Source organism: Pedobacter sp. (assembly GCF_031119335.1).
Classification (GTDB): domain Bacteria; phylum Bacteroidota; class Bacteroidia; order Sphingobacteriales; family Sphingobacteriaceae; genus Pedobacter.
Window position 1 is genome coordinate 1 of record NZ_JAVHXT010000024.1, and the last position, 42762, is coordinate 42762.

Annotated in this window: 35 protein-coding genes; 28 read left to right on the plus strand and 7 right to left on the minus strand. The window is 37.0% G+C overall.

What is annotated here, in order from left to right; all coding sequences use genetic code 11:
• Window positions 1-91: 91 nt before the first annotated feature.
• From rplO to rplQ, 10 genes are all read left to right on the plus strand, one after another.
• The gene (rplO, locus tag REI64_RS17815) at window positions 92-538 is read left to right on the plus strand and encodes a 50S ribosomal protein L15 (protein ID WP_097132833.1); all 447 of its coding nucleotides are present in this window, start codon (window positions 92-94) and stop codon (window positions 536-538) included.
• Window position 539: 1 nt separating this feature from the next.
• A complete protein-coding gene (gene secY, locus REI64_RS17820; RefSeq protein WP_308851508.1) occupies window positions 540-1880 on the plus strand; it encodes a preprotein translocase subunit SecY in 1341 nt (446 codons plus the stop codon).
• Window positions 1881-1979: 99 nt separating this feature from the next.
• On the plus strand, window positions 1980-2768 hold the full coding sequence (map, locus tag REI64_RS17825; RefSeq protein ID WP_308851509.1) for a type I methionyl aminopeptidase: 789 nt from the start codon (window positions 1980-1982) through the stop codon (window positions 2766-2768).
• A gap of 68 nt (window positions 2769-2836) precedes the next feature.
• A complete protein-coding gene (infA, locus tag REI64_RS17830; RefSeq protein WP_010599888.1) occupies window positions 2837-3055 on the plus strand; it encodes a translation initiation factor IF-1 in 219 nt (72 codons plus the stop codon).
• A gap of 81 nt (window positions 3056-3136) precedes the next feature.
• The gene (ykgO, locus tag REI64_RS17835; protein ID WP_008244551.1) at window positions 3137-3253 is read left to right on the plus strand and encodes a type B 50S ribosomal protein L36; all 117 of its coding nucleotides are present in this window, start codon (window positions 3137-3139) and stop codon (window positions 3251-3253) included.
• Window positions 3254-3327: 74 nt separating this feature from the next.
• Window positions 3328-3705, plus strand: coding sequence for a 30S ribosomal protein S13 (gene rpsM / locus REI64_RS17840; RefSeq protein WP_308851510.1), 378 nt, complete (start codon window positions 3328-3330; stop codon window positions 3703-3705).
• Between the two features lie 147 nt (window positions 3706-3852).
• Window positions 3853-4242: a 30S ribosomal protein S11 gene (gene rpsK, locus REI64_RS17845; RefSeq protein ID WP_138721993.1), complete on the plus strand. Its 390-nt coding sequence runs from the start codon at window positions 3853-3855 to the stop codon at window positions 4240-4242.
• 66 nt (window positions 4243-4308) lie between these two features.
• On the plus strand, window positions 4309-4917 hold the full coding sequence (rpsD, locus tag REI64_RS17850; RefSeq protein WP_308851511.1) for a 30S ribosomal protein S4: 609 nt from the start codon (window positions 4309-4311) through the stop codon (window positions 4915-4917).
• 77 nt (window positions 4918-4994) lie between these two features.
• The gene (locus REI64_RS17855) at window positions 4995-5987 is read left to right on the plus strand and encodes a DNA-directed RNA polymerase subunit alpha (RefSeq protein WP_308851512.1); all 993 of its coding nucleotides are present in this window, start codon (window positions 4995-4997) and stop codon (window positions 5985-5987) included.
• Between the two features lie 111 nt (window positions 5988-6098).
• The gene (rplQ, locus tag REI64_RS17860) at window positions 6099-6662 is read left to right on the plus strand and encodes a 50S ribosomal protein L17 (protein ID WP_308851513.1); all 564 of its coding nucleotides are present in this window, start codon (window positions 6099-6101) and stop codon (window positions 6660-6662) included.
• A 153-nt stretch (window positions 6663-6815) separates the two neighbouring features.
• Here the strand turns inward: rplQ and pepE are convergent, their stop codons facing one another.
• On the minus strand, window positions 6816-7508 hold the full coding sequence (gene pepE / locus REI64_RS17865; RefSeq protein WP_308851514.1) for a dipeptidase PepE: 693 nt from the start codon (window positions 7506-7508) through the stop codon (window positions 6816-6818).
• Between the two features lie 318 nt (window positions 7509-7826).
• Between pepE and REI64_RS17870 the strand changes: the two genes are divergently transcribed.
• On the plus strand, window positions 7827-9023 hold the full coding sequence (locus REI64_RS17870) for an SAM-dependent methyltransferase (RefSeq protein WP_308851515.1): 1197 nt from the start codon (window positions 7827-7829) through the stop codon (window positions 9021-9023).
• Here the strand turns inward: REI64_RS17870 and REI64_RS17875 are convergent.
• A complete protein-coding gene (locus tag REI64_RS17875) occupies window positions 9020-9583 on the minus strand; it encodes a murein L,D-transpeptidase catalytic domain-containing protein (RefSeq protein ID WP_308851516.1) in 564 nt (187 codons plus the stop codon). The two genes, REI64_RS17870 and REI64_RS17875, sit on opposite strands and share 4 nt — an antisense overlap.
• A 638-nt stretch (window positions 9584-10221) precedes the next feature.
• Between REI64_RS17875 and dnaK the strand changes: the two genes are divergently transcribed.
• Entirely contained in the window at window positions 10222-12129 is a 1908-nt protein-coding gene (dnaK, locus tag REI64_RS17880) for a molecular chaperone DnaK (RefSeq protein WP_308851517.1), read from the plus strand.
• Between the two features lie 518 nt (window positions 12130-12647).
• On the opposite strand, the gene REI64_RS17885 is transcribed toward dnaK, so the two are convergent.
• The 3 genes from REI64_RS17885 to REI64_RS17895 are packed head-to-tail and all read right to left on the minus strand — an operon-like array spanning window position 12648 to window position 16247.
• Window positions 12648-13730, minus strand: coding sequence for an aminoglycoside phosphotransferase family protein (locus REI64_RS17885; protein ID WP_308851518.1), 1083 nt, complete (start codon window positions 13728-13730; stop codon window positions 12648-12650).
• The gene (locus REI64_RS17890) at window positions 13721-14620 is read right to left on the minus strand and encodes a sugar phosphate nucleotidyltransferase (protein WP_308851519.1); all 900 of its coding nucleotides are present in this window, start codon (window positions 14618-14620) and stop codon (window positions 13721-13723) included. The genes REI64_RS17885 and REI64_RS17890 overlap by 10 nt, the downstream gene beginning before the upstream one ends.
• Before the next feature lie 49 nt (window positions 14621-14669).
• Window positions 14670-16247: a helicase HerA-like domain-containing protein gene (locus REI64_RS17895; RefSeq protein ID WP_308851520.1), complete on the minus strand. Its 1578-nt coding sequence runs from the start codon at window positions 16245-16247 to the stop codon at window positions 14670-14672.
• Between the two features lie 645 nt (window positions 16248-16892).
• Between REI64_RS17895 and REI64_RS17900 the strand changes: the two genes are divergently transcribed.
• The 14 genes from REI64_RS17900 to REI64_RS17965 all read left to right on the plus strand — a co-directional run bounded on the left by REI64_RS17900 (window position 16893) and on the right by REI64_RS17965 (window position 40220).
• The gene (locus REI64_RS17900) at window positions 16893-19910 is read left to right on the plus strand and encodes a SusC/RagA family TonB-linked outer membrane protein (RefSeq protein ID WP_308851521.1); all 3018 of its coding nucleotides are present in this window, start codon (window positions 16893-16895) and stop codon (window positions 19908-19910) included.
• A 14-nt stretch (window positions 19911-19924) separates the two neighbouring features.
• A complete protein-coding gene (locus tag REI64_RS17905; RefSeq protein WP_308851522.1) occupies window positions 19925-21490 on the plus strand; it encodes a RagB/SusD family nutrient uptake outer membrane protein in 1566 nt (521 codons plus the stop codon).
• Window positions 21491-21514: 24 nt separating this feature from the next.
• Window positions 21515-22186, plus strand: a complete 672-nt coding sequence (locus tag REI64_RS17910; RefSeq protein WP_308851523.1) for a fasciclin domain-containing protein — start codon at window positions 21515-21517, stop codon at window positions 22184-22186.
• A 12-nt stretch (window positions 22187-22198) separates the two neighbouring features.
• Window positions 22199-23227, plus strand: coding sequence for a DUF5007 domain-containing protein (locus REI64_RS17915; RefSeq protein WP_308851524.1), 1029 nt, complete (start codon window positions 22199-22201; stop codon window positions 23225-23227).
• A gap of 32 nt (window positions 23228-23259) precedes the next feature.
• Window positions 23260-26436, plus strand: coding sequence for a SusC/RagA family TonB-linked outer membrane protein (locus REI64_RS17920; RefSeq protein ID WP_308851525.1), 3177 nt, complete (start codon window positions 23260-23262; stop codon window positions 26434-26436).
• Between the two features lie 18 nt (window positions 26437-26454).
• Complete coding sequence (locus tag REI64_RS17925) at window positions 26455-27975, plus strand: RagB/SusD family nutrient uptake outer membrane protein (protein WP_308851526.1); 1521 nt, start codon at window positions 26455-26457, stop codon at window positions 27973-27975.
• 2 nt (window positions 27976-27977) lie between these two features.
• Window positions 27978-28775, plus strand: coding sequence for a fasciclin domain-containing protein (locus tag REI64_RS17930; protein WP_308851527.1), 798 nt, complete (start codon window positions 27978-27980; stop codon window positions 28773-28775).
• A gap of 17 nt (window positions 28776-28792) precedes the next feature.
• On the plus strand, window positions 28793-30502 hold the full coding sequence (locus REI64_RS17935) for a DUF5008 domain-containing protein (protein WP_308851528.1): 1710 nt from the start codon (window positions 28793-28795) through the stop codon (window positions 30500-30502).
• Between the two features lie 14 nt (window positions 30503-30516).
• The gene (locus REI64_RS17940; RefSeq protein ID WP_308851529.1) at window positions 30517-32271 is read left to right on the plus strand and encodes a LamG-like jellyroll fold domain-containing protein; all 1755 of its coding nucleotides are present in this window, start codon (window positions 30517-30519) and stop codon (window positions 32269-32271) included.
• 27 nt (window positions 32272-32298) lie between these two features.
• Window positions 32299-34230, plus strand: a complete 1932-nt coding sequence (locus REI64_RS17945; RefSeq protein WP_308851530.1) for a M60 family metallopeptidase — start codon at window positions 32299-32301, stop codon at window positions 34228-34230.
• Between the two features lie 13 nt (window positions 34231-34243).
• A complete protein-coding gene (locus REI64_RS17950; RefSeq protein ID WP_308851531.1) occupies window positions 34244-35920 on the plus strand; it encodes an alkaline phosphatase family protein in 1677 nt (558 codons plus the stop codon).
• A 102-nt stretch (window positions 35921-36022) separates the two neighbouring features.
• A complete protein-coding gene (locus REI64_RS17955) occupies window positions 36023-38965 on the plus strand; it encodes an FAD-linked oxidase C-terminal domain-containing protein (RefSeq protein ID WP_308851532.1) in 2943 nt (980 codons plus the stop codon).
• Window positions 38966-38968: 3 nt separating this feature from the next.
• Window positions 38969-39556, plus strand: coding sequence for a Crp/Fnr family transcriptional regulator (locus tag REI64_RS17960; RefSeq protein ID WP_308851533.1), 588 nt, complete (start codon window positions 38969-38971; stop codon window positions 39554-39556).
• 67 nt (window positions 39557-39623) lie between these two features.
• Complete coding sequence (locus tag REI64_RS17965; RefSeq protein WP_308851534.1) at window positions 39624-40220, plus strand: DinB family protein; 597 nt, start codon at window positions 39624-39626, stop codon at window positions 40218-40220.
• 214 nt (window positions 40221-40434) lie between these two features.
• On the opposite strand, the gene REI64_RS17970 is transcribed toward REI64_RS17965, so the two are convergent.
• Window positions 40435-40965, minus strand: coding sequence for a ferritin (locus tag REI64_RS17970; protein ID WP_308851535.1), 531 nt, complete (start codon window positions 40963-40965; stop codon window positions 40435-40437).
• 94 nt (window positions 40966-41059) lie between these two features.
• The gene (locus REI64_RS17975; protein WP_308851536.1) at window positions 41060-41431 is read right to left on the minus strand and encodes a hypothetical protein; all 372 of its coding nucleotides are present in this window, start codon (window positions 41429-41431) and stop codon (window positions 41060-41062) included.
• 287 nt (window positions 41432-41718) lie between these two features.
• On the opposite strand from REI64_RS17975, the gene REI64_RS17980 reads away from it, so the two are divergent.
• Both REI64_RS17980 and REI64_RS17985 read left to right on the plus strand, forming a co-directional pair.
• Window positions 41719-42075, plus strand: coding sequence for a DUF2200 domain-containing protein (locus REI64_RS17980; RefSeq protein ID WP_308851537.1), 357 nt, complete (start codon window positions 41719-41721; stop codon window positions 42073-42075).
• Window positions 42076-42264: 189 nt separating this feature from the next.
• Window positions 42265-42522, plus strand: coding sequence for a hypothetical protein (locus REI64_RS17985; RefSeq protein WP_308851538.1), 258 nt, complete (start codon window positions 42265-42267; stop codon window positions 42520-42522).
• Window positions 42523-42762 lie beyond the last annotated feature (240 nt).

Sequence of the window (42762 nt, forward strand, 5' to 3'; positions counted from 1 at the left end):
CTTAGGATTTATATATCTTAGGCAAATTTTTTTTGTTTAATCGTTGTTTCCTGAGTAGTGAAAGCGAAGGGGCAACATAATAAAGTTTATAATGAACTTAAGTAATTTAAAGCCTGCAAAAGGTGCTGTAAAAACAAGTAAGAGAATTGGTCGTGGTCAAGGTTCTGGTCGTGGTGGTACATCAACACGTGGACACAAAGGTGCTGGCTCACGTTCTGGTCACTCTACAAAAGTTGGTTTCGAAGGTGGTCAAATGCCTTTACAACGTCGTGTACCTAAAGTTGGTTTCAAACCAATTAACCGTACAGAGTACGTAGGCGTAAACTTAGACGTATTGCAAGGATTGGCTGAAAAATTTAGCTTAACTACTGTAAATTTTGCTACATTGCAAGAGCATGGTTTAGCTTCTAAAAACGACTTAGTGAAAATCTTAGGCCGTGGTGAAGTTAAAGCTAAATTAGAAGTTACAGCTCATGCTTTTTCTGCAAGTGCACAAAAAGCAATCGAAGCTGCTGGAGGCTCAATCGTAAAATTATAAAATGAAGAAGCTATTTACTACTTTAAGTAATATTTGGAAAATCCAAGAATTAAAAGAGCGTATATTATTTACGCTTATGATTCTTGTTATCTATAGACTTGTTTGTCAAGTGGTGTTGCCAGGTGTTGATCCTGCGCAATTATCAAATGCACAAAAATCAGGTCTTTTAGGTCTATTAGACATGTTTGCCGGTGGTGCCTTTTCTAAGGCTTCAATCGTTGCGTTAGGTGTAATGCCATACATTTCTGCCTCTATTGTGGTGCAGTTATTGGGTATTGCGGTGCCTACTTTCCAAAAGATGCAGAAAGAAGGTGAAAGCGGACGTAAAAAGTTAACGCAGTATACTCGTTACCTAACAGTTGCCATCACTATTGTACAAGCAATAGGGTATGTTAAAACGCAGGTTCCTCAAGAAGCAATTGTAATTAACCATACTTTGTTCTATTTCTTATCTGCAGTTATTTTAACGGCAGGTACGTTATTTGTAATGTGGTTAGGCGAAAAAATTACTGATAAAGGTATTGGTAACGGTACATCTTTAATCATTATGGTGGGTATTATTGCTCGCTTGCCAATTGCAGTAAGCCAAGAGATTAGCTCTGTTTTTGCGGGTAATGATGGTGGTTTAATTAGATTGGTGTTAGAGATTGTTGCGCTTTATGCAATTATCATGTTTACCATTTTAATTGTACAAGGTGTGCGTAAAGTGCCTGTGCAGTATGCTAAAAGAATTGTAGGTAACAAGCAAGTTGGTGGTGTTAGACAATACATTCCATTAAAAGTAAATGCGGCAGGTGTTATGCCTATCATCTTTGCTCAGGCATTAATGTTTGTGCCGAGTGCTTTAATTGGTTTGTTCCCTAACCTTCAAGAAAGCTGGTTGCACCAATATTCGGATATTACATCGTTAACTTATAGTTTAACATTTGCGTTCCTAATTATTGCATTTACATTTTTCTATACTGCAATTACCGTTAACCCAACTCAAATGTCTGATGACATGAAGAAAAACGGAGGTTTCATTCCAGGTATTAAACCAGGTTTGGCCACTTCTAGTTTTATCGATGATGTTGTTTCGAAGATTACTTTTCCGGGATCTTTGTTCCTAGCTGCTATCGCTATTCTTCCTTCATTAGCTGTTAAGGTTGGTATTCAACAAGAATTTGCCCAATTTTTTGGAGGTACATCTTTGTTGATCTTGGTAGGTGTAGTGTTAGATACTTTGCAACAAATTGAAAGTTATTTATTAATGCGCCATTACGATGGTTTGATGAAAACAGGTAGGGTAACCGGACGTTCTGGTATTCCAGCTGCTACATCAACTAGCGGAGCTGCATTATAAAGATGATTGAATTAATGAATGATAGTGTAGTTAAATTGTCGTTGGCAATTGATACTATGCTATCATTTTTTCATTTATTCAAACTCGAAATTAGATAGAATGTCTAAAATTCACTATAAGTCTCTTGAGGAGATAGAATTGATTAGAGAAAGCTCGTTACTGGTATCTAAAACTTTAGCAGAAGTAGCTAAAGTGATAGGGCCAGGCGTAACTACCAAAGCATTAGATAAGCTGGCTTACGAATTCATCAAGGATAACGGCGCAATACCTGCTTTTCTTAACTACGGAGGTTTTCCTTACTCACTTTGCATTTCTCCTAACGAACAAGTGGTACACGGGTTTCCAAGTGATCATATCATTAAGGAAGGAGATTTGATTTCGGTAGATTGTGGCGTAATCAAGAATAACTATTTTGGTGATTCGGCTTATACGTTTTCTATTGGAGAAACTTCAGATGAACAGAAGAAGTTGGTTAAGGTAACGCAAGAGTGTTTGAATTTTGCTATCGAAAAAGCTGTAGTTGGAATGCGTATTGGCGATATCGCTCATGCAGTTCAGTTTCATGCAGAATCTAACGGTTTTGGGGTAGTAAGAGAATTGGTGGGGCATGGTGTGGGTGTTAAACTGCACGAGAAGCCAGAAGTGCCAAACTATGGTAAACGTGGAAGTGGTATCAAATTGGAAGAGGGAATGGTTTTGGCCATCGAACCCATGATCAATGCTGGTACTGCCGCGGTTAAATTTTGGTCTGATGGATGGACAGTTACAACAAAAGACAATAAACCATCAGCACATTTTGAACATACTGTAGCTATAAAAAAGGGCAAAGCAGACGTTTTGAGTACTTTTTCATTAATCGAAGAAGTTTTATCGGAAAAATTTAAATAATTGGAAAATAATATTTAATTTTGCAACCCTATTTAATACGCAGCTAAATAAGTAAAAATCAATAGAATATGGCTAAACAAGCCTCAATTGAACAAGACGGAGTAATAAGAGAAGCATTATCTAATGCCATGTTTAGGGTAGAACTTGAAAATGGACATGAGATTATTGCACACATTTCTGGTAAAATGAGGATGCACTACATCAAAATTTTGCCTGGAGATAAAGTAAAATTAGAGATGTCTCCTTACGATTTAACGAAAGGTAGAATCACTTACAGATACAAATAAAATGAAAGCGTCACGAGCAACCGTCTTCAGATTGAAATAGCTTGTGGAACTTCATTACCATAGAGAGAAATAAATAAAGCAATGAAAGTTAGATCATCAATCAAAAAACGTAGCGCTGATTGTAAGGTTATTCGTCGTAAAGGTAAGCTTTACGTAATCAACAAGAAGAACCCTAAATTTAAGCAACGTCAGGGATAATTAAAAACATTAGAACGAAACCCGCACAACGGTGGCCCGCCGTTCGGACGTTCACTTAAAAGCAAATTACAAATATGGCAAGGATTTCAGGTATTGATTTACCAAGAAACAAAAGAGGAGAGATAGGACTTACCTATATCTATGGAATAGGAAAGACTACTGCGCAACGTATCTTGAATACAGCAGGTATCGACCTTAACAAAAAAGTACAAGATTGGTCTGATGATGAATTATCAGCAATCCGTACCATGATTAACGATGAGATTAAAGTAGAAGGTGCTTTACGTTCTGAGGTTCAATTAAACATTAAACGTTTAATGGATATCGGTTGCTACAGAGGTCTTCGTCACAGAAAAGGTTTACCCGTTCGTGGCCAACGTACTAAAAACAACTCTCGTACTCGTAAAGGAAAGAGAAAAACAGTTGCTAACAAGAAAAAAGCATCTAAATAGTAGATAGATTTGAGGTAGAAGATTTGAGATGTGAGAAGCGTTTCGAAAATCTATCTAAATCTGGAATAGAAGATGAAAAATAAGGTAGGAGTGCCGGGGTATTAAAATCTCATATCTCAATTCTCATATCTAAATATCTAAAAGAAAATGGCTAAAAGTAAAAAAGTTACCAAAAAACGTCTTGTTGTGATTGAGCCTGTAGGCCAAGCTCACATCAATGCTACGTTCAACAATATCATTGTTACCTTAACAAACACTAACGGACAAACTATTTCATGGTCGTCTGCAGGTAAAATGGGTTTCAAAGGTTCTAAGAAAAACACTCCATACGCTGCAGGTCAAGCTGCTTCAGATTGTGGTAAAGTTGCTTTCGATTTAGGTTTACGTAAAGTAGACGTATTCGTTAAAGGTCCTGGTTCAGGTCGTGAGTCGGCTATCAGAACTTTACAAGTAGCAGGTATCGAAGTTTTGTCTATCAAAGACATCACTCCGCTTCCACACAACGGATGTCGTCCTCCTAAGAAAAGAAGAGTTTAATCAATTAATTTTTAAAGCTAAGAGTCTCCCGATGCGTCGGGATGATACTTTAAAATCACAAACAAAATGGCAAGATACACCGGACCTAAGTCCAAAATCGCCCGTAAGTTCAGAGAGCCAATTTTCGGCCCTGATAAAGTACTAGACAGAAAAAACTATCCTCCTGGCCAACATGGCGCTTCTAAAAGAAGAGGAAAGCAATCTGAGTACGCAGTACAGTTAATGGAAAAACAAAAAGTAAAATACACTTATGGTGTGTTAGAAAAACAATTCCGTAACTTATTTACAAAAGCTTCTTCACGTCAAGGTATCACTGGTGATAACTTATTACAATTGTTAGAAGCACGTTTAGATAATACAGTATACAGATTAGGTATTGCTCCAACACGTTCAGGTGCTCGTCAATTAGTTAGCCACAAGCACATTACTGTAAACGGTGAGTTGGTAAATATTCCTTCATATCAATTAAGAGCTGGTGATGTAGTAGCAGTTAGAGAGAAATCAAAATCTCTTGAGGCTATCTCTAATTCAGTAGCTGGTAGATCAATCAACAAGTTTTCTTGGTTAGATTGGAATGCTAAAGAATTATCAGGTAAGTTTTTGTCATACCCTAATCGTGATGAGATTCCTGAAAACATTAAGGAAAACCTTATTGTCGAGTTATACTCTAAGTAATATAATGGTTAAAGCCCTTGTGGCTTTAACTTTTTTACGTTACACAACATTATTAAACGATCTAAAAACATTAATAAATGGCAATTTTAGCATTTCAGAAACCAGATAAGGTAATCATGCAGAAATCTACGGATTTCGATGGTCAATTTGAATTTCGTCCTTTAGAGCCCGGTTTCGGTGTAACAATTGGCAACGCCCTAAGAAGAATTTTACTTTCTTCTTTAGAAGGTTTTGCTATTACCAGCATTCGTTTTTCAGGCGTTTCTCACGAGTTTTCTACCATGAAAGGTGTGGTAGAAGATTTAACGGAAATCATCCTTAACTTAAAACAAGTAAGATTTAAGAAAGTAGGAGAGTCTGGTGATTCTGAGAAAATCTTTATCATCGTAAATGGTCAAGATCAATTCCAAGCAGGAGATATTACAAAATTCTCTAACAACTTCGAGGTTTTAAACCCTGAGTTGGTCATCTGCAACATGGAGAAATCAGTTACTTTGGAAGTTGAATTAACAGTGAACAAAGGACGTGGTTATGTACCTGCAGAAGAGAACAAAGTTTCTGATAGCGTAGTTGGAGTAATTGCAATCGATTCGATTTTTACCCCAATGAAAAACGTGAAATACACGATTGAAAACTATCGTGTTGAGCAAAAAACAGATTATGAGAAATTAATCTTAGATATTTCTACTGATGGTTCTATCCACCCAGAAGAAGCTTTGAAAGAAGCAGCTAAGATTTTGATCCAACACTTTATGTTATTCTCTGATGAGAACTTGGTATTGGAATCTCAAGCTAAAGAAGAAACTAAAGAAGTTGATGAGGAAATCTTACACATGCGTAAAATCCTTAAAACTGAATTGGTTGATTTAGATTTATCTGTACGTGCATTAAACTGCTTAAAAGCAGCTGATATCCGTACTTTAGCTGATCTAGTTTCTTATGATGTTGCTGATATGTTAAAATTCAGAAACTTCGGTAAGAAATCATTAACTGAAATCCAAGAATTGGTAAAATCTAAACAATTATCGTTTGGAATGAACCTTTCTAAATTCAAGTTAGACGAAGAATAAGCGCCTAGCGCTAAACGCTTAGCGATAAGCGTGGAATAGATTAAATATTCACTGTGTGTAATTCCCTCAGATTAAGTTCAAAGAGACGGTACACACTTTATAAACAAAAAAATGAGACACGGTAAAAAACACAACCACTTAGGAAGAACTACTTCGCACAGAAAAGCGATGTTGGCTAATATGGCTTCTTCTTTGATCACTCACAAGAGAATCACTACTACATTAGCGAAAGCAAAAGCTTTACGTGTTTATGTAGAGCCAATTATCACTAAATCTAAAAACGATACTACTCACTCGCGTCGTACAGTATTTGCTTACTTACAGAACAAAGAGGTAGTAACAGAGTTATTCCGTGATGTAGCTGCGAAAGTTGCAAACCGTCCAGGTGGTTACACTCGTATCATCAAATTAAACAATCGTTTAGGTGATAATGCTGAAATGGCATTAATCGAATTGGTAGATTATAACGAGGTATACGGAAAAGATGCAGCAGCTGCTGAAAAGAAAACTACTCGTAGAGGAAGAACAAAAGCTAAAAAAGCTGATGCTCCTGCTGCAGAAGTTAAAGAAGAAGCAGCTCCAGTTGCTGAAGCTAAAGAAGAAGTTGCAGAGGCACCTGTTGCTGAAGAAACTGCTCCAGAGGCACCAGCTGCTGATGCAGAAGAAAAAGCGTAATCTAACTAACTTATTATTATGCTTAGAACCCTTTAGGATTTTCCTAGAGGGTTTTTTTTAATTTCATATCGTCATTGCGAGGCACGAAGCAATCTTAAAACTTAAATATGGATTAATAGTTGCTATGTGATAGTACTAATATCAAAATCATTATTACAAATCACTTCCAGGCTCTATCTCGTAAGGTGCTTTGCCATTTTCAAATATCCGTGTTAATTGTGTACCTTCTACAGTTATTTGATCTCCAATTCTTCTTATCCAATTACCTTCTCTTAAACCAACTACTTTAATATCATTTTGCGTTAGAAATTCCTGTATTCTAGTTTCTCTAGTTTCCCCATTGTGCTTTATCTCTGGTATTGGGTCTAAATAATGCGGATTGATGTTGAACGGGACCAAAGCCATGCAATCGAAACTTGGTGGATAAACAATTGGCATATCGTTGGTGGTTTTCACGTTGATACCGCCAATGTTGCTACCTGCACTACAGCCTAAATAAGGTTTGCCTTTTTCTATGTTTTCTTTAAGGATGTCCATCAAGCCAAACTCATGAAGTGTTTTTACCAATAGAAAAGTATTTCCTCCGCCAGTAAAAAAGCCTTTTGCATTTGCTATGGCTAGCGATTTATCTTCAAATTCGTGAAGTCCTTTTACATTGATGTTGATGGTTGCGAAGAACTCAGCTGCTTTCTTAGTGTAATCGTAGTGAGATATTCCTCCCGGCCTTGCGAAAGGGATGAAGATAATTTCATCTACTCCTTTAAACAACTCTATGATTTCGGATTTAAGATAGGCAAGGTATTGTTCGCCAAATAGGGTAGATGTGGATGCTAGTATGATATTCATAATTGGTTATTGATATTCAAAGATAGTAGTGTTGAAGAAGAAATGATTGATATGCAAGCTATATTAGTCGATTGTTAAGTTGAATAAAAACCTTCAAACTGATGCTGACCTGTAGCGAAGCGGAAAGCTACGTAGTAAAATAAATTCAGCATGACGAAGTGCTGCCTTACCGTCACCTCCGATACTCGGAGCAGGCTCTGAATTTATTTCAGGGTCGGAGATATAGATAATATAGTCATATAAATAAGCAATATGGTAACCGAAGTAAGGTTATTAAGGTTTAGTATGTTACTTTTGTAAGCTGTAATTCGATATAAAATGAGTAATCAGAACGATATAATTTTTACGACACAAGTGATAGAGAGCTTGAACAACGAAACTTTTGTGAAGTTAGCCTTAGGCAATTATAAAGGTAATGAAGAAGGTTTGAAGCAACTTTACGTAAAACCAGTGGTGATTAAGAATACACAACTGTTGGCATTTAATTATCGTTACAAAACCAGAGATATCTTTAAAAACTATATTAAAGAGGAGGGTATTTTGCTCATTGAAGATTATATTTCCAAAAACTTCAACATCGCTACTTTGTTTACAACCAACGAAGAGCATATTTTAGAAAGAAATAACAAAGGTGTTTTCCGTTTAAGAACAAATGCCTTAGCCCAGAAAAAGGAAGTAAACTTAAACCACAATAAAGAAAAGAAACGTTTGATTTTGGCGAAGGACAACATTTACCTACAAGAACTAGGCTTGACAGGTGCAGATGGTGTGGTTTTCAAAAATGGTCAGGACAAGTACAAACAGATTAATCAATACATCGAAATTCTGAGCTCACTGATTAAAGAATTTCCGGTAGGAGCAATTAACAACGTGGTGGATATGGGTTCGGGCAAAGGTTACTTGACTTTTGCTTTGTACGATTATCTGCAAAGCCACTACCAAAAAGCAAATGTAGTTGGGATAGAGTTTAGAAAAGATATGGTTGATTTGTGCAATGCTATAGCTTCAAAAGCAAATTTTGACCAATTATCTTTTGTGGAAGGAACAATCGACAGCTATAATAGCGGTGATATTAATTTACTGATTGCTTTACATGCTTGCGATACTGCTACGGATGACGCGATTTATAAAGGCATAAAAGCCAATGCAGAACTCATTGTTGTTGCACCGTGCTGCCATAAGCAAATTCGCAGGGAAATTGAGAAAAATAAAGCGCAAAATGATTTGAACTTTTTGACTAAACACGGCATCTTCTTAGAGCGCCAAGCGGAGATGGTTACTGATGGTTTACGTGCTTTAATTTTAGAGTACTTTGGTTATAAAACCAAGGTTTTTGAATTTGTGTCTGATGTGCATACACCCAAAAACGTGTTGGTAGTGGGGATAAAACCCCTAAATCCCCTAAAGGGGACTTCTGAAGAAAATCGTAAAATGGAAATTCTTCAAAAAATAAAAGATACTAAAGCCTATTTTGGCATTGGTTATCACCATTTGGAGCGGTTGTTGGAGCTTTAGTTGTAGATCCAAAGTAATACAGCTTTTTTCTTTTTGATTAGTAATTTATCTATTTGCCTCATTTGATCATCGGCTATGACCGGGCAACCTGCACTTTGACCGAAAAGATTACCTGGATAAATTTCATAATTGGGAATAGGCGTGTAAGAATGTAGCACCACAATACGCTTAAAAGCATTGTTATTGCTTTCTTCTAATCCATACATTTTGTAATGGATGTTGATGCCCCAATTGCTGTAGGCCCTGTTTTTAACTTTGTATTTTCCTAAAGAGGTGCAATTGCTGCCTACTTTGTTACTGAACACTGGTTTTTGTGCGGTGCTTCCTCCGCCTACGCCATGGGCACACATGCCAGCAATGATAGTTTTCTTTTGTGTGAAATCGTACACAAATAATCTGTTTTTCCCTGATGGCAAGCTCATGTCTACCATAATGCAGATGGTAGTGTCTAGCTTGTTTTTCTTTGCAAAAGCTAAGGCTTCGGAGAGTTTATCGGTTTTTATGCTCGGTTCGGTTGACCAAAGAGGTAAGAGGAGCAGCAGTAATTTTAGGTTTAGCATAGTTAAAGATAAGGTTTTGGTAGATGATTTAACTTTGTCGATTTTAATGACTATTACGCAAGAAGATTGACAGAGGTTTTTTCTGCACCTAGCGCAGGTTCAATATCATTAAGTTAAGCGTTGGAGGAGACTCCAACGCTTAACTTAATGATATTGAGTGCAGGTTGTATTAGGCACTGACTTTTGTTAATTAAACCTGATGGCAGCGGATATATCCCGATAAAATCCTATCGTGTGGACACAAATATTGGAAAATGTTGTTTTCCTCCCCCTGCCCCCTCGGAGAGGGGGATATGCAAAATGCTTAGGCACAGTGTGTCCCCCTTTGGAGGGGGATTCAAGGGGGAGGAACGAGATGTGTCCACACGATAGGATTTTATCGGGAATATAAGCGTACAGCAGGACTGTATTAGCCAAGAACTACTGACATCCATTTTCAAATTATCTTAGCTATCTTTAGTCTTTTACCTTCAGCCTTCCTACCTTTTCCCTTAATTCTGCCAAGCTGTCAGCAGGTATTTAGGTTTTATTTTACATTTTAACAGTTTTTTTTGACAAAATTCTGCCAAAACCCTATTGGCATAAGGCTTGTTATTAACATGGAAACACAAAAAATAACAAAAGAAATATATAATAAAATGGGAAAAATAATTGGTATAGACTTAGGAACTACGAACTCTTGTGTGGCGGTAATGGAGGGTAACGAGCCTGTGGTTATTGCTAACAGCGAGGGTAAACGTACTACGCCATCTATTGTTGCTTTTACTGAAAACGGCGAGCGCAAAGTGGGCGAGCCTGCAAAACGTCAGGCAATCACAAACCCAACAAAAACAATCTACTCTATCAAACGCTTTATGGGAAGCAGCTTCGGCGAAGTTGATAAGGAAGTTGGACGTGTGCCTTATAAAGTGGTAAAAGGTGATAACAACACACCTCGTGTTGAAATTGATGACAGAAAATATACGCCACAGGAAATTTCGGCAATGGTTTTACAGAAAATGAAAAAAACCGCTGAAGATTTCTTAGGTCAAGAAGTAACTGAGGCTGTAATTACAGTGCCTGCTTACTTTAACGATGCACAACGTCAGGCTACTAAAGAAGCTGGTGAAATTGCCGGTTTACAAGTAAAACGTATCATTAACGAGCCTACTGCTGCTGCGTTAGCTTACGGTTTAGACAAAGCACACAAAGACATGAAAATTGTGGTGTTTGACTGTGGTGGTGGTACGCATGACGTTTCGGTTTTAGAGCTTGGTGATGGTGTATTTGAAGTAAAGTCTACTGACGGTGATACGCACTTAGGTGGTGATGATTTTGACCACGTATTAATTGAGTGGTTGGCAGATGAATTTAAAGCAGAGAACGGTATGGACTTGCACAAAGATCCAATGGCGTTACAACGTTTAAAAGAAGCTGCAGAAAAAGCTAAAATTGAACTTTCTAGCACTACTTCTACAGAAATTAACTTGCCATACATCACTGCAGATGCTAGCGGTCCTAAACACTTGGTACGCACTTTAAGCCGTGCTAAATTTGAGCAATTAGCTGCTGATTTGATTAAACGTACAATTGACCCTTGTAAATCTGCTTTGAAAAATGCCGGTTTATCAGTTGGTGATATTGATGAGATTATCTTAGTAGGTGGTTCAACTCGTATCCCTGCTATTCAGGATGCAGTGAAAGCTTTCTTTGGTAAAGAGCCTTCTAAAGGTGTAAACCCTGATGAGGTTGTAGCAATTGGTGCTGCTATTCAAGGTGGTGTTTTAACTGGTGAGGTTAAAGATGTATTATTGTTAGATGTTACGCCACTTTCTTTAGGTATAGAAACTATGGGCGGTGTAATGACTAAATTAATTGAGGCCAACACCACTATTCCTTCTAAGAAAACAGAAACTTTCTCTACTGCGGCTGATAACCAACCATCGGTAGAAATACACATCTTACAAGGTGAGCGTCCAATGGCTGCGCAAAACCGTACAATTGGCCGTTTCATGTTAGATGGAATTCCGCCAGCGCCACGTGGTGTACCTCAAATTGAAGTTGCTTTTGATATTGATGCCAACGGTATTTTACACGTAAGCGCTAAAGATAAAGCTACTGGTAAGGAGCAAAAAATCCGTATCGAGGCTTCATCTGGTTTAACTGATGCTGAAATCCAAAAAATGAAGCAAGAAGCTGAAGCTAATGCAGAAGCTGATGCTAAAGCAAAAGAAGAAGCTGATAAAATTAACAGTGCTGATGCATTGATTTTCTCAACCGAGAAACAATTGAAAGAGTTTGGCGATAAATTATCTGCCGATAAAAAAGCTCCAATTGAAGATGGTTTGAAAAAACTAAAAGATGCGCATGCTGCTCGTAACTTCGCTGATATCGAGGCTGCACAAACTGAGTTGCAAAATGCTTGGAATGCTGCTTCTGAAGAGATGTACAAAGCAGGTCAGGATGGCCAACCACAAGGTGATGCTGGACAAGCAGAACCACAACAAGGTGGTGATACCGTAACTGATGTTGATTACGAAGAAGTTAAAGACGACGAGAAGAAATAATCAATTCTCAGTTTTCAGTTTTCAGTTGACAGTTTTCAGTTGAATGAATATAAAAAAGCGTTGCTGATTAATTTCAGTGACGCTTTTTTAATTATAGCGATATTGCAAAACGTTAATATTTTGACCATATAAGAAATGTAAGAGCATGTAAGCTAACATGCTCTTACATTTCTTATATGGTTTTTGAAAACGAACGCCGCCATTTTATGGCAAATCCAGCCCCGCCATTCGCTACAATCTTTTTGTGACCTTTCCGCCGTCATTTCGAACGCATGTGAGAAATCTAAAACCTATGCTTTTCTAACTTACAGATTTCTCAGTCGTACCTCCTTCGAAATGACGCAACAAAAAGTATATCCGCTGCTGTCGGGTTTAATTAACTAAAACCTGTACAACTATCAACCAATACGGCTAAAGCCAAACCAAATTGCATAAAAAACGTCGGCTAAAGCCGACGGTAATGAAATAGCGATACCTAGAAGCAAATACTAAAGGAAACTTATCAGAATAGCTGTTTTTTAGAGTTGCTTCCTCACCAAATTAGCATCAACCAATTGCTGTAATTGTTGTTCATTCTTAATCAGTTCGTCCAGTAGTTTAAACTGGTTTCGTGCTCTGTCTAAATTTTGTGTAGTATAATTAATAGGATAATAAACACTTCCGTTTAAGAAATCGGTTAAGAAACGTAGTGCCTGCATATAAACAATGTACTGCCCACTAAATAAAATCATTTCTTTTTCAGTGTAAGTAAGAATATCACCCATTTCTGCGAGATAGCCTTCTATCATGGCCGAAAAATATTCAATACGAATTTCGATTTTCGACAAGTCAGTTTCATTCTCAGAAAATTCGCAAAGATAAGTGCGCATCATATCTCCCAAGTCGGAGATGAACTTGCCCGGCATCAACGTATCTAAATCTATTACGCATACGCCTTCAAAAGTATCTTTGTCTAGTAATACATTACTAATCTTGGTGTCGTGGTGCATTACCCTATCTGGAAAATCAGCTTTGCTATTAAATTCTCGATATTGGGTTAAAATATTTTTGTATTGTAGTGCCTTGTCAATTTCTGTTATAGCCTGTGCTTTTATTTTGGAGTTTGATAAGGCAGATTGAAATTGGTCGAAACGCAGTTCCAAATCATGAAAACCAACAATGGCAGGTTTTAGTCTAGTGCTATCAAAACCATCGAGCAAGCGACTAAGTTTACCGAACTGTTTTGCTGCTTCGTATGCCTGTTTTGGAGAAGTTAATGCATCTAGTGCAACAGTGTTTTCCATAAAAGGGGTGAGACGCCAATATTGATCGTTGTAAATAGCCATTTCTTCACCAGAAATAGTTTTTAGCGGTGCCGGAAAAAGATAATCTGGAAAATTAAGATTAAGATAACTAGCCACACGTTTAATGTTGTTGGCAATAGTTGTAGGCTCTGGGAAAATATTTGTATTGATGCTTTGCAGCACAAATTTTTCGCCATTTTGGAGGTTGGTTAACAAATAGGTTCTGTTAATATGGCCAGAACCTATTTGTTGTAGTTTGATGTTTTTGCTTGTTAAGCTGTATGCATTTAATACGTTCTCATCAATTGTTAATTCCATAATTTTTCTGGGTAATTACCTTTTTTTATAAGCTCATCAATACTTGCTTGAACCAATGGCTTATCTTCTTTGTAGGTAACACCAAACCACTGGTTGTCGGTTGGTACTACTTTAAAAGAAGCTTTTTTGGTATTAACCAGATGCTCTCCCACTAGTGGGATAAAAAACTCTGCTTTGGGTTTGTCTTTGTTTTCTGCCGCGAAGGTTCTAAACAAATCTTCGGTGATTTTAAACGCCGCTGGCGTAAATCCCCAAAAATTCATAGATACCGGAGTGTCGAAATCAAGAGCAGTTTCATTTCCATCTTTCTCGAACACAATGGTATCGTCTTTTTTATAAACCTTTGTTCTTTCAACAATTTCTGTCAAATTTCCCGCCTCGTCAGTTTTACAAACGCCTCTAGAAACGGCGCCAAAGTCTGATAAGGTTTTTCCAATTTTGTAACCGATAATTGAATAGTTATCATCGCGTACATCGTTAGTTAGGAAATCAGCCATTTTCTTGAAAGCATCGTAACCGTAAAAATCATCAGCGTTAATTACGCAGAAAGGCTCTTTTACTACCTTTCTTCCCGATAGGATGGCATGTGCCGTACCCCAAGGTTTTTCTCTGTAAATTTCTTCCTCAATGCCAAATTGTTTAAGGTCGAAATTTTGAAAAACGTAATCTACTTCAATTTGACCTTTTAACTTCTCATCAAAAATTGACTTAAAGTTATCGGCAAATTCTTCTTTGATGATAAATACAACTTTTCCAAATCCAGCTTTAATTGCATCGTATATAGAATAATCGATAATGGTTTCTCCATTAGGCCCAAAACCATCAATTTGTTTCATGCTACCATAGCGGCTTGCCATCCCGGCAGCCAAAATTAGTAAGGTTGGTTTCATTAACTATTTAGTTTTTAAATGAATATTTAGTTCGTTCCAAAGTTAAGTTTTAGAATCCAAAAAGACCGCCACCTTTTGATTTAGTTGTTCGACTTTTTTTTCCAGTAAGCATACCAAATATGCCACGTACAATTTCTTTACCTATTTGACGTGTAATTGTAGCTCCCATGATCTCTTCTACTAAACTCTTTTCGCCTGGTTTTGGTTTGCTTTCTTGTTCAATTCTTTTTTGTTCCTCTTCTTCGGCCTTCACTTTATTCTCTTCGGCCAGTTTCTCGTTTATTCTATCGGTTAATATCTCATAGGCACTTATTGGGTCTTTAGTTTCTTTATATTTTGTAAATAGTGGGCTAACCTGCATTAGTTTTTCGCAATCTATAGCTGCCATTGGGCCCATTATGGCTCTTGGTGGCGTTAATAGTGTCGCAGCAACTTCGGTAGGTATGCCTTTTTCATTTAATACGGTAATTAGTGCTTGTCCAGTTCCAAGTGAAGTAAGCACTTTATCTATTTCATAAAAATCAGATTTAGGGTAGGTATTCACCGTTTTTCTCAGCGCATCTACATCATTCGGTGTAAAAGCTCTAAGGGCGTGCTGTACTCTATTTCCTAATTGTGATAATACACTCTCTGGAACATCCATCGGAGATTGGGTACAGAAAAACACCCCAATACCTTTAGAGCGTATTAACCTTATAATGGTATTAATTTGCTCTAGGAATGCTTTTGGTGCATCTTTAAACAACAGGTGCGCTTCGTCGAAGAAGAAAACCAATTTCGGTTTGTCTAAATCTCCAGCTTCGGGCATGGTTTGGTAAATTTCTGCCAATAAACTCAACAAAAATGTAGAATAAAGCACTGGCTGACTTTGAACATCAGCAATATTCAATAGGCTGATTACGCCCTTTCCATCTACTCTGTTAAAGAGGTCTTGTATATCGTAAGAGGTTTCTCCAAAAATGCTACCCAAACCTTGTTGCTCTATGGCTACAATTTTTCTTAAAATAGCGCTCGATGTTGCTGTAGATATGGAACCATAGCTGCTTTTGATTTCAGCTGCTCCAGCTCCTTCAGATAAATAACCTAACAATTTTTTCAAATCATTGAGGTCAACCACTGGCATTTTATTATCGTCGGCGTATTTGAAAATTACCGCCAACACGCCAGCTTGAGTTTCGTTAAGCTCTAATATTTTCGATAAAAGCACCGGGCCGAACTCGGTAACCGTAGCCCTCATTGGAGCGCCTAGCTTACCCGTAAGCGAGTATAGCTCAATTGGAAAACCACTGGCGGTAAAAGGTTTGTTAAGCTGTATGGCTCGTTCTTCAATTTTTGAATTGCTTGCTCCTGGTTGGTTTAGTCCAGAGAGGTCGCCTTTTACATCTAACATAAATACAGGTACACCTGCATCCGATAGTTGTTCTGCTAATAATTGTAAGGTTCTGGTTTTTCCGGTTCCAGTTGCACCGGCAATTAGCCCGTGTCGGTTCATCATTCTCAGTGGAAGATTTACCTCGGCTTCACTTATTGTTTCTCCGTCTAAAATTCCCGCACCCAAATATATCGAGGCACCCGACGGAGAATAAGAAGCTCTTATTTTTTCAATGAAAGAAGTCTTATTACTCATAAAAGTACATTTTGAGTGGTTAAAATAATAAACAAATACTACATGTGAAACCTTAATTACGAGTTAGTTTCATACACTTTGTTAACTCACCGGTTTCGCAGAATAAATGCGTTTTAATCTTTATCTAAAATCTGCTTAAAATCTAGAATAAAGAAGCATTAGACAAACGTTTGCGTGTTGTTTTGCGGACTGTACAGTTTAAGATTGCTAAAGAATGCGTTTGTGCAACATTTAATTTTGTTAAAAACTGTTTGCTTAATTGCCAACTAACAAAAAAGTACATAGATTTTTATTTTGGTTATTAAAGTTAGGCGTTAGGGTACGGTATTGAATTATAAGGCTGCCTCAAATAGCGTTTTGTATCTAAACTGATAACAAACGTTTGCGTAAAGATTGATATTAATGGCTTGTTTTTAAATATATAACTTGCAAGTAACAAACTAATCACAAACAAAAAACTATTAGCAAAACTACTGTCGATATAATCTAGCATAATATAGGTACAGATGGATTTATGCTAATATATAAGCAACCAAAGAACAACTATGAAGAGCCTTAGCCACTAACCAAAATTCTAGGGTGTATATATGGTATACCCAACCCATACTTTTACAAAAAAATATCAAATTCACAAAAACAAATAAAATGGTTAAAAACAACAAAGTCATTTTTTATGCCTTGTTATGTTCCACGTTTGGTTTTTCTAATGTATACGCAGACATTAACTATAGCGGTTTAAACTCTCCGTTAAAAGTTAATCCTAGTGAAGGACTAAAAGAAAGATCTCATCGTGCCATATTAATTAAGAAGTTTGATCAGGATACACTTTCTAAAGATTCGTTAAAGAAAGCCCCTCAATCTAACTTTGTGCTAAAAGGAAAGCGAGATTCGCTTAATGTACTACAAGCTAAAAATGTTCCTAATCTTTCGTTGCAACAAATGCTCAAGGGTAATGTTGCGGGTTTATATGTTCAAGAAAGTACAGGAGAACCAGGTACAGAACAAAGTATGCTTATTCAAGGAGCATCGGCACCGATATTTACCAAGAGAGATGTTTACAGTTTACAGCCCGCCATATATGTAAATGGGGTTTTGTTGGTGCAGGATAATCCGTTTGCTTACGATGTACAGAAGTATGATTATAATAGGATAGGTCCAGCAACTAATCTGTTAGCTAATCTTGATATAGATAATATTCAATCTATAGAGGTAATAAAAGATCCTATTGCATTGGCTAAATTAGGACCTAATGCTGCTAATGGTGCTATTTGGATCGTAACTAAAGCCGCTAAGAGTGGGTTAAGGCAAATAAGTGTAAATACATATGCAGGTATTGTAGGGGCAGGTAATGCCCAAACTGTAAATGGTGTTTTCGAAAATAAGTTTCGTGCCCCATTTTATCAGAAGTATGCAACCGAGGCAAATTATGCAAATTATGCTAGCTTTCTGAGAGATTCTACTAATGCAGATTATTTTGGGAAATCGAATTGGAACGATTTATACTATAAAAATACAGCACTTTATGCAGCCAATTTAGGCTTAACTGGTGGTACCGATCGTGCTAATTTCCGTTTTTACGGAACAGGTATGAGAAATGCGAGCAGTGCAGATCAAACGGCATTGGATAAGTATAATGCTTTTTTTGCTATCAATATGTTGCCATTTAAATGGATGACAGTATCGAGCTACTTAAATGCCTCGAGAATGGATAGATATAGGAACAAAAGTTTAAGAGACAGATTTGCCGAAGTACGCTACCTGCCAGATTTTGCCAACCCTCTTTCCCCTAATAAAGCCAATTATCAGCTGTTTTTAGATGAATATGATAAGGTAGTTGATGATAACAGGAATAATCTACTAAACGGATCTTTATCATTAAACTTGAAATTTACTCCAAAATTTAATTTTAATACAGCAGTAGTATTCGATTATAATGAAGGTATTAGAGATGCATTTTACCCAAGCACTCTGATGGATGGTGTTAACTATGTTTCTGGTTTTTTTGGTTATAACCAGCGTTTCGGCTTAAATAACGTTTTGTCATACAGTTACGATTTGGATAAAAACCACTCTTTTGATTTTGATTTGGGGCAATCTATACAAGGTGATGCCTACAAGTATAATTATGCAAGGGGATATGATGGTAATAGTGATTTTATCAAGATTAACGTAGTAGAAGGAGACTCTAAAAAGTCAAACTATTTAAATGCCATCAATAATTTTTATTTGTTCCGTTATACAGATAAAATGAAGAGTAATTTAATGTCTTTTTATGCTTCTGTGAAATATAAGTACAAAGATTTATTAAACCTAAGTGCTGTAATTAGAAGAGATGGAACTTCTAATGGCCAACCAGATAATCGTTGGATGACAACACCTGCGTTAGCTGCAGAATGGGATTTGAAAAATCAATTATTTAGAGAAAGTAAGTTTTTTAATGAGTTTAGTCTAGGTGCATCTTGGTCTAGGTCAGCTAAAATTTTCTTAGACGACCGTTTTGCTGCTGGGCCTCAATATCGTACCGAATATGGTTGGTATGAGGAACCTACAATTCCAACTTTTGGTGGTTTTCAGGGTATTTCTAGACCATACAATTCTGGTTGGGTTGGGTACGACATTACATTGCCTTACGTAGATCGTTTAAATATTACCGCTTCATCATCCATGCTGAACAATAGATTAAGTGCGGCCATTACCTTTTATAGTAAAGATGATAAAAATCAGCTGCTCAATATCCCTTTGAGCGCAGAAAGTGGTTACACAAGTATCTATAAAAATGGTATGAACATTAATAATAAAGGAATAGATGTTAGTTTAGCTGCAAATGTATTGACCAACGAAAAAACACTCACTTGGACTACATCTGTAAATTTTTCTTACAATAAAAATGAAATTAAAGCACTGCCAGATGGTTTAAACAGTTTGGTAATAGGAGATAATAAATTACAGGTTGGACAATCTGTAGGTGCTTATTGGCTATATACAAATAATGGTATTTATAATAATGATACTGAAGTCCCAACGCACCCAACTACTGGTCAAAAGTTAGCCTTTAATGGCCTCACGTTAAAAGCGGGAGATCCGAAATGGGTAGATTACAATGGAGATTATAACATTACTGAAGCTGATAAACAGTTTGTAGGAGATAGGATACCTAGGTTAATCGGAGGTTGGAACAATAGTTTTAAATACAAAAACTTCGACCTAAATTTCCATATTTTCTTTGCCTTGGGCCAATCAGCAATTAATCAATTTGATGCTAGTAGATATGATTTTGTCAATAGGGAATCTGCTAAAGATATTAATTCAGTAAAAGAAATTACTTCATGGCAAACCACTGAAAATTTAAAAAGCTATCCTATCTATAACGTATGGAGCGATGTCGTGCCTTACCGTGTAGATCAAGATCTTTTCTTAGAAAAGGCATCTTATGTTAAGCTAAGGTCAGTTACGTTAGGTTATGATTTAGCGCAATCTAGATTTGCCAATAAAAACAAGTTGCCTTTTAGAAGAGCTTACATATATGCTACTGGAAGCAATTTGTTTACCATCAGTAATTTCTCGGGTACAGATCCAGAGCTAATCAATTATAATGGTATTTATGATGGTATGGGCTTACCTATCGCTAGGACATTTGTACTGGGATTAAAATTAGAATTATAGAGAGGTAATTAATTATGATATCACTAAAATATAAGAGCAGTAATTTGGGTAGATTTATAATCACATTATTAGTCATCTTTACTCTTTCTATTAGCTCATGTAAGGATACGCTCGATGTGCAATCAACTAGGTTAGTTGGCGAAGAAAACCTTTGGAAAAGCCAAGAGGATGCAAAAGGAGCAATTATTGGAATATATACTTTAATGCGGACTGCTATGGTTGCCGATAATACCCATTGGCTAATGGGCGATTTAAGACAAGGCGATTTTACTTCAACTAATAGATCCGATTTAAGGGCTATTATTAATGGGCAACTTAACGCATCTTACCCTATATTAAATAGAATTACCAACTGGAGAAGATTTTATTCTGTAGTTAATGCAGCTAGTCTGTTTATTGAGCGTTCCCGAGAAATTGTAGCTAACGATCCACGTTATACTTCTATCAATAACGAGGTAGACGTGGCTCAGGCTAGGGCATTAAGAGCTTTTGCTTATTTTTATATGGTACGAATTTGGGGTGATGTTCCTTTGTTGATAACCTCTCATGATGGTGATTTTAGCACACATCCTCGTACATCGAAAGAAAAAGTTTTGGCTTTTGCCACTAGTGAACTGTTGTTAGCGACGAAGGTTTTGCCTTTTAGGTACGGTGGTACAGACCCTATCTTGCCTGGCTTGTATTATGGCAGTGCTTGGACAACTTGGAACGGTGTATTATTCACCAAGTTATCTGCATATGCCATTTTAGCACATATAGCTGCTTGGGAAGGTAATTACTTAGATTGCGAGGCATATACCAAATATTTTGTAGACAATACTACAAACTTAAACGGTGATGGAAGTTTTGGGGTAAAATACATTACAACTGATGAGCTTACTGAAAATGTAAATGCTTATAGTCCCTTTGCTTTTAAACGTGCTGTACAAATTGTAGGCTTTGGTTTCGAGTATGGTAATGGAGAAGCGACTGCTAATGGCCATATTGAACAGTTAACTTTGGCAAAACCCTTGGTTCCTAAAGAATATCCTGAAATTTATGTGCCAAAAGATACCATCAGAAAAGCCTTTACTTCACCTACAGACAACAGATTCAGCATTGATCCATTAACAAACCTTTACAGAACCAATTACTTTACAAATTATAGTAGCGAACGCCCAATGTTCAGTAAAATAAAGGTAGTTGGACAGGCACAAACAAGCGGAAACTTTGCATTTTTTACTTCTGCTGTATTATTTACACGAATAGAAGAAGTTACCTTGTTAAGAGCTGAAGCGCTTGCCGCTTTAGGATTGAATGCTGACGCTGCTAACTCTTTAAATCAAGCTGCTGCTTTAAGAGGTAACCCAGCTTATACGTTAAGCTCAGGAGTGGATATTGTAGATGCAATTTTTGCGGAGAGAAGAAGAGAATTGATGGGAGAGGGCTGGAGATGGTACGACTTGGTTCGTTACAACAAGCTTAAAAAGAATAATCCAGCATTTAATGCTCTACTTACCAATGGTGGTATTTATTGGCCAGTATCTAATGATGTCTTAAATGCCAACGCTAAGATTAAACAAAATCCATATTGGAACTAACAACCGAAAAATCATTAAAAAATGATGGAAAAAAAGATAAAGACTTTAACAATTGGCGTAGTTGTTTTTTCATTACTAGCAGTTTTTACCTCTTGTAAGAAAAACTCGGAATATTATAACTACGAAACAACGGCCAACGAGTTCAAAGGAACAGCATTACAATATCTACAGGCGCAGACCAACACATTCGACTCTTTGCTTCTAGTATTGGATAGATTGCCAGACTTAAAAGATAGTTTGAATAATCAAAATGTAACTGTTTTCGCACCCACAAATACAAGCTTTCAGGCCGCGATTAAAAATTTAAATATAGAGCGTAAAGCACAGGGGAAATCGCCATTGTATTTAAGTGATTGTAATGTAGAACAGCTTGATACCTTAACCACTAGGTACATTCTAAGAGGCATTAAGAATACAAGTGATTATTCTTCTTATACGGAGGGTTTATTGCTTTCTTCATTGAAAAGCGGATATGTTATGCATGTACAGTATAATAAAATTAATGCATCAGGCTTTGTTGAGGGTGGTCCACAGTCTATTATTTACAGCGATCCTAAGAATAACATTTTTACCAAATATTGGCAAAGGTCAAATACCAATGCGGTAAATATCAAGGCAAAGAATGCAGTCATTAATATTCTAGCACCATTGCATGATTTTGGTTTTGATGAATTTATAAAGAGAGTTAATCTATAAGGTTTTAAGATAATGAATAGAAGAAATTATATTGCAATAGTTACTATAATTACACTAGGCTTATCAATTACGATAAGTGCCTGCAAAAAGAATATTCCAGACGAGCGACTTTCGTTAGGAGCCGATTCGCAATTTACAACCACGATTTACCAACCTGTTTTGGGGCGTAATACATTGTTTTCTGATAATTTTTTTATCGGAAGTTCTTCAGTGCCTTTGGAGTTTAAGATTGTGAACATGCGTAGATTTAATGGAGAACCAGCGCCAGAGCTTACCCAATATTTTCCGGTAACCGTATGGAAAAAAGCATATGATGGTACTGAGAAATCCTTACAAGAAATAGAAGCAAAACGCGCTACAGAAAATCATCAGCTTTTTGAAGTGAGAAAGAACTCAGGGCAATTTTTGATGTGGTCTAGGGCAAATTCCAATTTTGTTAAAGCACAAGCAGATTCTGGCTATGTTTTCGATATAGAAGTTTCTAATTCTGGCGGTCGTCGTTACTATAAAAATCTTAAACTACAACCTTTTAGAGAGCGTCCTTTCGAACCATCTAACCTTAATGCCATTACTGGGCAGGCAATAAACACAGGTGTCTTTCCATCATTTATGATGAATATTAAAGGTGAAAAAACAAATAGATACTTGAACCCTCTTGATATAGAAGTACAATTTAAGAAGAATAGTTCTTTGGGTAATTCCCTTTCGTTCAAATTCTTAGATACTTTGCAACAATTAATTCATCCTGATAAGTTTTCTAACACCAAATGGGAAACTTTGATACATGGTTTTAATATGGTTAAGAACTCTGATTCGGTAAAGTACGATGTAGCCTATCCAATTCCATTGGCCGCCTATCCTACAAGATATACAACACCCGGAGGCGAACAGGCTTTTGTTGCATTTGGATATAACCGAATGGGGTTTGGTAATAAGTTAGAAGAGGCATTGCTTGGACTAAACTTTAATATTTACGAACCTGGTAACTGGACCATTATCTTTTGGTTTAAAACCGAGCGACCAAAATTCGTGAATGATTAATTGATAACCTTGAACAAACTAATAGATATAAAATGAGATACATCTATATAATCATTTCGTGTTTTTTCTTGGTGGTTAGCCAAGACTTAAAAGCGCAGACTAAAAAAACAGTAACGGGAACTGTTTCTGATACACGGGGAGGAATACCGGCGGTAAATATTGTATATAACAATAGGGCCATTGGTGTTACTGATTCGGATGGAAAGTTTGTTGTTTCTGTGCCTGATAATGCCGTTTTGGAGTTTTCTTACATTGGCTATAAAACCGTTAAAAAAAGTGTTGCTGGGCTGAATAGATTGGAAATTCGCTTATTGGAGGACAATAATAACCTAAAGGAAGTAACTGTTACCGGCTATGTAAACCGAACAAAGGAAACAACTGTAGGTTCCAGTGTTAAAATATCAGGAAAAGACCTACAAGCCGTACCTGTAGCGAGTATAACAGATATGCTACAAGGAAAGGTAGCAGGTTTAAACATTCAACAAAATACAGGTTCGCCAGGTATGCGTGGTTCTATGGCTATCCGCGGTTTGTCTAGCACTAGTTTATCTGGTTCTGGTAACGATTTGTTTTTACAGCCCGCATCGCCTTTATTTGTGGTTGATGGTGTTCCAGTTGACGATAATCAGAATTTTACTTATGGTTTCCAGTCTCCGGGTCCAGGGGTAAGTCCAATTTCATTAATACCCCAGCAAGATGTAGAGAATATTGAAGTGTTGAAAGATGCTTCTGCAACTGCTCTTTATGGATCTAGGGGAGCTTATGGTGTAATTTTGATTACCACAAAAAGGGGTAACTCTAAAGTGCCGGTAATTACTTATAACGGCCAGTTTTTTGTAAGTGCAGTGCCGAAATTAAGATCTGTTATTGGCGGGTTAGATGAACGTAACCTGCGTATTGCCCAAATTAATGCAATGGGTATCAACTATGATATCCCATATAGTGCCTTGGGACTTGTTAACGGCACCGCCTTTTTAGCAGACAGTTTAAACGCATACTATAACAATTCTACCAACTGGCAGTCGTATTTTTATAGAACTACTTATAACCAAACACATAACCTTAATATTTCTGGAGGTGACCAAGCATTTAACTATAAAGTAAACTTTGGTTATTATGATCAAAAAGGTATTCAAGAAAATACTGGCTTTAATAGATCTAACCTTCGTATGAATATGCAGTATATGCCTAACCAAAAGTTTAAACTTTACGCCACCATTAACGGAGCATTGGGCAAACAACAAAAAGGCAGTGGAAATGGACTTACCAATACTGGGATAGCTACAGGCGGTGCCGCATCATCACTGTTGCCATCCCCATCGTTGTATTCTGCTGTAAACTCAGTTTTAGGCGCAGTTACAACAGATAACGATAATAAAACAGTTGATTTGAATAGTACCATAGAGCTTAAGTACGAATTTGTAAAAAACCTAAGCTTAACTTCTAACTTCAATTACGTATTTAATACAGGAACGGAAGATAATTTTTTGCCAGCATCAATTAACGGTGATAGAGCCTCATTGTTTGCTTACAATAGTGTTAGCAATACAATTTATAATCGTAATTTATTACAATACATCTATTCAATAAAAGATAAAAATAATGAAGATGCCCATAATTTCTTGGCTTATGTATTTAACGAAACTAGGTCTACAAATTTCAAGGCCGATGTAATTCAGAATAATAAAATAGTAAACGATTATTTAAGAGGACCAATTGTTGGTGTTGACGATTATCTGACTTCCTTGGGAGGTACGCTTGGCAATTTTAATCAAGATCGTTCAGCAGCATTTGCGGGAAGTTTTCAGTATAACTATAAGAGAAGGTATGTATTAGATGCAACTTACAGATTTGATGGTAGTTCTTCTAATGGGCCAAATGCCGGCTATTCGAAAAGTCCTTCTGTTGGTGTACGTTGGAATATTAATAATGAACCTTTTATGGCTAAAGCTACTGAAAAGTGGTTGGATTACGCTTCTATCCGTTTAAGTTATGGTACGGTATTACAACCAACAGGAAATGTTTATGATGTAAATGGCAAGTATGTGTCTGTAAATAATTACAACGGATCTCAGGCAATTACTATTCAGAATACACGTATGCCAAATCCTAATTTACGTCCTGTTGAAAATACCACCTATAACTTCGCTTTTGATTTTGGTATTTTGAAAAATAGATTGTTTGGTACTTTTGAAGCGTACTATAAGCAAACAGACTACCTTTTTGGCGAAAAAACGCTGGCTAATATTAATGGCTTTGCCAACATTGCTACGAATGAAGAAGCTGTAGTAAACATGGGTTATGAAGCAAGTTTAACCGTAAATCTATTACCGAACCAAAGTAAGGCAAAGTGGTCGTTAAATGTAAACGGTGCAATAAATAACGATTATTTGGCTGCTTTGCCAAATGGTGTGCGTCAGTTTATTTATCAAGATCAAGAAACAGGACAATATATCTTGAAACGTATCGGAACCAATGCATTGTCTAATTTTATTTACAACACCAAAGGTGTTTATGCCAACAATGGAGATGTTCCTGTAGATCCCCTAACTGGCTTAAGATATAGAGCTCGTAATGCCGATGGTACCTTAGGAGGTGTGCTCAATTATTTTAAAGCTGGAGATCCAAGATATGCCGATATCAATGGTGATTATATTTTAGATGCGATGGATTTGGTAGATGCCGGAAATTCGCAAATACGTTTTAGTGGTGGTATCTTTTCTGACTTTAGGTATAAAAACTTTACCTTCCAAATGCAAGGTACTCTTATAATGGGTAGGGACATACTCAACAATGCATTAGCTAGTCAGTTTCAAGCATTTAATAACCCTTTTGCATTGCAAGGTTTGGTCCCTTTAAGCGAGTATGATCTATGGACAAGTCCTGGCCAAGTGGCAACCTATCCAAACCCTTATGATTTCTTGCGTAGCAACATCATTAATCCTTATCGTTTCTCTCAAACTCTGTTTCAGGAAGACGGCTCTTACTTTAAGATGAATTTTATATCACTAGGTTATACCCTTAACCAAAAATTTACTAATCGTTTTGGTATGAACAGAGTTGTATTGGGTGCCACCTTTAATAATGTATTTATGATAAGTAATTATTCTGGACCAAATCCAGAAACTGTATCAAGCATAGGTAGGGATTCTTCTGGTGGATATCCAAATCCGCGAACTTATGTTTTTAACCTAAATATTGAGTTCTAACTTTTCAATTATCCGATAATGAGAAAATACATATATATAATTTTTATAGCGCTTACTTTTTCGAGTACAGGCTGTAAGAAATTCTTGAATATCGTACCAACCGATAATTTGTCTGGTAATAATTTTTGGCAAACCAAAAAAGATGTTGAAGGTTTCACCAATGGTTTGTATGCAAGTTTAAAGAACAAATTGAGTGGAGGATTTATCACACTAGCTGATATGCGATCCTCTCCGATAGCTACTACAGAGGGAACTTATGGAAATTTGTTGGCCACTAACTCTTTGAGAACCTTGCAAACTATTGCAGCTACCCCAACACAATGGAATGGCAGTGCGTATGTTTCGCAGTGGACTGTTGGGTGGAATTGGAGCAACATGACTAGATGGAAGCCTTTTTATGATATTATTTCTTCTGCCAATTTACTTTACGAACGCCTAGATGATGTGCCAACCGGTGTGCTAAGCAATGAGGAATTAAAGAGGTATAAGGCTGAAGCGGTGTTTGTGAGAAACTTGTGCTATTTGTTTTTGGTGCGTTTATATGGAGATGTGCCTTACTACACCAATGCTTTAAATACCTCACCTTTAGGTCGTACGCCAATGTTAGAGGTGTTAAATAAGTGCATTGCCGATGTTAATGCGGTTAAGGCAGATTTGCCATGGGTTTACATAGATCCATCTTTAATAGGAGTTAGAGCAATGCGTGGTGGTGCTATAGCTCTGTTAATGCATTTGAATATGTGGGCCGCTGGCTTTGACAGTGAGAACAATAAAGTAAGATATTATAATCAGGTTAAAGATTTAGGCATAGAGATAGACAACGCCAAAGACTATTCGTTGTTGCCCTATACCGTAGAGGACAATAAGAGAATTTTTAAAGGGAAAACAAGGGAAAGTTTGTTTGAGCTTTATCAGAGTTTTAACAATGGGGAGAAGTTCTCTGTTTATTCAAATGTGGGCTATGTTTTAAGTCATTATCCTTATCTGGGAGCACTAACTTTTACAACCAGTAGAGGCTACTATCAAAAAACATGGATGGATAAGCTTTATAACGATGCCCTGCCTGATGCAAGGAAAGACTTGTGGTTTGAAAACCGTACCGCAAATAATAATACCTTCCAGTTTAAAAAGTTTGCAAATGTTTATGTAAGCGGTACAACCGTACAAAATGATGATGATCTAATTATATTTCGATTATCTGATGCTTATTTGCTTGCAGCCGAAGCAAATGCAGAAATTGGCGACGACGTAGAGGCCAAGAGATTTTTGAATAAAGTAAGACAAAGAGCCGTTGCTACAGATATTGTTTCAACAGGAGTAGAGCTTAAGAAAGATATTTATCTAGAACGTGTTAGAGAATTGATGGGAGAAGGACATTATTACTACGACTTAGTGCGTACAAAAAAATTGTGCGATCCAGATTTTTGTCCTTATCCAGTTTCAGTTGCTGCTTTTAACGCTGGAGCTTGGACATGGCCAATTGATCAATCTGCTTTGACAGAAAACCCAAACATGACTTTAAATAATTATTGGAGATAGCGATGATGAAGAAACTTAATATTAGAGCACTACTTGTAATGTTATTGGCCATAGGGCTATTTATATCGTGCCAAAAAGATAAATATTATTTTGACAGTGGTACCCAAAAGGGAACTTTTGACGGTAGTGTTTTGGCTTTCCTTAAGTCAAAGCCACAGTATTTCGATACCCTAACAAGGGTAATAGAAATTGCTGGAATGAATGATTATTTTGACAAAGAGCAAGATATTACCTTTTTTGCTCCAACTAGTTCAACTATCTACAAATCAATTAGGGGTCTAAATGCCTACTTGATGAGCAATGGTAGAGATACTGTAACAAAATTGGATCAAATAAAGCCTGAAGCCTGGAAAGAGTTATTATCCCTTTATGTTTTTAAAGGTAAAAACAAGCTTAAAGATTACCCACAAATAGATACACTAAACTTGTTAGCTTTTGCAGGTCAGGGTTATACTTCGATAAATGGAAGAACGATGAGTATTGGTGTATTATTTAATGATGCTGTTTCGAGAAATGCAAGTGGCGTAGAAATATCGAGGGTTAAATATGCTGGATATCGTCAATTGTATCTGTCTTATATTCCAAACTATGCTACTCCCAAGGTAGGTTTAAAACATGCACCCGTAGCTAGTTCAGACATTGCGCCTAGAAATGGTATCGTGCATGTTTTGGCTCAGGAAACCAATGACTTTAATGCAAGTAACCAAGCTGTATGGGTAAGCAAACATAACTTTGGTTTCCATACAGATATATTTATTAATACGGTACAGTCTTATGGTATATTACCTCCAACACCTTAAAATCTAATAGAACTATAATGATGAAAGAGATATTTAACATAAATACAATAGCTATTAGTTTAACCCGAGTAATGGCAGTGTTGTTAATCTTGGCTGTTTTTTCTTGTAAAAAGGGAGAAATTATTGGGGAAGATCCTTACGCAGGTGGTAAACAAGCTTTAGGAATTAAATTTGATAATGTTATGCCTGATCCAGAATTAGCCATACAAGGTTCGGAAGTAAAGATATTTGTAAGGGGATTAAAAAAGTTTGAGAACAAGTTTAAGTTATATGTAAACGAAATCGAAGCTACCGTGGTTTCATTTACCGATAGTACCGCAGTAATTAAAGTGCCTGATAATGCAAGCACCGGCGGATTGTCGGTATATGCTGAAAACCAAACTTTTTTTGGCCCGGTTCTTAAAATAGATGGCAGGGTAAGTATTGATGCTACCTTTAGTTCAAATGGAGCTACCTTTCGAGGAAGCAGTGGTGGCATATCTAGTGCCACAATATATGATATTGCCACCTTGCCTAATGGCAATAGCTTTTTGGTTGGAAGTTTCAACAACTTTGACAATAGGTGGACGGAGAAAATACCAAATGGAGGAATTGCACAGATAAGCTCAACCGGAGCTTATGTAGTGCCGGCGGCCGATGCGATTGACTTTGGAAAAGGAGCAAATGGGCCTTTACGAAGCATTATACGTTTGACTAGTGGTCCGCATAATGGTAAATACATTGTTTCTGGGCTTTTTTCTAGCTATAACTCTACACGATCTAACCGTTTAAATATCAATGGTATTACTCGTTTAAACGCAAACGGTACTTTAGACAGTACCATGATTGATGTAATTAACCCAACGCCAAATGAAGTTAGAAAAAACCGCGACACTATTCCATCTTTTAATGGAGGAGTAGATGGGACAATTGTAAAGTCTTTCGTTTTTGGGGATAGGCTTTATGCAGTTGGTAATTTCCAAAACTACGTAAGGCGTTTTTACGAAAGATCTACTTATGATACCAAGGTATTAGATCTGATCAAAATGAGGCAGATGGTTTGTTTAAAAATAAACCAAACTAATTCGGCAGATGAAGGTGACTTAGATCTGAACTTTCATTACGATCCTCTAACTAAACAAAGTCCAATTGGAGCTAATGGCGCTATAAATGATGCAATACAGTTGCCTAATGGTAAATTGGTTTTGGTTGGAGCTTTTACCACATTTAATGGTGTGCCAGCAAATCGTATCGTTTGTATCAATTTAGATGGGTCGGTTGATCAAACTTTTTCGGTAGGTAATGGTGCTGACCAAGAAATCGTAGGTGTCACCTACAATGCGGTAACGAATAAAATACTTGTTTCCGGTTTGTTTAGAAAAATGGCAGGGGCAGATAGGCAAGGAGTAGCCATGTTGGATGCAAATGGAAGTTTAACTACTGCATTTAATTTTGGTACTCTAACCGAAGGTGTTGCAACTTATGCAGGGCAGCTTAATGGAGGTAAAGTAATAGTTTCAGGTACTTTTAAAACTTATAATGGGGTTATTCGTCAGGGTTTTATGATTTTAAATTCCGATGGCAGTCTAGCTGCGGGATATAACAATACAGGTCAGTTTACTGGAGCTATTGAGAAAATTGTGGAAACAACTTCTGGTGCTACCACAAGAGTAACTTTGATAGGCACCATTATAAGATTTGATAGCACTTCTTTTAAAGGTATACTCAGAATTTTAATTAGAAACTAGGATAAATATTAATTATGAATTATTTATATAATATACGGAATAATTTTATGGTTGTAGCCGTTGTGCTGTTAGCCACCGCTTTTTTATCTTTGTTTACTTCTTGTAATAAAGATTTTCCAAATACGCTTCGTACCGAATATCCCAATGATACCGCTAATGTAAAAAGTGGAAGTCGTAAAGTATTGTATTTGATATTAGATGGTGTTAGGGGAGAGTTGTTGGAAACATTGCAACCACCAACCTTAACCTTGTTACGAAGAAACGCTATATCATCTTATTATGGTTTAACGGACTATCAGACTAATACTCTAACCAATGCTGCAGCCTGGGGAAATATGATGACTGGTGTAGATTATTTGAAGCATAATATAATTGATGAAAGTTTCACAGGAAATAACATTGTTAATTACCCTTCTATTTTCACTAAAATAAAAGAAGTTAATTCAAAGCTAAAGACAGTATCAATAGCTACTAGTGTAGCATTTAATACCAATCTAGCTGCTCAAGCAGGTAAAAAGCTAGATGTAGCCACTGATGCTGAAGTAAAAGATGCAGTAATTAATGAGCTAAAGGTAAACGAGGTTGATTTAATAGTTGGGCAGTTTCATAGCGCAGATGCCGCCGCCGCTGCGGGGGGATATGAAGCAACAAACGCTGCTTATACACAGGCTATTACAAATCTGGATGGATACTTGGGTAACATTATGACGCAACTTAGGTCAAGACCAAATTATGCAAAAGAAGACTGGATGGTAGTCATTGCATCAAATAAGGGTGGAGCAACAACAGTACCGGGATCTTCAGATCTAGGTGCTTTTGGTGATAATCAACGAAACAGTTTTGTATTGTTTTATAATCCTAGATTTTTGTCCCAACAATTTACAAAGCCAGATGCATCTTCTTTCCCTTTTGTAGGTTATGCGCCAAATTTAATAGGCGTTGGTGCGGGTACAACAGGTAAAAACCTTATTGTGGCAAATAACAATAATGTGGCCAATTTTGGTACCTCTGGCAATTTTACACTAATGTTTAAAGTTAGGTTTAATAATGAACCAGGTTCATACCCTCCAATTATGGGTACACAAACAGTTTTTAACAATACTACTAATGGTTGGGTTATTTTTGCAAACAGTGGGGAGGGCTGGAACTTTAAAGTGAGAAATACTAACCAATTAGCCGCAAATGCTGCAAGAAAAATATTTGATGGTTTATGGCATACTATTGCTATTCAAATATCTACTGAGGGTAGTGATAGAAAAATGCAGGCTTTTCAAGATGGCGTGGTTGTTGGTACTAAGGCTACCTTTACAGCTAATGCTACGAGTACTATACCTTTTACATTAGGGAATGTTGATGGCTCTGGTCAGGCAATAAATGTATTGCTTAGAGATGTAGCCGTATACAATGTTGCTATTCCCGATGCCCAAATACCAAGTATCATGCGCAAATCTGGAGTTACTGCCACTGATCCATATTATGCTAATTTACAGGCTTATTATCCATTAAATGAAACCCAGGGAACAGCACTAGCTGATGCTACGGGTAAAACTACTGGAATGACCTATCAAGGACAAGCTTTATACACAGAGTTTTCTGAACTTTCTAAAAATGTAAGTCCTCCAATATCTACTGCAACCTACAAGGCTAGTATGAATAATGTAGATATACCGGTTCAAATTTATCAGTGGTTAAACATACAGCCATCAAGCTCATGGAATTTGGATGGAAAACCATGGAAACTGTTATATACCGATGTACGTAATAATTAATGAAATTATCCCAATAGTGATAAAAATATGAAAGCTCGTAAAATAATTAACTTACCATTGATCTTTACACTAGTGGTATGTTTAGCAGCCTGTAAAAAATATGGCGTAGAAATAGCCGATGGTTATGAAGATGCTTCTGGCAACAAAGAAAATGTAAGCATAGATACTAATATGCAAAACATAGACCGTTCTGCTTATGCTAAAGCTCGTATATTTCCGGGTTTAGTGGATGTTTCTGAGCCTAGGGTACAGAACCAAGAGTTTATACTAGATCTGAATTTTACTAACCAAACTGCTGAAAATTTAAGAATACAGGTAGCACCAGAGCCACAGTTTAGTACTGGCTATTATGCTGCACCGGGAGAATTGATTAAAATCATTGTTCCGGCGGGCGTGAATGGATTGAGTATGCAGATTGGTGGACACACAGATAATTTATCAGGTAAATCTCCTCTCTTAAGAGATCCTATAATTTATGCCGTTAAGGCTTTGTATCCCGGTGTAAACTATATGCGCAACCTTTACGGTGGTACTATCTATATCAATGCAAGTTTCGCTATTGCTCAACCTGTAAAATTTGTGATTTCTGGTGCAGTTGTTTCTCCAGATTTTGTGCTGGGAACGGATACTGACGCAGGATGGATTGCAAAAGTTAGAGCATCGAAAGTACCATGGTTAGAACTTAGAACAAAACGAGTGATTTTTTTAGTGCCACTTGATAAAGTGTTGGCTAAAATTGCTGCTGGCCAACTATCTAGTCCTACAGCTTTAATGACAGAGTGGAACAATAAATTTGAACTAGATTATAACGGGTGGATGGGGCTTTCAGATAATGCAGTAGATGAAAGAGATAGAAGTCCTCAGGGTCCGTGGAGAGGTGTTTTAGATATTCAATTGAGCCTTGGTTATGGTCACTCAGGTTTTCCTTTTGTTGGGCTTAACGATCAATATTGGTTTAATAGTTTTACCAGTTTGGCAGATTTGTTAAATAGTGAGGGAATGTGGGGCACTTATCATGAATTTGGACATAATTGCCAACAACCAAATGTATGGAGCTGGAGTACCTTGGGAGAAACTACAAACAACTTGTTTAACTTTAAAGCAGCTAAGAGGATGAATGCAAATTATAGCAATTTACATCCCTCGGTTACAAGTGGTTTTCCTCAAGCTATTACTTATGCCTCAACTGCTGGTGCCAAAAATTTTGATGGTGATGCCGATATGAATGATCCATTTAAAAGGATGACGCCTTTTGTACAGATATTTGAGTGGTATGGCTATGGTGCGATGACCAAGCTGTATACCGAAGCCCGCCATGCCCAACGTTTATCAATTAATGATATCGATAAGCATGACTTTACCTACGAAAAACTATCCGAATATTGTGGGGTTGATTTAAGTCCATTCTTCGAGGCCTGGGGTATTTTGCTTAGTGCGCAATCGCAATCCAAAATAGCTGCAAGGTTTCCATTGTTAAATAAGCAAATATGGAAGTATAATCCACTTACAAAAACTGGAGGCACAGAAAACTATGTGCCTACCACTTCGGTAGTATCGGTGAGTTCTCCTGCTCAAGAGGGATCTTTTGCAGCTCTTATTGATAATAACTTAACAACCTATTATCACTCAAAATACTCTTCTCCTACCGCTGCCGAGAGTTACCCTTTTACTTTCATTTTTAATGCAGGTGCTGTAATTCCTATTAAGGGAATGTACTTCAATGCCAGAAATAGCACTAATAGAGCCGGGGACGGTAAAGATATTGAAGTTTTTACCAGTCCTGATAACCTAAACTATACCAGTCAGGGTACTGCAACCTTGCCAAATAGTACAGCTCGTTTCGAGTATTTGTTTCCAATGGGTAACGTAACTGCAAAATATGTGAAGGTGATAGTTAAAAATGGATATTCTGCCAATCCTTATGTGGTTTTTGCGGAAATGAATCTAATTAAGCCATAATTAAATTAAATTAATGATGAAGATCTTTCAAAATATTTTATTCCCTGTAGCAATAATCGCAGTAGTAGCGGGTGGCTGTAAAAAATATGATAATCCACCACCTATTTTTGAAGAACTAGAAACTATCGAAACAATTCAGAGGAAAGTATTGGTGATAAGTATAGATGGTGTAACCGGTAGTGAGTTAAAAACGATAGCCCCCCCAGCTATAGAAGAACTGCGTAAAACTGGTAAATATAGTTACAATTTGTTAAGAGGTGCTGTTGCTAATGATGTAGCTTCATGGGCTTCCATGGTTACAGGTGTAAGTTACAGCAAGCACTCTATCAAAAATGACGATTTTCTCCCTAGCCCAAAAGAGAATTCTCATGAAGCACCAGCTGTTTATAGAAATGTTTTAGATTACGTTTTACAATATAAGTCTGTTAAAACCGCAATTGTTTCCCCTTGGGCCAATTTACGTAACTATTTAAGAGTGGCAGATTTTAACCCAATAGTAAATACAGACTTAGCAGTTAAAGATTCTGCCCTGAATATCTTGAACACACAAAGCCAATTAGGAACAATTTTTGTGAATTTTAAGGATGTACAAACTGCCGGAGAAAATGGAGGCTTTTTGGCTGCTAATGTCAATTATAAAAATGCTATTCTAAAGGCAGACGAATATGTAGGTAACATTGTGGCTGCCGTTAAAGCCAGAAAAACATTTGCTAATGAAGATTGGTTGATAGTGGTGACTACCAATCACGGGGGAAGTAGTGCAAATCCTCAGCCTGGTTTTTTGATAGCTTCGCAAAAGAACATTAAATCAGAAGAATTGAAAAAGTCGGGATTTAATACTATTGGGTTTAATAATGTTTCTATTAACGCTACAGTTGTAGATGATCCTTCAGGCCTTTATGATGCTGCTACTAAAGATTTTACTGTGCAAATGCAAGTTAAATTTAATGTAAATACTTACTATGTTGGTTTTTTAGGTAAAAGTACACCGGCGGTTAATGGACAAACGGGTTGGTTTTGGTTTCAGGACTATGGAGGCTATTGGAATACTTCTTTTGGAGGAACAGCAAATGGAAATGGAACAGGTAGAACTCAAATAGCAGGAGGTTTAGTTTTTGACGGTAACTGGCATACTTTAACCATGACAGTCAAAAGGGTGGATGCTAGTACCAGAACGGTAAGCACTTATACTGATGGAAATTTAAACTCTACGGGTAACATCAGCACAAGAAATATTGCAACAAATGAAAAGTTTTTTGTAGGTTATAAACAGTTTTCTGGTGGTACAGGTTTAGATTTTAAATCAGCTGATTTACAGTATTTTAATGTAGCTTTGGATGCGGTAACTATAAAAAATAATATTGCATTGAAGAATATCACTCAACACCCTAATTATAGTAATTTAGTAGGGTTTTGGCGCATGGATGAGGGGGCAGATGCTGTTTTTGGTAACAGTGCACCAGTGGGGGCCCCGATGATGCTTAATGGACCATTTTCTTGGACCAGCTTTGGAACGGATGTGCCACAATCAATGACACCAGATCCAAATGCTGCAGGAAAATCTATTATTGTGGCTCCAAGTTCGGTAACTGCTTTAACACTTTATTGGATGAATATCTCTATACTTCCAGAGTTTGGAATTGATGGTAATCCATTTTTAAACCAGTTTGAAATTGAGTTCTTAAAATAGTTTAGTCATAATCATATTGCAATAACCGCAAATTTCGGGAATATGCCGATTTTTGCGGTTTTTGTTTTTATAAAACGCAAGTAATTTTATTAATTTTACTGTGTGTTACATCAAGCAAATCTTTTAACTCCTTTTGAAGAACTGAGTTCTACTTTTAAAGGAGAACTATTTTTCGATAATTCTGCTGCTCACGAAGCGCAAAAATTAGTCTATTCTACAGATGCTTCTGTTTATCAGGAGAAGCCATTGGCAGTTGCTGTACCCAAAACAGTAGAAGATATTAAAAGCCTTATTGCTTTTGCAAATCAGCATCGCTTAACACTTATTCCACGAGCCGCGGGTACTTCATTGGCTGGTCAGGTGGTAGGTAATGGTTTAATCGTAGATATTTCTAAATATTTCAATCAGATATTAGAAATTAATGAACAAGAACAATATGTAAGAGTACAACCTGGAGTAATTAGAGATGATTTAAATGTTGCGCTACGTCCGTTTGGATTAATGTTTGGTCCCGAAACCTCTACTGCAAACAGAGCCATGATTGGCGGAATGATTGGCAACAACTCATGCGGTCTACATTCTATTGTTTGGGGAGATACCAGGCAAAACCTACTCGAAGTAAAAGGGTTTTTAAGCAATGGACAAGAAGTAACTTTCAGCAGTCTGTCACTTGCTGAGGTGGCGGAGAAAACACATTTGAATAGTTTGGAAGGCGTGATTTACAAAGGCGTTTCGACCATTGTGAACAACCCTAAAAATATTGATGATATTGAGAAAGGTTATCCAAAGAAATCGTTAACAAGAAGAAACACAGGTTACGCATTAGATTTTCTCATTCCAGAAGAAGGGAAAGAAAGCTTTAACATGTGCGAGTTGATAGCTGGTTCTGAAGGTACTTTGGTTTTTGTGACGGAAGCAAAGCTGAAATTATTGCCATTGCCGCCTAAAAAGGATGCCTTGGTTTGTGTACATTTTAGCTCGCTGGCCGAATCGCTTTTGGCGAATATTGTCATCCTAAAACATCAACCGATGGCTTCGGAATTGGTAGATAAATACATCATGGACTTTACCAAAGGCCATCCAGTTTATCAGCATAACCGCTTTTTTATAGAAGGCGAACCTGAAGCTCTGTTAATGGTAGAGTTTTTTGCAGAAACCCAACAAGAGCTAGATTTCAAAACATCAGCTTTGATAGCAGATTTAAAATTGGCAGGTTTGGGTTATGCCTATCCGGTAGTTTATGGTCCACAAACTAAATTAGCTTGGGATGTACGTAAGGCAGGTTTAGGCTTAATTAGAAATTTGCCTGGAGATAATCAGCCCGTAAATTTAATTGAAGATTGTGCGGTAGCTCCAGAAGATTTGCCAGCCTATATTGAGGAACTGCAACAATTGTTGAATAGACATAATTTAAAAGCTTCGTACTATGCGCATGCCGGTGCTGGCGAACTGCACGTAGAACCAATGATTAACTTAAAAACTTCGGAAGGTAAAGAACTTTTCAGAACGGTTTTGAAAGAAACTGCTGTTTTGGTTAAAAAACATCAAGGTTCTTTAAGCGGCGAACATGGAGATGGGCGTTTACGTGGAGAGTTTATCAAAGATGTACTTGGAGCCGAAGTTTACGAGCTTCTGAGGGAGGTAAAACAATTGTTCGATCCGCTTGGAGTTTTTAATGCCAATAAAATTGTAGAAACTCCGCCAATGAACGAGTTTTTACGTTACGAAGCGGATAAAGAAATCAAACCAATTAAAACCATTTTCGATTTTTCGAAGAATGAAAGTATTTTAAGGTTGGCAGAAAAATGTTCTGGCTCAGGCGATTGTCGCAAAACCCATGTTAGCGGCGGCACCATGTGTCCATCTTATATGGCAACCCGCCAAGAGAAAGATACCACGAGGGCAAGGGCGAATATTTTACGTCAGTTTTTAACGAATTCGCAAGGCGATAATCCATTCAATCACAAAGAAATTAAAGAAGTGATGGATTTGTGTTTGAGTTGTAAAGCCTGTAAATCAGAATGCCCTTCTAGTGTAGATGTGGCGAAGATGAAAGCAGAATTTTTGCAACACTACTACGATGCCAATGGAATCCCTTTCCGTACCAGGGTAATTGCAAACTTTACAAAGTCGCAAGCGTTAGGAGCAATTGTACCATCGATTTACAACGCGTTAATTGCGAACAATTTTACTAGCAAAATCATCAAAAAAATTATAGGTTTTGCACCAGATAGGTCATTGCCAAAAGTAGGGAAAATCACTTTGCGTAGCTGGAAAAAACAGCATGATAAAAAGCAATTGCCGAAAAATAGAGATAGAAAAGTTTATCTGTTTTGCGATGAATTTACCAATTATAACGATGTTGAAATTGGAGCTACGGCAATCCAACTTCTAGAAAAGCTAGGTTATGAAGTGGTTATTCCTCGCCATGTAGAAAGCGGCCGAACTTATTTATCTAAAGGATTGGTGCGTGATGCTAAAGTCTTGGCAAATAAAAACGTGACTTTGCTGGCAGATTTAATAAGCATCGATACGCCGTTATTAGGGATTGAACCATCAGCATTGCTTACTTTTAGAGATGAATACCCAGAACTGGTAGATGCGCATTTGTTGCAAAAGGCAAAACACTTAGCACAAAACTCGTTCTTAATTGAAGAATTTTTATTGCAGGAATTTGAAGCCAAGAAAATCAGTGCTGACCAATTTACAGCAGACTATCAGTTGGTGAAATTGCATGGGCATTGCTATCAAAAATCGTTAAATGCACTAACGCCAACTGAGAAAATCTTAGGAATGCCTGCAAACTATACGGTAGAAATGATACCGTCGGGTTGTTGCGGAATGGCGGGTTCTTTTGGTTATGAGGAAGAACACTATGAAGTTTCGATGCAGGTAGGGGAGTTGGTATTATTGCCTGCGGTGAGAAATGCGGCAGAAGACACCATCATTGCCGCTGCGGGTACAAGTTGCAGACATCAAATTAAAGATGGCACGCAGAAAATAGCAAAGCACCCGGTAGAGATTTTGTGGGAAGCATTGAAGTAGCTTATGCAAGAAGATAGCCTCCAACAGTTAGCGCAATTCGTTAAAAAGTACTTTGCTTTATCTGATAAAAGCACTGAAGAATTTATTGTGCTTTGGTCCCCCTTTAATGCTTTAAGAAAGGAAGTGCTAACCGAGGCAGGAGCGCCGGAGAAATATCTCTACTTTATCCTTGATGGTGTACAGCGTGTTTATGCGCTTAACCAAGATGGCAAGGAAGCAACATTGGTTTTTACCTATGCGCCATCTTTTGGTGGTGTGCTAGATGCAATGATGACTTCAAGGAAATCTAAATATTACTATGAAACCTTAACGCCATCCTCATTTTTAAGAGCACCAATTTCCGAAGTGAAGAAGTTGATGTTGGAAAATGCAGAAGTGGCGCAGATGATTAATGTTGGGGTTAGCCAAGCTTTGGGCGGCTTGTTGGAAAGATTGGTCGAATTACAATTAATGTCGTCAGAAGAGAAGTTTAGGAGTTTATTAAAAAGAAGCCCACATATTTTAACATTGGTGCCACACAAGTATTTAGCGAGCTATCTCGGTATAGATGCCACAAACTTTAGTAAATTGATGAATAGCGTAAAAATTTAATCTTGGTAAATACCAACATTTATGGTAGCGCATAGCTCTAAGTTTGCATCATCAAATCAATATCATTATGGGCACTATAGACAAAAAAGCATTCATTGCCAACCTTTACCAAAGAACCGAAGTTATACTAGAAAAAGCAGTGCAGCAGTACCAAAACTTAGACGAGCTTTCACTTAATTTTTCTACTAATAGCGATACTTGGAGCATCGCTCAAGTACTTTCGCATCTTAATTCTTACGGTAATTATTATTTACCAAAAATGGAAGCGGTGTTACAACAGCCACATGAATTATCGTTAACGGCATATACCCCAAGTTGGTTGGGTACTTACTTTGTAAATATGATGGATGCGAACAGAAGCAGCAAGCGTTATAAAGCGGCAAAACAACATCAGCCATTGGTAAGCGATGCTTATGCTGAAGTAGCACAGTTTATTAACCAGCAAGAGCGCATGTTAAAATGCCTAAAAGCATTTGAAACGGTTGATGTTAGTAGAACGAGAATTCGGATATCAATTGCCAAGTTCATCAAGTTAAACCTCGGCGATTTACTCTCTTTCTTGGTAATGCACAACGAACGCCACATGGTACAGATTAAAAGAATACAGCGAGAACAAACAGAAGCTTTATCCCAACGGACAGTTCTTGCAACGCTTGCCTCTTAGGTATTTCTCGCAACAGTCTTTCTTTTTTTTGTCCTTCTTATCCTGTTTCGAACCTTTTTTCTTTTTATCTTTCTTAGACATATCGATGTTTTAGCCACAGATGCACAAATCTTATCAAGAAAATATCTGTGGCTTAATTATAACCTCAAAATAAACAAAAAAGGCACATACTTGTTGTACGCACCTTTCAATTATTGTTTTGTTTTGTTGTTTTTTATGCTTCGCTGTCGTAAGAAATCTGACCAACGTGCTTGTCAATTTGCCATCTGCCAGTACCTTCCTCGCCAATTACGTCGAACAATTCTACTGCTCTACGAGCTTTGTATTCCTCTTCACGTTGTTCTCTAAAGAACCAGTTTAAGAATTCTAAAGTAACATAATCTTGCTCTTTGTGGCAACGAGCAGCAATGTTTTTGATAGATTGTGTTACACTAATTTCTTGCTCTAAAGCCTCTTCAAAAACCTCACGGAACGAGTTGTACTCTTGTTTAATGTTGGTTACATCTGGAGAAACTGCATTTCCGCCCATATCTAACACATATTTGAAGAATTTTAATTGGTGTTGTCTTTCTTCTTCCGCTTGCTTAAAAAAGTAGTCTGCAGAAAAGTCATAACCATTTCTGTTACACCAAGAAGCCATCGATAAATAGATTGACGATGAATGCGCCTCTTTTTTTATTTGTTGGTTAATCAATGTTTCTACCTCTTCAGATAACAAACATTTAACTCTCATTATATCTTTCATGATTTATTTCCTCTTATTTGAACACTACAAAGTTACAGCGATAATGTTCTGTAAAAGAAAATATTAGTAATTCGGAACGAGTCTAAGTCTTAGTTTAAGAGATGACACGAAACAAACGATCGTAGATAATGTGGTTCAAATCCAACATCACGAATGTGCCTTGTAAAAGTTCTTTTAATTTAATCAATTCTAGCAGCGAAAGCACATAAGAATGGTCACAAGCACAAATGAAAATAATTTCTACATCGGCAGTCTTATCGCTGCTCAATAGCTTTTCTTCAATATTTACGTTGTAAATCGCTTTTTTAAGCTTTAAAAGATTTCTGTAATCGAAACGAGCTAATTTACCAGCAAAGTCAATATACCAACATTTCTCCGAATCAGATTGAAAAATAGCACCGCTATTAGTAGCAAATACTTCTTCAAACGAGGCAACAGGAAATGATAATTCTTTTGTCTTTTGCACAGTTAATTAATTGTTTCTGCAAAATTAATATTATTTAGATTTAATACAAATAAAAACCACCAAAAAGAAAATGATTTTTTGAAAAGCATTTTTTGGATTTCATAGGTTATGGTAGTCCCGCTTTCCGCTGCTGCCGATAAAATCTGCATACACTTTAATCGGGTTTATTTTACTCAATCAAGTGCTAAAAACCTCATAAAGTTTCCTGCATAACGTAAAAAATTATCTCGGCCTATTAATTGCACTTACAGCTTAATCATTAAATTTGAATATCAAACCCTCAGAAAATGAAAGCGAGCAACAACGAAAGAGTTTATAAAATGTCATTTGCTAGTGTTTACCCTCATTATATTACCAAAGCTGAAAAGAAAGGGCGCACAAAAGCAGAAGTTGATGAGATTATACATTGGTTAACAGATTACGATGCTGCGGCGCTACAAAAACATATAGACAACAAAACCAACTTCGAAGACTTTTTCACTCAAGCTAAATTACATCCCAATGTTTCAAAAATCACTGGGGTAATTTGCGGTTACCGTGTAGAAGAAATAGAAGACAAAGTAATTCAACAAGTACGTTACCTAGATAAATTGATAGACGAATTGGCTAAGGGTAAGGCAATGGAGAAAATTCTTCGTCAGTAACTGCGTTAAATTGAAGCTATGTACGCTATTACTTAAAATTTTCTTGTCAAATTTGCGAAAGATGCGAGCGTTGGCGTCCCCGCCAACGTGTTCACTTATTTATAGTTTTATAAATAGCTCCTAAGTTTTTCTCAATAATTTAAAACCATTTCGTTTTGCAACACTTATTTATTTATAAGTTTTAATGAAATGAATCAAGAAGAAAATAAGCATGAAGACGGTCTAGGTATCGATCTTCAAAATAGCACAAGGGCACAAAAGGTACATGTAGATCCAGAAGAAACGCAAATCAATACCAATCATCAGCATGAAGATATTGATGTTGATACGGAAGATACCATGCGTGAGATGATCTCAACCCACGAAGATAATGTTCAGGAAGAAGGTGTAGATGAGCAATTTGGCGGTGACAAAGCTGATAACAGAGATGACGATAATGGGTTGTAGTAGGTATGTTCAGGCTGGTTCAAGGTGACGATGTTTGGGCGCTCCGTCATGCTGAATTTATTTACCTTCGGTGAGTTCGCTAAAGCTCGTTTTACTTCGTAGCTTTTCGCTTCGCTACAGGTCAGCATCAGTTTTAAAGGATTGTCGTCCCGAAACACCCAAAATTGTTAAAAACCAAAAAAGCTCACATTTCTGTGAGCTTTTGCCTTAGTAGCGGGGAGCAGGATCGAACTGCCGTCC

Bases quoted from the DNA above. Each gene is read 5' to 3' on its own strand.
- dnaK (WP_308851517.1), top strand. From the start codon at position 10,222: ATGGGAAAAATAATTGGTATAGACTTAGGAACTACGAACTCTTGTGTG.
- REI64_RS17930 (WP_308851527.1), top strand. From the start codon at position 27,978: ATGATGAAGAAACTTAATATTAGAGCACTACTTGTAATGTTATTGGCC.
- secY (WP_308851508.1), top strand. From the start codon at position 540: ATGAAGAAGCTATTTACTACTTTAAGTAATATTTGGAAAATCCAAGAA.
- REI64_RS17960 (WP_308851533.1), top strand. From the start codon at position 38,969: ATGCAAGAAGATAGCCTCCAACAGTTAGCGCAATTCGTTAAAAAGTAC.
- rpsD (WP_308851511.1), top strand. From the start codon at position 4,309: ATGGCAAGATACACCGGACCTAAGTCCAAAATCGCCCGTAAGTTCAGA.
- REI64_RS17875 (WP_308851516.1), bottom strand. From the start codon at position 9,583: ATGCTAAACCTAAAATTACTGCTGCTCCTCTTACCTCTTTGGTCAACC.
- REI64_RS17915 (WP_308851524.1), top strand. From the start codon at position 22,199: ATGAATAGAAGAAATTATATTGCAATAGTTACTATAATTACACTAGGC.
- REI64_RS17965 (WP_308851534.1), top strand. From the start codon at position 39,624: ATGGGCACTATAGACAAAAAAGCATTCATTGCCAACCTTTACCAAAGA.
- REI64_RS17925 (WP_308851526.1), top strand. From the start codon at position 26,455: ATGAGAAAATACATATATATAATTTTTATAGCGCTTACTTTTTCGAGT.
- REI64_RS17985 (WP_308851538.1), top strand. From the start codon at position 42,265: ATGAATCAAGAAGAAAATAAGCATGAAGACGGTCTAGGTATCGATCTT.
- rpsM (WP_308851510.1), top strand. From the start codon at position 3,328: ATGGCAAGGATTTCAGGTATTGATTTACCAAGAAACAAAAGAGGAGAG.
- REI64_RS17890 (WP_308851519.1), bottom strand. From the start codon at position 14,620: ATGAAACCAACCTTACTAATTTTGGCTGCCGGGATGGCAAGCCGCTAT.
- REI64_RS17870 (WP_308851515.1), top strand. From the start codon at position 7,827: ATGAGTAATCAGAACGATATAATTTTTACGACACAAGTGATAGAGAGC.
- REI64_RS17970 (WP_308851535.1), bottom strand. From the start codon at position 40,965: ATGAAAGATATAATGAGAGTTAAATGTTTGTTATCTGAAGAGGTAGAA.
- REI64_RS17905 (WP_308851522.1), top strand. From the start codon at position 19,925: ATGATATCACTAAAATATAAGAGCAGTAATTTGGGTAGATTTATAATC.
- REI64_RS17885 (WP_308851518.1), bottom strand. From the start codon at position 13,730: ATGGAATTAACAATTGATGAGAACGTATTAAATGCATACAGCTTAACA.
- REI64_RS17935 (WP_308851528.1), top strand. From the start codon at position 28,793: ATGATGAAAGAGATATTTAACATAAATACAATAGCTATTAGTTTAACC.
- REI64_RS17900 (WP_308851521.1), top strand. From the start codon at position 16,893: ATGGTTAAAAACAACAAAGTCATTTTTTATGCCTTGTTATGTTCCACG.
- REI64_RS17950 (WP_308851531.1), top strand. From the start codon at position 34,244: ATGATGAAGATCTTTCAAAATATTTTATTCCCTGTAGCAATAATCGCA.
- infA (WP_010599888.1), top strand. From the start codon at position 2,837: ATGGCTAAACAAGCCTCAATTGAACAAGACGGAGTAATAAGAGAAGCA.
- rplO (WP_097132833.1), top strand. From the start codon at position 92: ATGAACTTAAGTAATTTAAAGCCTGCAAAAGGTGCTGTAAAAACAAGT.
- REI64_RS17895 (WP_308851520.1), bottom strand. From the start codon at position 16,247: ATGAGTAATAAGACTTCTTTCATTGAAAAAATAAGAGCTTCTTATTCT.
- rplQ (WP_308851513.1), top strand. From the start codon at position 6,099: ATGAGACACGGTAAAAAACACAACCACTTAGGAAGAACTACTTCGCAC.
- REI64_RS17855 (WP_308851512.1), top strand. From the start codon at position 4,995: ATGGCAATTTTAGCATTTCAGAAACCAGATAAGGTAATCATGCAGAAA.
- REI64_RS17920 (WP_308851525.1), top strand. From the start codon at position 23,260: ATGAGATACATCTATATAATCATTTCGTGTTTTTTCTTGGTGGTTAGC.
- ykgO (WP_008244551.1), top strand. From the start codon at position 3,137: ATGAAAGTTAGATCATCAATCAAAAAACGTAGCGCTGATTGTAAGGTT.
- map (WP_308851509.1), top strand. From the start codon at position 1,980: ATGTCTAAAATTCACTATAAGTCTCTTGAGGAGATAGAATTGATTAGA.
- REI64_RS17910 (WP_308851523.1), top strand. From the start codon at position 21,515: ATGGAAAAAAAGATAAAGACTTTAACAATTGGCGTAGTTGTTTTTTCA.
- pepE (WP_308851514.1), bottom strand. From the start codon at position 7,508: ATGAATATCATACTAGCATCCACATCTACCCTATTTGGCGAACAATAC.
- REI64_RS17940 (WP_308851529.1), top strand. From the start codon at position 30,517: ATGAATTATTTATATAATATACGGAATAATTTTATGGTTGTAGCCGTT.
- REI64_RS17945 (WP_308851530.1), top strand. From the start codon at position 32,299: ATGAAAGCTCGTAAAATAATTAACTTACCATTGATCTTTACACTAGTG.
- REI64_RS17980 (WP_308851537.1), top strand. From the start codon at position 41,719: ATGAAAGCGAGCAACAACGAAAGAGTTTATAAAATGTCATTTGCTAGT.
- rpsK (WP_138721993.1), top strand. From the start codon at position 3,853: ATGGCTAAAAGTAAAAAAGTTACCAAAAAACGTCTTGTTGTGATTGAG.